The organism is Empedobacter sp. 225-1, assembly GCF_030328185.1.
GTDB lineage: Bacteria > Bacteroidota > Bacteroidia > Flavobacteriales > Weeksellaceae > Empedobacter > Empedobacter stercoris.
The window spans coordinates 1-57,671 of the sequence record NZ_JACALO010000013.1 but is presented as its reverse complement, the minus strand read 5'-3'; the positions used below and the strand labels follow the sequence as shown (position 1 = coordinate 57,671).

Below are 57,671 nucleotides of genomic sequence, written 5' to 3'. Positions count from 1 at the left end.
AACTCTCAGATCGATTCCCTTGATTATTTCGATTCCCTTGATTATTTCGATTCCCTTGGTTATTTTCTCTGTTATATCTTTCGTTTTTACTATCTCGGTTCACACTTGGTCTACTACTTATTACAGCAGTATTATCTCTATTGATTCGTGAACTTTCGACACGACTTGAACTTATATTCGAATTTTTCCAAGAATCACTTTTACTATTTCCTCGATCAATTCTATCTGTTCTATTTCCTTCGACACGACTAACTCTATTTGTACTTTTAGCCATTTCAGAACGGCTATTCCCTTGGCTTCTTGATACTTCTCTTGAAGAATTACCTCTCTCACCTCCTCTATGACCTCTATCTTGAGCATTTACACCCACAGCTAACATGGCTGTAAAAGCTACTCCCAAAAGTGTAAATCTAATTTTTCTCATCATCTAACCTTTTAAATATTAAGACATCTATCCTATTACTATTTTCATGCCATAATTATAGTTTGCTGTTCGCTTTCAATTTATTATCTTCAAAAAAAAATATAATAGATTAATTATCAATACATTAATTTTACAATTTTGTTTGACAATTTTGTTAATATTTTTTTTTAATCATTCAAGGTTTGCATTGATTTTTGAAATCATTACTTTTGTTTTTAAGAAATTAGAAACAATGATTGACGTTAAAAATGCTTACATCGCCTTTATCAGTTTACAAAAAGTAGGACATAAAGTTCGGGAAGAAGCAAATATTTTTGCTGATAAGACACTTGAGTATGACGAATCTAAGGAAGAACAATTGGTTCCTTTCTTATTAAGTCCGTTCAAAAAAACACTCGAAATTAATCATTTTACTCATTATACAGAAAAATTAGAATTTAATGTTTTGTATAATCAATGCAAGCAAATGTTTGACGAAGAGACCGATTTTATAGATTTTTCGCAGGAAGTTTTAAGTCATTTATATGAAAAATCATTGCATCCACAAATCAAGAGTGGAGAAGTTTTCATTACACTTTTCGAAAATATGATGTTTGATGGAATAGTATGTCGAGGAATTGGAATTTATAAGTTAGAAAACAAGAAAAAATTCTTACGTTTTGACGAATCAAAGGGATTAGATTATAATATATGGAAAGGTTATAAACTTGAAGGAATAGATAAAGCTTGTCTTATTCTTGATGCTTATCGTGACGAAGGATTTCGTGTATATTCTATTGATGATAAAAATGTAGAATCTGAATATTGGAAGAAAAATTTCTTAGAAATTGATTTAATAAAAGACAATAATTACCATACAAAAAAATATATGGAGCTGATTACTGACTTTTCAAATGATTTCTTATTAGACAAAACCGATAAAAAACAGCAGGCAGAATTTATTTCAAACTCTATCAATGTATTGAATTCAAATGAAATTGTAACCAACGAAATTTTTGAAGATCAGGTGTTAAAACCATTTGAAATTATTGATGAATTTAAAGAATACAAAAAAGATTACAGTGAAAATAATCGTGTAGAGTTTGTAGAATCCTTTGAAGTTTCTGTTCCTACTTTGATGAAAGAATCAAAGAAAATCAAAAGTGATATTAAATTAGATACAAAAATTAACATCAAATTAGATTTAACTAATCCAGATGCGGCGGAAGAATATTTGGAACGTGGATTTGATGAGGAAAAGAAAATGTATTATTACAAAGTGTATTTTAATTCAGAACAATAAGATTAATTTAATATAATATAAACACTGTCCAAAATTGTGGACAGTGTCAATATTTTATAAAAAAAAGCGGTTTTGTAAGTTATTGTCAACTATTATGTATCTATTTGCACAAAATTTTAGATGGTATTTCTAAAAATTTTATCCAAAGATTTTCCCTTTGCTAATTCATCAATCACTTTATCCAAATATCTAATTTTTTTATATAGCGGATCTTCAATTTCTTCTACTCTGTATCCACAGATTAACCCTTAATTTTATCTACATTTGGATTTAATTTAGCTTCAGCAAAAAAAGTTTCAAAATCTATTTTTGATTCTATTTTTCGATCCAAATCATTTTTAGTGTAACCTGTTAACCAAAAAATAACTTCTTCTAATTCTTGAATTGTTCTTCCTTTGGATTCTATTTTTTTGATATAATGCGGATATACACTCGCAAAAGACATTTTAAAGACCTTTGTATTCATTCGAAATAAATTATTGGATAAATAAATTTACAAATAAATAGATTCTTCTAATATACCCGATTTTACTTCAATAGCCGATTGATTGGGTTTAAAAATTCGAGCTGTTAAATCTCCTTTCAATTCGATTGTTCCGTTTTCTACTCTCAACCAACTTCCTTCTCTTAATCCGATTACAGTTTGTCTATTAAATTTATGAAATTCGTTGATTCGCGTTTCTCTCGTTTCACCTTTATGCGTAGAGTTTAGATCTGGATCCAAATAATGAGGATTAATATTAAATGGTAAAAACTGCAAGGCATCAAAACTTGGTGGATACACAATAGGCATATCATTTGTCGTTCCAATTGTTAAACCTGTCAAATTACTTCCTGCGCTACTACCCATATATGGAACACCTTCAGAAATTGTATTTCGTATAGCTTCAATTAAACCTAATTCGTACAAAGTTTTAAGTAATAAAAACGTATTTCCTCCTCCAACAAAAATAGCTTTTGCATTACAAATGGCTTCTTTCGGATTTTCATAAGTATGTAAACCTGTCACTTTTATACCAAAAGGTTGCAAAGCAGTAACCACATTGTTCGTGTATTCATCGTACGAAATGCCAGAAGGTCGCGCAAATGGAACAAAAAGTAATTCATCTGTTTGTAAAAAATCTAAAATCTCTTCTCGAATATATTCTAAATATCCACTACCATAAATTGTACTTGTGCTAATCACAAGCAATCGATAATTTGGATGTATCATAAAATCTAATTTTTATCAAAGTTAATTCTAAAAACAAAAAACCGAAGCATTTTTACTTCGGTTTTTATATCGTTTTAATTTTTATACGAGATCCATTTAATCATTTCTTTTACGGTTGGTTTTTTACCATAAATTAAAATTCCAATTCTGTAAATTTTTCCAGCCATATAAACCATAAAAATAGTGCTGATTAACAATAAAAATAAGGATAACGCTAATTGCCAAATCGGAACATCGAATGGAATTCGAGTAATCATAGAAATTGGAGAAGTTAGCGGAATCATCGATAACCAAAAAGCGACAGGACCATCTGGATTTTCGAAAGTCGTCATGCTTCCATAAAGTCCAATCATCATTGGCACTAAAGGAAAATATGTAAATTGTTGTGTATCTGTATCATTATCTACAGCCGAGCCAATTGCTGCAAAAACTGAACTGTAAAACAAATAACCTAAAATAAAATAAGCAATAAATACAAAAATAATTAACGGATAATTAAATGTCAATAAAACTTCGCTAATCTCTGTTATTTTCTGCATCATATCTGGGTTCGACTCTGCTAATTGAGCTTGGTTCATCATTTGTTGCGACATATCCATTTTAGACGCTGCGATGGCTGGAAAAATCATCAACAAAGCCATAGTCATTCCAATCCAAATCGCAAATTGAGTAACGGCAACCATGGTTGTTCCCACAATTTTACCCATCATCAATTCGAAAGGTTTGACAGAAGATATAATGATTTCAACCACACGGTTATTTTTTTCTTCCACAACAGAGCGCATTACTTTTACACCATATATCATCACAAACATAAAAATGATGTACGTTAAAAACATGGCTAAAGCAATTTTTAATTCCATTCCTTTGTCTTCTTTTCCATCCGAAACATTGAAAATATTCAAGTTAACCCGAGCTTTAGAAGCTTCTAAAGCAGTTTCGTTGATACCTGACTTTGTTTGTTTCTCTTTCTCGATTTTATCACTAATTGTTCGTGATATTTTTTCGCGATATGTGATTCCCAAATTACCATTGGTAATTAACTCGGTATTTTTTTCAATATTTTCATAGTTACCATCTGTATTTTTTGGAATGTGAAGAATGGCATTCAAATATTCACTTCCTTTCAATGTATCTTTTATTGATTTCAATTCTTGAGGCGTATAAATACTAAACATCATTTGTTTAGAAGATTTAAACGATGTAATAAACTCAGAACTTTCATCCACAATTGCGATATTTTTGACTTCTGAATTATTGGCAGAACTTAAAAAGAAAATTACTGCTCCTGCTCCAACAATTAATAAAGGAGAAAGAAAAGTCATAATAACAAACGCTTTATTTTTTACCTGTGAAAAAAATTCGCGTTGCGCAACCAAAAATATATTTTTCATTTATAATTAAGCTTAAAGATTAGAAATAGAACTTTGTTTAACAGCTTCTAAAAATACGTCATTCATCGAAGGAATAATTTCTTTGAATTGATGAACTTGACCAATTTGCATTAACTTTTGTAAAATTTCGTTTGTTGGTGTTTCTTTATTGTATAAAAGATTAAACTCTGTTCGTTGATTAAAATTTCTCATGTCAGAAATTTCAAATTCATTTGCTAAATTTTGTAGAGCATCCGATGCTACTTCATCCAATTGAATAGAAAATTTACCCGTTTTAAACTGATTTCTTACTTCCTCAATCGTTCCATCTAACACTTTATTAGATTGATTGATTAATGCAACATGATCACACATTTCTTCAACAGATTCCATTCTATGGGTCGAAAAAATAATTGTCGTCCCTTTATCTCTTAATTCCAAAATTTCATTTGCAATGATTTGCGCATTTACAGGATCAAAACCACTAAAAGGTTCATCAAAAATTAACAACGAAGGATTATGAATAACCGTAATAACAAACTGAACTTTTTGTCCCATTCCTTTCGAAAGTTCACTCAATTTTTTATTCCACCAAGACATCATATCAAGTTTTTCGAACCAATATTCGGTACGTTTTCTTGCTTCAGCAGAAGAAAGACCTTTTAATTTCGCAAAATAAAGGGCTTGTTCTCCTACTTTCATATTCTTGTATAACCCACGTTCCTCTGGCATATAACCAACTTGACCAATTGATTTTTTTGTCAAAGGCTCTCCGTTTAGTAAAATTGTTCCGCTATCAGGAGCTGTAATTTGGTTGACAATACGAATAAACGTTGTTTTTCCAGCACCATTTGGTCCCAATAGTCCATAAATAGACCCCTGTGGAATGTTGATACTAAAATTGTTGAGTGCAACTTTATTTTTATATTTCCTTGTTAAGCCTTCGGCTTGCAATAAAAAATCCATTATCTATATCATTTGATTTGTAAAATTAGTAAGAAGAAAGTAGATTTCGTTACAGATTTTAATGAGATTCGTTCGGATCCCATACAATTTCTTTAAAATTGACCACTTTATCATTTACTATCTCTATACCTTCATTTTCCAACAATTGTTGCATTAAACTCGAAGGATTAAAATGATGCTTTCCTGTTAATTGACCATTTCTATTAACCACTCGATGAGCTGGAACATCATCTCGATGGTGTGAATGATTCATTGCATAACCAACAACACGTGCTGAAAATTTTTCACCTATACTTTTCGCTATCAATCCATAAGTAGAAACTCGTCCTTCTGGGATTTGGCAAACGATTTGGTAAATTTTCTCATAAGTATCAGAAATAATTTTTGTCACAATCTAAACATTTATTGTAAATTTAGATAAACTAATAGAATATGAGCCAAAAAGTTCCAATTAAATCTCTTTTAAGCCGTCCACGTTTTAAGGTGTATACCCATTTATCAAAACAAGAATTTATCGAATTAATTAAAAAACATTTGCAACAAAACACTTCAGAGTTTGGTGGTTATGCGAATGAGGAAGTAACAATGGTTCGTGTTAGAAAAGATAAAGATAAATATTGGCATCCCCAATTACAAATTCGAATTGAAGAAGATGATGATCATCCAAATTATTTGGTTGTAAGAGGAATTATTGGTCCTAAACCCAGCATTTGGACATTTTTTGCTTTCCTTTATGGATTAAGTGGTGCTGTTTTTATAACATTAGGCTCGTATGCAATTTCAGAATACATAGTAAAAGGTGAAAGTATATGGATTTGGTCTGTTCCGTTTTCTGTTATATTGGCTTTAGGAACTTATTTAGCAAGTTTATATGGACATCAATTGGCTAAATTTCAATTAGGAAGATTGTATCATTTTGTAAATACGTTATTAAATGATGCAGAATTTTATGAAAACAATGAAAATATAAAATAAAAAAAGCGACCAATCCGGTCGCTTTACAAGAAATATGTTGAGATAATATATTAATTAGATTACTTTCACATTAACGGCGTTGATACCTTTTTTTCCTTGTTCTAAGTCAAATGATACTTTATCATTTTGAGCTACTTTGTCTGCCAAACCAGAAACGTGTACGAAGTACTCTTTTCCTGATTCGTCATCTTTAATAAATCCGTATCCTTTTTCTTCATTAAAGAATTTTACAGTTCCTTTATTCATAGTATTTTATTTACGCCGATAAAGATATAAGAATTATTTTCAAAACCAATACTATATTCATTTTTTTTTAGTTTTTTTTTAGTTCCATTTTTTTAGACTACCAATTCAACCTAATTTTGCCTAATATTTAATTATTTTGGCAGGAATCTATATTCATATCCCCTTTTGTAAACAGAAATGTAGTTATTGTGACTTTCATTTTTCTACAAATCTTCACAACAAATCTAATCTGGTAAAAGCGATTAACAAAGAGCTTTTACTTAGAAAAAATGAAATATCACAACCACTTGAAACTATTTATTTTGGTGGAGGAACTCCTTCTATCCTTTCTGAAATAGAATTAGAAAGCATTTTCGAAACGATTTTTAAAAATTATTCAACCCAAAATTTAAAAGAAGTTACACTCGAAGCAAATCCAGATGATTTGAACCAAGAAAAACTTAAATTCTTAAAATCAACTCCTATCAATCGTCTTTCGATTGGTGTACAATCGTTTTTTGAAGAAGATCTACAATTAATGAACCGTGCACACAATGCACAAGAGGCAGAACGATCGATAAAACTTGTTCAGGATTTTGGTTTTGATAACATCACAATTGATTTGATATATGGTTCTTCGACAACTACTAATGATATGTGGATGAAGAATCTTCAGCAAGCAATAAATTTAAATGTTCCGCATATTTCTTCTTATGCTTTAACTGTTGAAGAGAAAACAATTTTGGATCATCAAATCAAAAAAGGAATCACAAAACCTGTTGATGAAGATCGTCAAAATGAACAATTTCAGCTCTTAGTTGATACCTTAACATCGAATAATTTTATACAATACGAGATTTCTAATTTTGGAAAAGAAAATTATTTTTCTTTGCATAATTCCAATTACTGGAAAGGAATTCATTACATGGGAATTGGTCCATCTGCTCATTCTTACAATGGAAAATCACGTGCTTGGAATATAGCCAACAATACAAAATATATACAAGCAATTAATCAAAATAATTTACCTCAAGAAATTGAAGTGTTAAATGAAGCTGAACGATTTAATGAAATGATAATGATCGGATTAAGAACTATATACGGAATAGATGTTGATCGAATAAATTCTGAATTTTCTCAACCTATACTTGACTTATTTTATCAAGAAATCAATCAGTTAATTAAAGAAAATCTTATCATCAAACAAGAAAATAAAATCATTTTGAAACCTGAATCAAAATTTTTTGCTGATGGAATTGCATCAAGATTATTTTACATCGATTAAATTGTTAAATTTGCGTTATGAATGATAACAGACCAATAGGTGTTTTCGACTCTGGTGTTGGTGGTTTGATGTTTGCAAAAGAAATAAAACGTTTGCTACCAAACGAAAGTTTAATTTATTTTGGTGACACTCAAAATTTACCTTACGGAGAAAAATCTAAAGAAGCGATTACACAATTTTCGGTAGACATTACTAATTTTTTAAAGGACAATGATTGTAAAGCAATTTTAGTTGCATGTAATTCTGCAACTGCGAATGCTTTGAAAGAGATTAAAAATGCTGCAGGAAAAGATATTCCTGTTATTGATGTTATTTCTCCCGTTGCTGAAAAAGTATCGTTCGAACTAAGAGAAAAAATTGGCGTTATTGCAACAAAAACAACAGTTAATTCAGGTGCATACAAAAAAGCAATTCGGCGTCGCAATAAACACATCAACGTAGTTGAAATGGCAACTCCACTCTTGGTACCTGTTATCGAAGAAGGTTTCGCAAATTCTATTATTTCTAAAGCTGTTTTAGAAACTTATTTGTTAAACAAAAAATTAGAAGGAATTGATTCTATTATTTTAGGGTGTACTCATTATACTCATCTTGAAAAAGAAATCAATCAAGTATTCGAAGGGAAAGTTGATATTGTAAATTCGCCTTTAATAGTAATTAATCAAGTCATTTATCAATTAGCGAAAGAAGGAAAATTAGCAGAAAAAAATGCTGCTGCAACCTATACTTTTTATATTTCTGTAAACACAGATAACATTATAAAAGTTGCTAAAAAATTCTTTGGAAAAGATATTCAATTAATTGAAAAAAAATTAATGAACTAAATAGAACCGACTATCATTTGTCGGTTTTTTTATAGATAATAACATACAAACAAAAACAAATTATTACATGGAAAGAACATCAGAATTAATTGCATTAGAAGAAAAATACGGAGCTCATAACTATCATCCGCTTCCAGTAGTTTTGGAAAAAGGAGAAGGAGTTTACGTTTGGGACGTAGATGGAAAAAAATATTTCGATTTCCTATCTGCTTATTCAGCTGTCAATCAAGGACATTGTCATCCTCGAATTATTAATAGATTAAAAGAACAAGCAGAAAAATTAACGTTAACTTCTCGTGCTTTTTACAATGCTGAACTTGGAAAATATGAAAAATTTCTAACAGAATTGTTCGGTTTCGAGAAAGTACTTCCTATGAACACGGGAGCTGAAGCTGTTGAAACTGCTCTAAAAATTGCTCGTAAATGGGGGTATGAGAAGAAAGGAATTGCAACTGGTGAAGCAATTATTGTTGTATGTAAAGACAATTTCCATGGACGTACAACAACTATTATTTCTTTTTCGAATGATGAAGATGCGCGTAAAAACTTCAATCCTTATACAAGTGGTTTTGAAGCCGTTGAATACAATGATGTAAATGCTTTGAAACAATTATTTGAAGAAAAAGCTGACAAAATTTGTGGGTTCTTAGTAGAGCCTATTCAAGGTGAAGCTGGTGTTAATGTTCCTTCTGAAGGATATTTAAAAGCTTGTGAAGAATTATGTAAACAACATAATGTTTTATTTATTGCAGATGAAATCCAAACAGGAATTGCTCGTACAGGAAAAATGTTAGCGATTGATCATGAAAATATTAATGCTGATGTCTTAATTTTAGGTAAAGCTGTATCGGGTGGAGTTTATCCTGTTTCTGCTGTTTTAGCAAATGATGAAGTGATGAATGTGATTAAACCAGGACAACATGGTTCTACTTACGGTGGAAATCCTTTGGCTGCAGCGGTTGCAATGGAAGCTTTACAAGTTGTTTTAGACGAAAAATTAGCTGATAACGCAGAAAAATTAGGTCAAATTTTTAGAACAGAAATCACTAAAATGGCTGAAGAATTTCCTTTATTCAAATCGGTTCGTGGTAAAGGTTTATTAAATGCTATTTTGATCAATGATACGCCAGAATCTGAAACAGCATGGAATTTCTGTGTTGCAATGAAAGATAACGGTTTATTGGCTAAACCTACACACGGAAACATCATTCGTTTCGCTCCTCCTCTTGTGATGAACGAAGAACAATTGCACGAATGTTTAGCGATTATTCGTAAAACCGCAGAAGAGTTTAACAAATAATATAGCATAAAAAGACTCCTTCTTTTACATTACTAAAAAGTTAGACGCTTTTGAGTCAGTTAATAGAAGGAGTCTTTATTTCTAAATGAATTCTATTGTCGTTTCAATTTCGTGACCTTTATCTAAGATTTTGTGTATTGGACAAGAATTTGCAACTTTTAATAATCTTGATTGCTGTTTTTCATCAAAATCACCTTCGATAATTACGTGACGATGAAATGTTATTGGTTCGATTGTAATCAAATCATAATTCACATCAACCTCCACTTTTTTGTATGGAAATTCTTTGTGATTCATATACATTTGCAATGTAATCGATGTACAAGAAGCCAAAGCAGCGCCTAACAATTCACTTGGTTTTGCAGCAGTATCCAAACCTCCTTTATCAATTGGTTCATCAACTGTAAATTCGTGCTTACCTGATTTTATTTTTGAAATATAATTTTTATCCGTCGAAGTCGACGTCACATTCACTTCACTCATTTTATTTATTTATTTTTCATTTCCTTTAATTCTTGAATTCTTTTGTGCTTGTGGCATTGGCACATAATCGTCATCTCCTGGTACTTTTGGAAATCGGTGATTCACCCAATCTTCTTTTGCTTTTTCGATCGTTTCTCTTGAAGAACTCACAAAATTCCAAAAAATAAAATGTTCTTCTGGTAATTCTTCACCTCCAAAAATATAAACCGTTGAACCTGCTTCAATTTCAAATTCACATAATTTAGCATCTTTGGCAACCAATAATTGTTTCGTCCCATAGATTTCACCTGCATCTTTTATAGAACCTTCTAAAACATACAACGCAGATTCTCCAAAAAGATCTTTTCCTAACGAGACATTGAAGGTGTTTTTCGCTTTAATTTCGATTAAATACATTGGCGAATAAACAGGTACCGCAGATTTGTGCTCACCAAATTTCCCCGCAATCAATCTGTAATCTGCATTGTCATCTGACCAAGTTGGTAGTTTTTCTGCATCAACATGTGTAAAACTCGGTTCCATATTTTCTAATTCTTTTGGGAGTGCTACCCAAATTTGTAAACCGTGAAGCGTTTTATCTGTTGTACGTAAATATTCGGGTGTGCGCTCCGAGTGCACCACACCTTTTCCTGCTGTCATCCAATTTACTGCTCCAGGTTTTATCTCCAATTCGGTTCCTAAACTATCGCGATGCATAATTGCACCTTCGAACAAATACGTCAAAGTTGATAAACCAATATGTGGGTGCGGTCCAACATCAAGATTTTGATAATCTTTCAGCTTTGTTGGTCCCATATGGTCGATAAATACAAATGGTCCGACATGTCTTTTTTGACGAAATGGTAATAACCTACCTACCAAAAAATTTCCTATATCAGCCGCTTTTTCTTCTAAAATTAATCCAACGTTAGACATAATAAGTTTAGTTTTTTAATTGATGTAAAATTAGTTTTAATCCTGCTTTTAAAACTTGATTTAAGTTAATAAATAAAAAAAGGTTAGCCAATAGCTAACCTCTTTTATAACTTTATATTAACGATTTTAGTAATCGTAACTGTTTTGAGTTTCTCCTCCAAAGTTCCACGCAATACCAAAACGTAATGTATTTTCTAAGGCGTTGTTCGTTTCTGACATTGGAATTAAGTAAGAAGCATTAAATGCAAAAGCATTGTATTTAAGCCCTAAACCTAATGTTAAATGCTGACGATCCCCTTTCATTGGGCTTTCGTGGAAATAACCTGCACGAATAAATAAAGCATCGTTGTAAGAATACTCTGCACCAACTGAATACGTAATTTCTTTTAATTCTTCGCTTCCTCCTCCCGGTGCATCACCAAAAGAACTAAAGATACCGTCCATCACACCTTTATTTGGGATGTAACTATTTGTTATATTCCCTTCTTCATCATATTCATATTGAGGTGTTGGTACTAATAATTTAGAAAACTCTGTTGTGATACCTACTTTATTGTAATCATCAAATTTGAAATCATACCCAACTCCTAAACGTAATGTTGTTGGCAAATAAGATGCGTTCTCTTCTGAATTTGAATAATCTAATTTAGGACCAATATTAGAAATTTGGAAACCTCCACGTAATTTACCTTCAAAATTATTTGTATCCATTGTTTCTGATTGGTAATAACCAGCTAAATCAACCGCGAAAGTATTAGCAGCTTGAACACCTGCTTCATTTACTCCGTTAAATAAGTCTGAACGAATAAAACGACCTGTAACTGCCATCGAATAGTTATCTGTTAAACGTAAACCATACGATAAGTCGATTGAGAATTCATTTGGTTTAGCCATACCCGTAGATACAACATCTGTTCCGACAAGTTCATTTAGTTCGATTTCACCCATATTGAAATAGTAGATACTTGCACCTAATGTACTACGTTCATCTTGTCCTAAAAAAGTATAGTAAGAGGCGTTTAACAAGAAAACATCGTTTGTTAATGAATTCATATATGGCGTATAGGTGAACGCTACTCCAGAGTAATCTGGTGCAAAAGCAAATTTAGCAGCATTCCAATACTGAGAATAGTTATCCGCCGATGTCGCAACACCTTGATCTCCTAAACCACCTGCACGTGCATCAGGCGAAATTTTTAAGAATGGTGCTCCCGTTAAAACTGGATTTGATTTTGTATAATCTTTATCTGTATTATTACTTCCTGTATCTTGAGCATAGGTAAAAGCCGATGCTAAAATCAATAAGCTTGCGGTAATTTTTTTCATTCGTGTTATATTGATTATATTTTTATTTTTCTATTATTTTAAAATAACTAATTTTTCAACTGCTGCTGCTGAACCTTTACATACGGTATCGTCAACACCTTTTACATTGACTTTGTAAATATAAACACCTTTTCCTATTTTGTCTCCAAAATCATCTAAACCATCCCATTCTATCGCATATTTTCCTGTACGATATCCTTCTCGGAAAGGTTCTGCAGAAACGGTTTGACGTAGTGTTTTGACTAATTTACCCGAAATGGTAAAAATCTGAACCATTACATCTAACTCAGAATCACAGTTGTGTTCGAAATGGAAAAAGGTATTCTTTGTAAATGGATTAGGCCAATTTAGTAATTTATCAATATGCAATTGTCCCGTTCCATTTTCCATTACTACAAAGTCTAACGTTGCAGTATTCGAATTATTGTTGATGTCCCAAAATTTAAGATTTACGGTATGTTGACCAAGTTCTAAATTTTTTAATTGATACATAACTTGACCTTTCTGATAATCTTCGAAATCTTTATTGATACATGGATTTGCATCACCACCGTCATAATATTCGTTTAACACATATGCGTCTTGAACTTTACCATCTATTGTTGCTACAATATCATGCCCAATACTCGATCCTGTTGCATTAATTCCTGTATTATCTGTCAAACAACCAACCAAATAAGGCGAACGATCTGTAATTCCACCATTGGCAAAATTTAAATTGTTCATATACAATTTTCCTTGTGGACGCTCATCGTCATCAAGACCTTCCTCATTAATACCTTCTATAGAAACTGTTTCTAATGTAGAGGCGTCTTTTCCATCTTTTTCGTCCCACGCATAAAATTTTAATTTTCGATCTCCTAGCTCGTAATTGATATCTTTCGGCACATAAAACTGAATCGTAAATTCTCCATTTACTACTTTTCCCGTTCCTTTATAAATTGTTTTATTTTCTGTTTTGAACGTTTTTCCATTATGAGTAGATTCACTTAACAAGGTTTTTATTTCCTCTTTCTCAAAAAGGCTTACCGCTATTTTTCCTGAAAAAGTATTGTCAATAGAAGTTGAAGTAAGTTGATTGACCTTTCCTTTAATCGTTACAAAATCTAAGGCTTGTAATTTTCCTCCTCCTAAAATATCTACACCTTTTTTATTTTCGATACTTAAAATTTCAATCTCTTGTTGCGGACGATGAATAGCTAACATAGGATCTCCCAAAATACTAACACTTTTGTGATTACGATGAGAAGGAGAATAACTAATTTTAGCTTGATTTAGCGCTTTTCCTATCGTTTGATTTTCTAAACCATCCTTTTTGAAAAATTCTTGAATCAAATACTGATTCATTGTATCTCCATATCCTGTTCCAATAGGACGGTTTGTTGTAATCATTGACAATGCCCCTCCATTTATATTTTTCAACATCATTTCACCTGCTGAATTATATTGTGGTAAATCCCAAATCGTAAAATCACAAGTAACAGTACATACAATAGGTAATCGCGAATAAGCAGCACTAAAATTAGACAAACCTGTTAATTCTTCTGCGGTAATAATACGTTCTTGTGCCCAACTTCGTGGACCTCCATGTCCATAATACATCAAGAAATTAGAGCCTAATTCAATTCCATTTAATATCGCCTGATTAACCGTTGGGTAGCGAACACCTGCCGATGTACCTTCGGGTTGATGAGCACCTGTGTATATTTTGTTTACCGTATAAATTTGATTTTCTTTTTTAGTAAACTCACCATCAATAGAAACGTCAAAATTTGGAGTATTAACATTATCATCGTTATCTGTAACTGCAACAACTTTTGTACGCCAATCTCCATATGAAGTTCCTTTTCCTTGAACTTTATCATAATAAGAAATGATTTTATCCACTAAAACTTTCGCTTCTGGAGAATTTGATGCAGGAATTCGACCAACAGCTATATTAAACCAATTTGCATCGTAATTATAAACTCCCTCTACATTATTTGATAACATCTTTACATTGTTATCTAACATCGCAAAATAATCATCTGTTGCAATAGCTTCGTTTATATTTGTTGAAGGTTCGTCTGTAAACGTTGGAATGTAATTCGTAAAATCTTTTATTCTATTCTTAGGATCATACGTTGTTGCACCAAATAATACTGCGTATTCTAAGTTTGGACTTTGATTATCTTTCAAAAACTTTAAAAAATCTCGAATCGCAATTGGATCTTGACTTCCAGATGAAAAATCATTGTAAACTTGGTCTGTTGTTACAACAGCAGTATTTATTTTATCATGTTCTTTTCTGAAATTTGCCAAACGTTGTGCTTGATCCAAATATTTTGGGTGCGTAATCACAACATAATTTATATCAACTAAACTACGTATATCTTGATTCGCAACACGACCTACAAATTTTGCATCATTATAAGCATTTTCATCTCGAAAAGCTACAAACTCATTTTGTGGCGAATTCTCAAATTTATAAGAACCGCTTTCTGGCTGAAGATTTGAAATTTGATGAATATTAGAAACATTCCAAACATTAACATTTGAAGAGTTTTGTAATGTAAATGCATTCATTGGATTAGAATAGTCAGATAAAAATCTAAACGTAAACTGTTCATTATTATATACTAAATTATCCTTGAAACGAAGTTGTAAATAATCTAAAAAACCTAAACCAGAGGGATTACTTCCTACAGACGAAACTGAAATATCAATTGTATTTGAGTTTAAAGTAATAGATTTATCATCTTCAGTTCTGTTAAACTCCGAATTTCCTAAACTCCCAGTAAATATTTGACCATTAGCATTTATAGAATAATTATTATTAGAATTTTTCCCTACAACAGCGTAACGTAAATATGCTTCACCTCCATTTACAATAGAATTTGCTTTGAATGTTTTTTTAAAACCATCTTTTAATCCAATATTTTCTCCAACCCAAATTTGTCCAAGACCATTTAGATTAATTGAATCTTTTTCGTGAAATTGTAAATGATCAAATGTCGAAAATGTTTTAACAGGTGAACCAGTTAGTGAACTATTTTGCACACGTTTCCCATCACTTCCATTAAAACTTATAAAATAATAGGCTGATTCATCATATAAATTATAACGAAGTTTTACATTACTTAAAGTTGTGGTATTATCTCTATACCATTGATGCGGACCTTTTGCATAAAATAAAACGTAATCATTGTTATCAAAACTTCCGTCATCTCCACCAACAAATTTGATCGGAATTTCATTTAAAGCTCCTTTTCTATCTAAAGTCAAATTTTCCATCAATCGACCTTCACCATTTCCATAAATCTTTAAAGATTTCGGATTGAAATTGGTCGGAATTCCATTCTTCGTAAAGAAATTTCTATCTAGTTTAAAAACACCATCTTTCGAAACTTTTATTTTATACCAATCTCCAGTTTTCAAAACACTTGAAGTTGAATTATCAATAAATCTTGTACCTGATTTTCGTTGAGAAGAAATTGGTTTTTGTACGATAGAAAACGATTCAATTTTCAGAAATTTATTATTCTGTTTTACAAAAGGAACAACTTTTACAATTAGTTTTTGTTGTCCATTTTTATCATTTACATTATATGAAGAAAAATTAATTTTATCTGAAATAGAAGATGTATCCAAATCAATCAATTCGTTTTGTACTTCTCTATATTGTACATTCGTCAATTCAACTTCTTGATTAAGTGAATTTAATTCAACCACAAATTCTGGAAGAAAGTATCCCCCAACAAAATAATTATCTTTATTCGAAAAATAAGGAACATTCACTTTATTTCCATTCGTCAAAGAAATTGTTTGATTGTTCTCCCAATTTATTTTATAATTTTGACTAAACAATTGAGGAAATTGTAGCAAAGTTGCGACTAAAATAAAATATTTCTTCATGTCTGTTAAACGCTAATTTGGCAAATATATTTTCAATCGTAAAATAAAAAAATAATTCTTACGTTAGATACAAGAAATAAAGCATTTTTTCGTTGTAAGATTAATGTCAAATGCTTTTATTTGCATTAAATTTAATATTTGAAAACCAGAAATATTCTATGAAAATGAATAAAGGACGTATTTTTTCTCTTGCGCTTGCAGCCATTACAATGAGTGTATTTGTAGGCTGTGCAAGTAGTTCAGGTAAGAAAAAAGGAGGTGGAACAAAAAATTTCACAAGTCGTACAGGTTGGAAACCAAACGATAGTAAAGGTTGGTTTTTTTCGGGTAAAAAGAAAGAAAACATTAAAGCATGGCCTGGAATGGTTTTCATCGAAGGTGGGTCTTTTACAATGGGAATCACGAAAGATGATGTGTTACACGACTGGAATAATTCTCCTGTTCGTATGCAAGTAAAATCTTTCTTCATTGGTGAAACTGAGGTTACAAACTACGAATACAAAGAATACTTAACTTGGCTAAAAGTTGTTTTCCCACCAGAAGACACGCAGTACAAGGATATCTATAATGGAGCCTTACCAGACGAAACGGTATTCAATAATCAATTATCAAGAGATGATTTCTCGACAGAAAATTACTTGTTTTCACCAGAGTTTAGCTACTACCCTGTAGTTGGTATTTCTTGGTTGCAAGCAGTAAACTATTGTGATTGGTTAACAGATCGTGCTAACGAAAAAGCCTTGATGAACAAAGGAATCTTATCAAAAGATTACTATAATAACGAAGAATACAATTACGGAAACAAAACATTCAATGCAGAACAATATAAGTTAGGCGACACGAATGTAAATGAAGCTATTGATTCGACTAAAATTATGAGAGCGAATCAAATTAAAACTCAAAACTCTCGTATCCTAAAAGCAAATCGTGCAACAGGTTCTTTAGAAGTTCAACCTTTCCGTTTACCTACTGAGGCTGAATGGGAATATGCAGCTTTAGCTTTACCTGGAAACCGTGAATACAACGAATACAAAGGAAAAGAAGTTGCTCAAAATAATTTAAGAGTAACAAAAGGAGCGCAAAGAGGTCAATATTTAGATAACTTCAAACAAGGTCGTGGAGATTATTCAGGTATTGGAGGATTTGGAAACGATGGTTCTGCTATTACAAGTGATGTTCGTAAATATCCATCAAATGATTTTGGTCTATATGGTATGTTAGGTAACGTTGCAGAATGGGTTTCTGATGTTTATCGTCCAATTATTGACGAAGAAGCAAATGACTTCAACTATTACCGTGGTAATGTTTTCAAAACGAATATCGATAACGGAGTTGGCGGATTTGAAAAATATGACGAAACAAACGTAGAATACGATACATTAGACAATGGTAAATTAGTTTACAAAGGTTTACCTGGCGCATATAAAAAACAAACACAATACGATTTGACAAATTATCGTGATGGTGATCCTAACTCTTCTCTTAACCCAAGAGTTGAAGACGGTAGATCTGCTGATCAGGCGACAGAAGATATGTATAATGCTCCTCAACGTAAATTTACAGTAGACGAAAAAGGTCGCGTTATATTAGAAAAAGATACAACAAATCGTACTTCTGATATTTCTGATGAAACACGTGTTGTAAAAGGAGGTTCTTGGAAAGACCCTATCTATTGGATAGATGCTGGACAAAGACGTTATTTACACCAAGCAAGTGCAACAAACTGGATTGGTTTCCGTGTAGCTCAAGAATATACAGGTAGCTTCGAATCTAAGCGTAAACGTAGAGGATAAATATCCTTTTATATAAATAAGAAAACTCGGTTAATAACCGAGTTTTCTTATTTATATAATTAGCTTTTATTGAGTTAAAGACCAATATGTAAAACCATTATGTTCTACTACTTTTTCGAAACCAAGTTTCTTCAAAAGATTAATTGATTTAAAATTATCTGAGAAAGATTTTGCTGTTACCTCTTTCACTATTTCTTGAGAAAATGCCCATCTAATCAATTCTGTGCACGCTTCCTCTGCATAACCTTTCCTTCTCTCCTCTCTTATTATTCCATAACCAATATCCACATTTTCATCCGCTGCATTAAAACCTTTAAAACCTACATCACCAATTATTTCTTTTGTATCCTTTTTAATAATCATCCACGATTCAAACCCCGTAACATAATTATGGATTAACAATTTTTGAATAATCTTAGGTATTGTATCCATCATATCTTGATCGGGCCAATCTTTTCCTTTTAGAAACCCCTTCTCTTCTAAAATACGATAATCATTGTACAACATATCTTCGCAAATATCAATTGTAAATGGCACGAGAAGCAAACGTTCTGTTTCTAAATTATCTATAGTAATCTCTTTTATTTTCATTCTTTAATTAAAATGCAAGCAGTAATTTTTCAATATAACAATTAAACCAGATAAATAAACTACACCAAGATTTATCTCATCAAATATTTTGCAATTATCGTAAAATACTTCTTTTAAATCACAAAAACGATTCAATATATTTTATATTTGTACAGAACAATAACAATTATTTCTTTGTCAATTTTGCAAAAGAAATTTATCTTCTATTTTATTTAGATTACATGAATACAGCAGAAATATTCGAACAATTTCTAAAATCGAAAAACGTTACGACAGATACACGTAACATCTCAAAAGATTGTATCTTTTTTGCTTTAAAAGGGGCAAATTTCAACGGAAATACATTTGCACAAGAAGCTATAAATCAAGGTGCAATGTTGGCAATTGTAGATGAAAAAGAATATGAAAATAACAATCAAAATATTTTTTTAGTTCACAATGCTTTAGAAACTCTACAAGACTTAGCAAGAATGTACCGAAAACACCTTCAAATTCCATTTATTGGTTTGACAGGTTCTAATGGAAAAACAACAACAAAAGAATTAATTTCGGCTGTTTTGAAAGAGAAGTTTAAAACGCATTATACATTCGGAAATTTGAATAACCACATTGGTGTTCCTTTAACGATATTATCTATTCCAGAAGATACAGAAATCGCTGTGATTGAAATGGGTGCAAATCATCAAAAGGAAATCGAATTGTTAGCCTCTATTTCTCAACCAGATTTCGGTTATATCACCAACTTTGGAAAAGCTCATTTAGAAGGTTTCGGTGGAATTGAAGGCGTGATTAAAGGAAAATCTGAATTGTATGATTTTCTTAGAGCAAATAAAAAAACTGCATTTGTCAATTATAACGATCCTATTCAAGTAGAAAAAACTGCCGATATTAACCGAATCACTTTTTCTGATCAGAATAATACAGATGTACAAATCGAATTAATCGAAAACAAAACGGAATACCTTGCTGTTAAATACAAAAATTTAGATATTCATTCTCATTTGACTGGAAATTATAATTTTAGTAACATTTCATGTGCGATTGCTATTGGTCAATATTTTGGAATAGATGCTGAATCAATCAAAAATGGAATCGAAAATTACTTTCCTTCAAATAATCGTTCGCAAATTATCAATAAAGAAAATTATAAAATTGTGATGGATGCTTATAATGCAAATCCAAGTAGTATGGAAGCTTCACTCAATAATTTTGTCAAATTTGAAGGTTCTAAGACAATTATAATTGGTGATATGTTCGAGCTTGGTGATGAAGCTAAGACAGAACATCAACGTGTTTTAGACTTGGCTGAACGTTTAAACTTTGATCAAATCTTTATTTTAGGACATCATTTTTCTGAAACAATTACAACAAATCCGAACGTTAAAAAATTTGAAGATCGCAAAGCTTTCGAAAAATATTTGATTGATAATCCTATTAAAACTAAAAATATTTTAATAAAAGGTTCTCATGGCATGAGACTTGACTTACTTGAGAATATCTAATTGCAAAATGCTACTACCTATGTATAAATCAATCATCATTTCCTTCATTTTATCGTTGTCTTATGTTCATTCACAAAGCATTATTGATTGGAATAAAAATGAAAGATTGAAATACGAAAACTTTAAAAAGAAGCCTTTTCAAACAAAAATACCACAAGGTTTTCTTGATTCGAAATTAGGATGGCAAATTGCTGAAACGGATGGAGAAATTCCGAAAGTAAAAGTTTTTAATCGTTTTGATGAAATTAATTCTTGGATTTCGATAAAACATGTAGGAATTTTAAATGAAATGCAATTACAATTTGATCTTTCTGAGCTATACGCCCGAAAAATAAGAAAAGACTTTGAAGAACTTCAAGCTAAAAAAGTAATGGATAAAAATTCTTATCGTTCAAAATTTTTATTAAACTCTAACAATTTAAAAAAAAGATTAAAATCTATGGCTAGTGTTTCTATTAATCAACCAGATTTATATAATTTATTAAACAAGCAAATTCAGGATTCTTTATTCATCTATAAGTCTTATTCGAATTAGCTTAATAGCTTGATGTTAACCTTTTAATAAAATATAATTAAGAGAGTAAAGCTATTTTTTTGTAACTTAGCTCTCTTTTTAAATCATTCAATATGAAAAAAATAGTTTTACAATTTAGTCTGTTTTTAGTTGGAACAAATCTTTTTGCTCAAGCTCCTGCTAATTACTATGACAATGCAACAGGTAGTGGTTATACCTTAAAAACACAACTATATAATATTATTAAAAATCATAGTACAAAAAGCTATGATGCTCTAAAAGGGTTATATAGACAAAATGATTCTGATAATGGTTTTCAAGATAAATATTATGAAAAAGATAATTCAATTTTAGACATTTATTCAGAAAACCCAACAGGTACTGATCCTTATAATTATACACCTGGTCAGAAAGAATGTGGAAATTACAAATATGAAGGAGATTGTTATAATAGAGAACATTTAATTCCACAGAGTGTTTTTAGTAAGGCATCACCTATGGTATCTGACCCTTTACATATATGGCCAACAGATGGTGTAGTAAATGGAATGAGAAGTAATTATCCTCACGGAGTTGTAGGAACTATAGATAAAACTTCTCAAAATGGCTCGAAATTAGGGAATAATCTAAATTCTGGTTATTCATACGGATATTCTGGTACAGTTTTCGAACCGATAGATGAATTTAAGGGAGATATCGCTCGTGCTTATTTTTATTTCGCAACACGATACGAAGGAAATGGCATTCAGAATTGGAAATATGCGATGTTCAATGGATCAAAAGATAAAGTTTTCACAGATACTTTCTTAAAAATATTAATAACTTGGCATTTAAATGATCCAGTTTCTGATCGTGAAAAAGACATTAATAATATTGTGTACAGGTACCAAAAAAATAGAAATCCTTATGTAGACCATCCAGAATTTGTAGAAAAAGTTTGGGGATATAACTTAGGAACAGGAGATTTTGAATACCAAAAACGTGATGATATCTCGGTTTATAATAAAACAACTCGTTCTGTAATTATTAAACTTGAAAATAATGCAAAATCAATTCAAAAAATTTCGGTTTTTAATTTTAATGGGCAATTGATTAATGAAGTTCAAAATTCTGCTAATCAAAAAGAAGTTGAAGTAAATTTTAAAAATCCAGGAGTTTATATAATTAAAGTAGTTGGGTCACAAATGGAAATTAACAAACGAGTTGTAATCAAATAACAAAACAGTCAAACGTTCAACATACAAATCCTTCGCAGAAAAAGTGAAGGATTTTTTAATAATTGAAAAATATGAAATAATCTTTTATTTTTATCATACCAAAATCAGTAGTTCTACAATACTTGTATATTGTTTTATAACAAATAAAATAGATTTGAATGGATTAGAATTATATTTTTGATAAACTAATTATTATTTAGTTCAATCATCAACTAAATCGTTCATAATAACATTATAAATGAAAGAATTCAATATCCATAAAACGTAATTTATACATTCTCTATTATTTAAACTCAACACTATTATAATCAACACATTAAATATCTATTAATTAATTTTTAAATGATAAAAAATTAATTATAATCTATTTTGTCCACCTTTTGTCCCCCTCAATTTTATTCAACGTAATTCAATAATTGATAAATTCGTAACAGAAAACGAAATAAACAAATTATACTTTATTAATAGCAGTTATTTATTTTGAAAATTCCAATAAAATAATCAAAACTATAAACATAACTTAAATTTATATAAATGAGAAAATTTATACTTTTTTTGATTATATTGGGATGGTCTCAATCAAAAGCGCAAGTTGGAATTGGTACAAGCACACCAAACTCAGCAACAATACTCGACATTTCTTCTACAGACAAAGGAATTCTTATTCCCAGACTTACAGAAACCGAAAGAAATACGTCGTTAGCTGATAACGATGTCAATACTGTTCCACCAGCTGGAGTTGTAAATCCTAATTTAACGGTAGGAACTTTAATTTTTAATACATCTGAAAATCGTTTTGAATTTTGGGATGGGACACTTTGGAGACAACTGTTTGTAACAACAAGCTCAGCAGCAGGAAATGATGGTGTAGTAAGAATAGATGGTGGGCTAAATGGAACTAAACCTAGTCTTGCTTTTGGGGAAAATAATGGTTTTTCTAATACAGGTACAAAAAAACTTGCTTTTGGGGAAAATAATGGTTTTTCTAATACAGGTACAAAAAAAATTGCTTTTGGGGAAAATAATGGTTTTTCTAATACAGGTACAAAAAAAATTGTGTATACAACTCCTTTAACATTTGCTCCCTCTCCTACAACTAGTTGGCCTGAAACAATCACAAATCCTACAGATGCTGATATATATCTAGCAGCGTCAAATAAATTTAGAGAAAACCCAATAAAAGGGCAAGTACATTTATGGCGATTAATAATTAATTTAACTGCTGGAGCTAATTCTGCTGGAGCAGTAAACGCCATTATGAAAAACCCTAGCTCAGGATTTATTATTAATTCTATTCAATTAATCCCAGCCGGTTCTGCTTCAGGAAGTATACTAACTTTTTATTTTTATACAATTGCTGATGATCAAAGTTTAGATCCTGGAAGAGGGTATGAATTTTATCTAGATGCCAATAAAGCTGTTACTGCTACAATTGAGTCTATAACAAGGGTTTCATTATTTAAGGATTAAATTTTTCTTCATAGTTTTTTTCAATAAAAGGGTTTTTAGTTATAGAACCACCTAACCTATTTAAACTGGCTAGCTTTTCTAGAAATAGAAAAGCTGGTTTTTTATTTTACATAATAAAAATTAGAACCTATTCTAAGAACGATTATAATTAAACTTATGATTCTACGCATAGGTATTGCTTTCACATAAGGTTTAAATTGGTACAACTTATTACATCACAATAAAAAAATCTACAATGAATAATTTACTCAATGAGCCTGGACTTCAGCTAACAATATTACTTCTCTTTATTCCATTATTTTTTGCATTAATTCTTGTGTTAGTAAAAATAAATGCTTTAATTAAGAATGTATTGCGAAAAAAAGAGCTTAAACGAATCTATGGAGAGTTAAAAAACTTGAATCCTGAAGATGTTTCTGCACTTGAAAAACGGAAAAAAGAATTAGAATTTCAACTCTTAGGAAATGAACTTTCGTTAAATACATCCGTTGAAGATCCAAGAGGACTGGTGGATCAAATGAATGAAATACATGATATTCGATTTTTACAAAGCAAACGACAAGAAGGCAAAAGCATCTTAATTCCTACAAACGAAAAAAAGATTATCCTTTGGTTCTTAGGTTGTAGTATAGTTTGGCTTATTTTAGGCACAACAATTGGCGAATATTTAGGTATAAAATTTGTTGCGCCCGATGCTGATCATGTAAGTTGGCTAAGCTTTGGGAGATTAAGACCTGTACACACCAATATCGTGTTTTGGGGTTGGGCTTCTATTGCGATGGTTGGTTTTTCATATTATGTAATTCCTCGTGTTGGAAATACGAAAATATATAGCATAAACCTTGCTTATCTCTCATTAATATTACTTAATTCTTCTGTCTTAATAGGAAGTATTTGTTTAATGGCAGGTATTAATAATAGCGGTGGAGAATATAGAGAATATGTTTGGCCAGTAATGCTTCTATTTGCTATCGGAATTCTTTTGAGTATTTTCAATCATTTTCAAACCATTTCGTCTAGAAAAACAGAAGAAATTTACGTATCCAATTGGTATATTGTTTCTGCAATGATGTTTGTTGTTGTCATACTACTTGTAGCCTACCTCCCTTTCTGGCAAGACGGTTTGGGTGAGACAATTACGCAAGGGTATTATATGCATCAAGGTGTAGGAATGTGGTTTATGTTTTTTAACCTTGGATTGATGTACTATTTCCTTCCACAAGAATTAAACAGTCCTGTCTATTCATACAGCTTAAGTATACTTGCTTTTTGGACACAAATTTTATTTTATACGTTGATTGGGACTCATCATTTTATATTTAGTGCCATTCCATGGTGGATGCAAACCATTGCTATTGTTGCAAGTGTAGGTATGATAATTCCCGTAGCAGCAGGAAGTATTAATTTTATGATGACTATTAGAGGATCTTGGCATCGTTTAAAACTGAGCTATGTATTACCTTTTTATGTGGTATCCATCATTTTCTATTTTACAGGATCAATGCAAGGGACGGTTGAAGCCTTTCGAATAACTAATCTTGTTTGGCATTTCACTGATTTTACGGTTGCGCATTCTCACTTAACCATGTATGGAATTATCACATTTATGTTATGGTCGTTTACCTACACACTTGTTCCAAGGATTACTTCTCACGAACCTCCAAGTATTACGGTGGGTATTCATTTTTGGCTTGCTTTAATAGGTTTGCTTGTCTATACTATTTCATTAATGATTGGTTCAACAGAAAAAGGATTATTATGGATGGATAAAAAACCATTTCTTGATGGAGTGATTTCAATGATGCCTTATTGGTTATGGCGAGCGATTGGTGGTACTATGATGTGGATTTCTCATTTTGTGTTTGCATATAATTTTTATAGAATGATTAAACCTAAAAAAGAAATAAAAATTCCAGAATCACCAACTGAACTTTTAGATATTATTCACGCAAATAAAACTACAGTATAATGGACTTCTTTAATAATCATAAAAAACTATTTCCATCGGCATTGGCATTTTTTGTTTTTCTTACCTTAATTATTTGTATTCTTCCTGCCTTCAAAAACGAAAAAATAAATCGACCATTGCCACAGAGTCAACCTCCTACAGCAGAAGAAACACATGGAAAACAAGTTTATATCAGAGAAGGTTGTGTTGCTTGCCATACACAGCAAATTAGAAATGTCGACATGGATCAAGTTTTTGGAGATCGACCAAGTATTGCTGCGGATTACGCTCGAAATAAACGTATCAACTTTTTTCAGAATACGGCTACTTTAATGGGAACTGAACGAACTGGTCCTGATTTAACTAATATTGGAAAAAAACAACCGAGTTTGGAATGGCAATATTCGCATTTATACAATCCTCGTGCTGTTGTTCCCGAATCTGTAATGCCTTCTTATAAATGGCTTTTTACAACGAAAGATTTTCTTGACGAAGGAGAAATGGAAGTCAATGTTCCTGATGAATTTAGAATTGGTGTCAAAGGAAAAATTGTTCCTACAAAAGATGCGAAAGATTTGGTCGCTTATCTCTTAAGTCTTCAACAAGTAAAACTTGCAGAAGATGTAGAACCTGTAAAATTTTTATATAAAAAAGAGAAAAAATCGAATGGTAATTCTACCGATACTAATCTACCAGATGGGGAAGCGTTATTCGGTACCAATTGTGCAAGTTGTCATCAAGCAAATGGCGAGGGATTACCTGGCGCGTTTCCTCCTCTTAAAGGAAGTCCTATTGTTATGGGGGATAATTTAGAATTGTATATCACCATTATTATGAAAGGATATGACCCAAGACCAGAGTATGCTTCTATGCCTGCTGTAGGTGACAATGCAAGCTTTACTCCAGAAGATGTTACAGCGATTATAAATTACGAAAAAGCAAGTTGGGGTAACAGTGGTAAAAAAGTAACAGTAGAAGAAGTGAAAGAAATAATGGATAAAATCAAATAAAATGAGACAAATTAAATATAAAATAGGACTATTATTATTACTTGGATATGGATATGCAAAGGCTTGTGATGCTTGTAAACTTCAACAACCAAAAATCACACAAGATTTCACACACGGAACTGGTCCCGAATCTAATTGGGATTGGTTCATCGTTATCCTAATAACGATTATAACATTATATACATTGTTCTATTCATTCAAATTTCTTATAAAACCAGGAGAAAAAGATAAAAAACACATCAAAAATATTGTTTTAAAATTTTAAGAAAAAAGAAATCATGACAAAAGAAAAAAAAATAATCGTTTACCTATACATCGACGAAGAAGAAAAACCAATTGCTGAATTGGTTCCTCCTGTAACTTTTAAACTTGATACAACAAAATTAACAGATGGTGAACATCTGCTTAGAATAGTTAGTAAATTCGAGAAAAAAGAAGGACTAAAACTTATCAGGTTTACTGTTTCGAATGGACCAATTCTTCATATAGAAGGACTTTCTGATCAAGAGAAAGTGAATGGAATACTTCCTCTAATGATCAACGCCTATGATACAGGAAAAAATCAAAGTTTTATAATTAAAGGGAGCGAAAATCCAAGGACTATTCCTATTTGGGTTTGGGTATTTATTATTGTATTTGTTGCTTGGGCAGCTTTTTATATCATACAAAATTTTAGTCTTTAGCAATCAAAATCACTTTACCATCTCTTATTTTGAGCTGTCCTTTTTTCTCTAAATGTTTGATTGTTCTTATAACAGTTTCAACACGTAATCCGGTTAAATCCCCTAATTGTTGACGAGATAAATCAATCAAATATTCTGTATCTGTATTTTGGTTGTGACTTCGTAAATAATCCAATAGTTTGATTAATCGTCGTTCGGGACTTTGAGAAGAAATCTCTGGTGCCATCACCGATTTATAATACAAACGACGAGCAAGACTCTTGTTCACAGCCAAAGAAACTTCTGGATGAGATTGCAATAATTCGTAAAAAGAATCTTTAGCAATCTGAATTATTTTCCCTTTTGTGACCGCAATTGCATTTGCAGGATAAGGCTCATCTACAAATAAAGGTGGCTCACCAAAACTCTGATTTTTAGTGAAAATATTCTGAATAAACTCTTTCCCTTCGTCCGAAAAATTATTCATTTTCACCTTTCCCTCCAACACTTGATAATAATAGGAAGGAAAATGACCTATCTCAAAAATAATTTCACTTTTTCTTAAATCTCTAATTTCTCCACCAAATTGGATTAATAAATCTTGATTAATCATAGCTTTAAATAAATTATCAATATACCTAAAAGTACTTATTTACAAACTATTTTTTACTTTATTTTTTAATTCAGGTAATACATTTTCTACAAACCATGGGTTTTTGTTCATCCAAATAAAATTGCGTGGTGATGGATGAGGCAATGGAAAATAACGTGGTAAATATTCCTTAAAATTCAATACATTTTCTGTAATATTTTTGTGCATATTCCCTTTCAAATAATACTTTTGAGCATATTGACCGATCAATAAAATCAACTGAACTTCTTTCATTTCATCCAATAAACGCGCATGCCACAAGGGCGCACATTCTTTTCTTGGTGGAAGATCTCCTGATTTCCCTTTTCCTGGATAACAAAATCCTATCGGAACTAATGCAAACAATTCAGGGTTATAGAATTGATCTTTTGTTACATTTAACCATTTACGCAACTGATCTCCACTTGGGTCATTCCAAGGCACACCTGTTTGATGCACTTTCAATCCTGGAGCTTGCCCAATAATTACAATTTTAGAGTTAGGAGCTGCCTGAACTACTGGATTTGCACCAAGAGCTAAAAAAGGTTCGCACACTTTACAAGCTCTAATCTCTTTTAATAATTCATCAAACATATTTTTATAATTTATATCATTTAAAGATAATCATAAACCATTACAACTAAAAATTATGAAAGCTTAAAAATGTATCAAAATATATAAATTAAACGGCTAAAACAAAAGAAATTATAAAGGATAATTGAACCTTATTTATCTAAACAATTCTAAAATCTCCTCCAATGTTACTTTTCCAAAATAAGCCGTGATATCAACAGAATTTAAAATTTTCGTAATTTCAGTTTCATTATGTTTTACACCAATTAATTTATTCTCCAAATCTTCTATCGGTTCCGAAGCAAAGAAATCTCCGAAAATTTTGGCTTGTTCTATTGTTCCGCCTCGTTCTACATCCAAATGAACTTCGATAAATCCAGCAGGAATTTTCTTTGCATTTTTGAAATTATATTTTGGTGAAAATCCAAAATTCCAATCCCAGGTTTGGTATTTTTCTTCGATTAATTTTGCAACACCATTCAAATCTTTTGGTGTTAAATTGTAAATTGATGAACCTTCGTTTGTTGTTAACATTTCATCAATCAACAAGGCTTTCAACTCGTCAGTGGTCATTTCATTCGGAAAATATTCAATCAAATTAATCACTCGTGCTCGATTAGATTTAACTGCTTTATCCACATATTTTAAAGGATTGATTTTTAACGCATCGCCTAAAACAGACATATCCGAATTAAAAAGAATTGTTCCGTGTTGTATCATTTTTCCATTTCGAGCCAACTTTGCATTTCCGCTAAACTTTTTACCATCAACCAATAAATCGTTTCGACCTTCTAATTTTGCTGGAACATTTAATTCATTTAGTAACTTAACAACAGGTGCTGTAAACGTCGAAAAATCCATAAAATCATTTTGACCCAACAAGGTATGGAACGAAAAGTTAAGATTTCCTAAATCATGATAAACAGCCCCACCACCCGACATACGACGCACCACTTTTATGCTATTTTCTGTCACATAATCCAAGTTGATTTCGGCTAACGTATTCTGAAATTTCCCCACAATAATAGATGGTGCATTGATATATAATAAAAAAATATCTTCTGTAGGATAATTGTACAACAAGTATTCTTCTAAAGCTATATTGAAATATGCATCATGAGAAGGAGAATCTATAATAATCATTTGAAAAAATTTTGGTAAAGTTAGGCAGAAAATCCGTGAAAGAAAAGAGACAACTTTTCTGAAAAAGTTGTCTCACCGCATTTTAAAAATATAAACTATTAAAAGAGAATTAAATGTTTGTCATCATTTAAATTCCTGTAAACTTAACTCCTAAACTCATCCAAGTCGATGGCAACGGAATAGCTACTGCTTCGTTATACGTGGTATTGAAAATATTTTGAGCATCAAAATAAATTCCTAAATTATTCTTGAACGAATGACTTATTCTTGCATCAGTAATCCAATATGATTTATAGGATTGACGTGTATTATAACGATTCGCGATACTTATAGTAGTACTTCCAATAGAGTAATCTATCGTATTGATTAACTGATGTTTTAAACTTTCTATTTTATATTTAGAATTGTATTGTTCATCTACATTTTCGAACGTAGGATCAAGATAAGAATAACTTAATGAGAATTTCAGACTTTGATTTGTTGATAGGTTCGCTAAATATGACACCTTCGTATTAAAACCATGTGTTTTCAAATCGCCAAAGTTTTGTGCTTGCCATGGCTCATTCGTTGTTAAACGTACCCAATCGATAAAATCTGTAATCGAACGATAGAAATAATAGGAATTAAAACTCCAATTTCTCTTATTGTATTTGAAACCAATTTCTGTTTGAAATGCCTTTTCTGATTCTACATTTGGATTTCCAATATTTCCAGGACGTTGATCCAAATATAAATCTGTAAACGAAGGAATTCGCTGACTTGAACCTGCATTTACTACAAATTTTAAGTTAGAATTCATGGCATAGCTTGCATCAATACCAGGGAAAGCTTGCCATCCATATTGTGAATTGTAATTAACATAAGTACCAACATTTACATTTAGTTTTGGTGTAAGATCTGTTTTGTATTCAGCATAAAAACCAACATTATCACGAGTATGATTTTTGATACTTGTCGAAGAAATTTGTTCATTTCTGTACTCTACTCCTACGCCAATTTGTCCTTTATTCAATTGATAGGTTGAATTTACTTCTCCAGAAATTGAATTTGAATAGTGTTTAGAACGAGCTGTATTCAAGTCATTCTTAAAATAACGATAATCATCAAAGTTGTAACGATAACTCACTTTTGGGGCTAAAGTTATTCGATCAGAAAGTTTATGTTTTGACTGAAGATTAACCAAAGTGGTTTCAACTAATTCTTTCGAATTTTTATCACCTGGTGATGCGTAAAAACCATTCGCTCCAAAGCCATTTTTCACATAACCATACGATGCAACCAAACTATTTTCTTCATCAAATTGGAAGTTACCTTGGTAATACAATTTATTATTCTCATACGCTGTATTGTAACGGTAACCATTCCCCCAATCATGGCTTACATACAATTGATGTTGATGCGTTTCTTTAGCTAAATTAGCTCCAAGTTGAACACCGCGACTTGTAAATGTATCGCCAGTATCTTCGCTATCTTTTTTAAAATTCGTTCCGAAATAAGTATTCGCATAAAGACCTGTTTTCTTTGGTTGTCTCGTTACAATATTGATAACACCAGTCAAACTATTGTTTCCATAAACTCTTGCTGCTGGACCTCTTACTACCTCTATTCGATCAATCGCTTCAATAGGAATAGGAAGATTTAACGCATTATGCGCAGTTTGATGGTCCATGATTTTTACACCATTCAACAAAATAAGTGTTTGTTCAAAACTTCCCCCATCCATCGAAATATCAGCTTGCGTACCAAACGGACCACGTTGTCGTAAATCAATTCCAGATGCATATTGCAAAACTTCTTGAATTGTTTTTGCTGGTAACTTATTAATCTCTGTTTTATTTAAAACATATATATTTCTATTTTCTTTAGAAAGTGGTGTGTTTAGACGATTATCTAAAATAGATACTTCTCCAATTGCGATTGTATCATTTGTAATTTGGGCAAAAACACTATTGCCTAATACAGCTAATACGAGCGTAAACTTTTTCATTCTTCTTAATCTTTGTTCTTTTAGTTTAACTGCTGCGAATGTAGTATCTTTCCGAACTATCAAGATATACCAGTTTTTAGTTAATGAATAGTCCGGCTGAAATACCCTACAATAGTTTTATTGAAATCAATCGATTTTCAGAAACTCCGATTTATTTACAATTGGCAAATCAATTGGCAAAAGCAATACAATTAGGTTATTTACCAAGTGGAACAAAACTCCTTGGAACAAGACAATTGAGTTTGATTCTTAATTTACATCGCAACACAATAGTCAATAGTTTTCAGGAACTTGAAGCGCAAGGTTGGATAGAGATTGTTCCTAATAAAGGAAGTTATGTCTTGAGTCAATTTGCTCAAAAATTTCAGAAAACTACGATTCCTACACAATTTTCAATCAATTCCTACCCAAAGAAAACTGGTTTTAATTTTGAACAATCTATTTTATTGGATAATCCTTACGAAAGCTTTAACGAACGATTGTTTTTAACTGATGGAACCATCGATCATCGATTGGCAGAATTAAAAATTCCAGCAAAATTATATTCGGCAATTTTAAAACGAAAAACTTCTATTTCGAAGATAAATCAATCAAAAAACGACTATTTTCTAAAAAATTTAGCTAATTATCTCAATTTAACAAGAGGTTTACATATTTCGAAAGAAAATATAGTCGTCACAAGAAGTGCAGAGATTTCACTTTTCTTGATTGCTCAAATTCTCTTAAAACAAAATGATTATGTTGCTGTTTCAAATCTTAGTTACTACAAAAGTAATATAATGTTTCAGACACAACATTCAAAAATAGTTCAAGTTAAAACAGATGAATTTGGTTTAGACACAAGAGATTTACGAACATTGTGCGAACAACGAACTATTCGTTTTGTGTATGTAACACCTCATCATCATTACCCTACAACAGTAACATTAAGTTCACAAAGACGAATTGAATTGATTCAACTTTCACAGGAATTTGGTTTTGCAATTGTAGAAGACGATTATGATTTTGATTTTCATTACAACAATCACCCTATTCTTCCATTAGCAAGTTCGGATCAGAATGGAATGGTACTTTACACGGGTAAATTTGGAAATTACCTTGCGCCAGGCTATCGAATTGGATTTATTGTTGCTCCAAAAGATTTTATAGAAGAGGCGCGAAAGCATTTATCTATTTTAGACCAACAAGTTGACCCTTTTATAGAACAAACTTTAGGTGAAATGATTAATGAAGGTGAAATCAATCGAATACTAAAAAAACTACGAAAAACATATCAAGAGCGTCGCGATTATTTTTGCAAAAAATTGAAAGTTGAATTAGAACAATATCTTCATTTTAATGTACCAACAGGTGGATTAGCGATTTGGATTAATTTTAATCAATCAATTAATTTGATGGAATTAAAACGAAATTGTGCTAAAAAAGGGTTATTTATTCCGCAAACAATTTTATATCAAACAAAAAAACAAACAGCAATAAGAATAGGATTTGCTCATCTAAATTTTGAAGAAATAGATGAAGTTGTTACTATTTTGAAAGAAGAAATCACAAAAAAAGCTGAATAAAATTTCAGCTTTTCTATTATTTTTTCTCTCTCAACTTAAACGTCCACGTAAATTGAAATTCAGAAACTACATCTCCTTCCTCGTCTACGCCTTTACTTGTTACGTTTAGAGAAATCCCTTTCTTTGTTTCGATCGCTTCTTTTATAGCCGAATCTATTTTTTCTCCATCTTCACATGTAAACACAATTTTACCAATCGCTTTTTTCAAATACTTTGATTGCATTCCCAAAACCAACATCGAAATGTCTTCACCTGATTTTGCAATTTTAGCATTCGCCATCAAACCAGAAGAAAATTCTGCTGCCATACCTTGCACTGCCCAAAACATACTTTTGAAAGGATTTTGATTGAGAAAACCATATTTCACTTTAGTTGAAACTTTATTTTCTTCCCACGATTCTAAACGAACTCCAGCAATCCACGCAATTGGAATTTGCGTTGTCAAAACAGTTTTAAAAAGTTCTTTGTTCATAATTTTATCAAAAAGGTTAATGGACTAAAAGTAAATGTTTTATTTGAATTCTTCAAAAGCAATGTTAATTTATTAGTGTACTTGTTGTTAAAAATTATTGAGCAATACGAAAATTGAAAGAGCGCAACTTATTAAGCATAATATACGTTGGTTACTTTTCAAACCATAAATCTTTGGGGAATAAAAGTATCTCAATTCACCTATCGTATTAAGAAAAAAGAGCAAAAGGATCATAATCTTTTATAAAAAATGGGTTAGAATCATAATGAATCTAACCCAGGTTTTATTTATGTACTTTGACACTTTTAGAAACAGTGTCTTCAAGTTCTATTTTTACCCAATGATTATGCAAAAGATTATCAATTAATTCTTGCGATTTATAATCGATTGTGTCTTTCACTTGCTCTTTTGCATTCGTGTGTTCTTCTTTTCGATGTAAAGCTTTGTAGAAACGACGAACTTCGTTCAAGTTTTTCAAAATTAATTTCGGTGCTTCTGCTTTTTCTCCATTTTCTTCTTTACAAATCATTGTAAAATAAGAAGAGTTACAATGTTTAATTTCACCTGATTGAATGTTTTGACTTTCTACGCGAATACCAACGACAATAGAAGTACGTCCAACATAATTTACTGAAGCTTTTAGCGTCAATAATTCACCCACTTCTACGGGTGTTAAAAAATCTACTCTATCCACGGATGCCGTTACACAATACTTACCTGAATATTTGGAAGCACATGCAAATGCAATTTGATCGAGAAGAGAAAGAATGAATCCACCATGAATTTTTCCACTAAAATTGGAATGCGATGGAAGCATTAATTGCGAAAAAGTTACCAATGAACTTTTTACAGTTTTGTAAATCATTTTATCTGTTGTTGTGTGTGTGTTCAATTTTTTTGTATTAAATTAAGTTGATGAAATTCATCTGCAATATCTCTATTATTCGATAAACGAGGCACTTTATTTTGTCCTCCCAGTTTCCCTATTGATTTCATGTAATGTTGAAAACCATCTTTTTCAACTACCGAAATAATTAAAGAACGAAGTATATTTCCAGTAATCAAATCGTCATAATACGGATTTTGCAAACGCATTTGAATATCTAATTCACGATTAAATTCGGACATATTTTGAGGTTTATGGTCAAATTCTATTAACCATTCGTGATAAGGTAAACCGTCTATAGGATTCACCTGTGGAGCAACTGTAAATTCATTTACACTCGCTGGACACTTTTCTATTGTTTTTTGTAAAGCTTGCTCAACTTCATGACCAATCACATGCTCACCAAAAGCCGAAGTATAATGTTTAATACGTCCAGAAACAACAATTTTGTATGGTTTAGTAGACGTAAAACGAACCGTATCACCTATATTATACCCCCACAAACCTGCATTAGTATTGAGAATAAGCACATAATCTTTTCCGATTTCTACATCTTTTATTGAAATACGAGTTGGTTTTTCATCAAAAAATTCTTCGACTGGAATAAATTCATAAAATATCCCATTATTTAATAACAGTAATAAATCGTCACTTTTTTGTGTATCTTGATAAGCTATAAACCCTTCTGATGCTGGATATGTTTGAATACAGTCAATTTTTCGTCCAATTAACTGATTCACTTTTTCACGATAAGGTTCATAATTCACTCCTCCTGTTACCATTAGTTGTAAATCCTTGAAAATTGATTGAACATTTTCTTTCCCAGAAACTTTAATTAATCTTTCAAAATACATAATCAACCAAGGTGGAATTCCTGAGATTAGTGTCATATTCGCTTTCACTGTTTCGTCAACTACTTTATCTACTTTTGTTTCCCAATCTTCAATGACATTGGTTTCATAAGATGGTAAACGATTTTTTTGTAAATAATTTGGAACAAAGTGCGCACTAATTCCAGAAAGTCGTCCAACTTTCAACCCATTTTTATCTTCTAAAATAGGACTTCCTTGTAAGAAAATCATTTTTCCATTGACAAAACTCGAGTTATTTGTTTCGTGAATATAATGCAACAATGCATTTCTGGCAGAATTTATATGTGTTGGAACAGATTCTTTTGTAAGTGGGATATACTTTGCACCAGAAGTTGTACCAGAAGTTTTTGCAAGATAAAGTGGTTTACCAGGCCATAGCACATCAACTTTTCCCGCAATCACCTCATCAAAATAATGTTTTAAACCTTCGTAATCGTTGACTGGAACATGGTTTTTAAAATCTTCGTACGTATTGATTTGATCAAAATGATGATCTTTTCCAAACGTTGTATTTTTTGCAGCCACAATTAACTCTTTTAGAATTCTGTCTTGAGTTTCAAAAGGATGTTTAATCCATTTTTGTTCTTTATTGACAATGTATTTTGCAAAAATTTTCGCTAAAAAAGCTTTCATGTTGTTCCTTTAAAACATTATTATTGGTCGAATTTAAGTGAATATTCTTAATAATTTAACAACTTTTGTAATGATTTTTCTAACGAAATAAGTAATTACATTAAAGCTAAATTGTTAGCAATCATTTTATAATCTTTCTAATTTAACAAGTGTCTAAATTATCGTTATTCCATATAAAATTATCTTAAATTTCCGAAGGATACAAGATTTTTTCTAATCGAACGTTTTATTGTAGATTTGTTTTTATTCGCTATCATGAAAAAGATTATACTGAGTATTTTCGCCGCTAGTTTTTTAATCGGCTGTTCAACACAAAAAAATAGTTTCAAAAACCGACAATATCATAAGATGACGTCGTGGTTTAATGGGGTATTTAATGCTGAAGACGAATTAGATAAAAAAAATACTGAACTACAGACAAATTATATTGAGAATTACGCTAAGATTTTACCTGTTGGAATAGAATATTTCTCTGTTTCGGATTCGACAAATTTAACTGAATTTAATACACCTAATTTTGGAATTGGAGGTGGAAATCGTAATAATCAGGATAAAGTAGAGAAACCTATAGGATTTGCTGCTGTTGAAGCTAAAGCTGCTAAAGCAATTGAAAAACACTCGATGTTAATTAAAGGACAAGAAAAAAATCCTTTGATGGCTCGTGCGTATCTATTAATTGGAAAATCTCTGTTCTATCAACAAAAATATTTTGAAGCTTTAGATGCCTTAAACTATGTTGTAAAGAATTTTAAAAGTTCTAAATATGCACAAGAGGCAAATGTGTATAAAACAGTTGCCGAAATAAAAGGTGGAAATTATTTTGATGGAGCTGAAACTTTACAAAATTTATACGAAAATGATCCGTATAAAAGTAAAGAGCTAAAAACTATGATTGCGCGAACGTATGCTCAGTTTTTAATTGATCAAAAAAAGTACGAAGAAGCATTAGATCCATTACAAAAAGCAGAATACTACTCATCGAATAAAGAAGAACGAGTGCGTTTATTTTATACAATGGGACAAGTTTTTTCTAAACTTGGAAAACAACAAGAAGCAGGAGAAGCGTTTACAAAAGTGTATAAAATGGCTCCTGGTTTTGACTTAGAAATTAAATCGCAATTAGCGATTGCTGCTAATTTTGATCCTGCAATTAATAACTACGGAAATTACAAACAGAATTTGCTTGATATTGCCAAAAAAGGAATATATACATCAAAGAAAAACGAATTGTATTATGGTATTTCGGAAATGGCTTTTCGTGCAGATAAAATGGATGATGCGGTAGAATACGCCAAACTGAGTTTGAAAGATCCCATGTCTGATCCTTATATTCGTGGGCGCGCTTACGAAAATTATGGTGACATAAAATTCAAGCAAAACGACTATGTGTATGCTTCGGCTTACTACGATTCGGCTCAAACAACTTATAATTTAAAGGAAGATCAAGCAAGAATTCAGCAACGAAATGATGTGTTGAAAAAATTAATGGAAAAACATTATTTGGTTCAGAAAAACGATTCTATTCTAAAAATTGCAAAACTTCCGAAAGAAGAACAAACCAAATTTTTTACAGATTATATTGATAAATTAAAGAAAAAAGAAGAAAAACAAGCGGAAGAAGAACGAAAAGAAATGGAAACTTTTCAATTAGAAACCAAAACATCAAGTTTTACTTCAAGTTTTAATAATGCCGATAAAGGAAAATTTTATTTTTATAATCAAGGTTTAAAATCATCTGGTCAACAGGAGTTTCAACGTATTTGGGGTGGAATTTCGTTGAAAGATAATTGGCGTAATTCTAATGCTATTAGTACCGTAATAGAAGATAAACAGGCCGAATTAACGGGACAGGTTTCTGCTGGAAATCCAAGACGTTTTGAAATTGAGTATTATTTGGAGCAAATTCCTTCTACTACTAAACAATTAAATGATTTAAAAGTTGAACGTGATACAACACAATTAGCTTTAGGAATTGGTTATTTTGATACATTCAATAACAGCGAATTAGCAGGAAAAGAGTTAAAAAAATTGATTGCAACTCCTCCAAAATCAGATGATGTTAAGTTAAAAGCTACGTATCAATTGTATCGTATTTACAAGAATCGCGATCAAAAATTAGAGAATCAATACAAAGAAGAAATCTTAACAAATTATCCAAATACAATTTACGCTGGCTATATTTTGAATCCAGAAGTTGAATACATCACTCCAGAAACAAAAGAAGCTGTAGAAGCATATAAAATAGCGTATGATTTGTACAAAGAAGAAAAGTATGAAGAAGTAAAGCAAAAAGTTCAAGATGCAATTGTAAAATTTCCGACTGAAATTATTATTGCCAAATTTGTACTTTTAAACGCTTATGCATTGAAACAAACCGCATCTCAAGAAGAGTTTGAGCAAGCTTTGGAAGTTGTTGTTACTGCTTATGATGGAACAGATGAAGCAAAACAAGCGAAAAGATTATTGGAAAAATTACGAAGCCCAAAGCAAAAAGATGAGAATACACCTTTAATAAATGAAAACGAGAATACACAAAAAGTACTCGATAAAGAACCTGTAAGAAGAAAAAAATAATCCAATTCATCATAGATAAAATTTTCAGACTTAAAATTTTATTTAAAAAATATTAATTAATTATTTTTAAGTTAACAACAATTCTATCAAAAATTTATGAATACAAAAGATAATCCCAAACTGATAAAAGCTTGGATTTCTTACGATTGGGCAAATTCTGTTCATTCTTTGGTTATTGCTTCTGCTATTTTCCCCGTTTATTATACTGCAATGACCTATGATACGGACAACAATCCGATCAAGTTCTTAGGTCTATTACCAGAATCAGCGTTCAATTTTTCGTTGGCAATTGCTTTCTTTTTTGTCATCGTTTTATCACCAGTTTTGTCATCAATTGCTGATTTAATTGGGAATAAAATCAAATTTCTTCGTTTTTTTTGCTACTTAGGTTCTTTTTCATGTATTGGAATGTTTTTCTTTACATCGAGCGATTTGGTTTGGTTGGCTTTATTGCTCAATATCACCGCAAGTATTGGTTTTTGGGGAAGTTTAGTGTTTTACAATGCCTATTTACCAGAAATTGTTTCGGAAGAGAAAATGGATAAAGTTTCGGCACAAGGTTATATGTTTGGTTACATTGGATCAGTTATTTTATTGACAATTTGTTTGGCAATGATACAATTTGCGCCAGAAGAAAATCAAGGTATGTTTACACGAATAAGTTTCTTATTAACAGGTGTTTGGTGGTTAGGTTTCGGACAAATTGCATTAAGTAAATTACCCAATCACAAATTTGAAAGAGAAATTCCAAAAGACATCATCAAGTCAAGTTTTAGAAATTTGAAACTTACTTTTCACGACCTCAATCAATACAAAAACATTCGTGTATTTTTAGCTGGCTTTTTCTTTTATAGCTTAGCGATGCAAACCATCTTCTTAATGGCCGCCATGTTTGGAAGCTCAGAAATTGGAATGCAATCTACGGAATTAATTATGACTATATTATTAATTCAAATCGAAGCTGTATTAGGCGCATGGTTTTTCTCTTATTTATCAGGAAAAATCGGCAATAAAAAGACATTACTTATCGGTATATTCATCTGGATTATAACCTGTATTATAGGTTATTTAATCAATAAAAATGATCCAAATGTCAAAACACAATTCTATATTATGGCTGCAATGGTTGGTTTGGTAATGGGCGGTTTACAAGCTTTATCACGTTCAACATATGCAAAATTATTACCTGAAACAGAAGATACAACAACCTATTTTAGTTTTTATGATGTATTCGAAAAATTTGCTTTGTTCTTAGGTTTAGTTATTTATGGTTTATTGATAGAATATTCGGGCGGAATGAAAGCTTCTGCGCTTGCAATGGGTGTTTCATTTGCGATCAGTTTTGTTATTTTATTGTTCTATAAGATGGAAAAGAAATAAGAATTTGTCTTAAAAAAATAAATCAACAAACTTTTAATATATAGAGAATTTCACTACATTTCAAGAAAAATAATAACAGCCAAATAAAAAATATAAATGAATGGATTTCAATGAATTCAAAAATAAATTAGCTCAATCTACCAAACAAGCCTTTTTAGAAATTTATAACGAAAATCCTTCACAAGATCTATATGCCTTTGCTTTGTGCAATAATGAGTCGAAAATAGCCATTCACCCTTCTGCAAATTCTACTGAATATTTGGAACAGGTTGCGGATGAGGACGATTTTCATTTCTACAAATTCGAGCCTTCTGAATGGAAATTTGATTATCTGGGAGCAAAAGAATCTTTTAATGAAATCAATCAAATCTGTAAAGAAATTGCTGATGAGCATGACGATGATGAAGATTGGTTTTACCAGTTCCAAAATCAATTAAATGAAAAATGTATTGAAGTTTTACACGAATTAAAAGAAGAACAGTTCTTTTCTAAATTAACTGGAAAAGATATTTTCTTAAATTTTTCTGTGATAGACGATGATTTGAATAAAGATATTCAACGAAAAATTATCACTCAATTAAATGATAATCAATACAAAGATGATTATTTTGAATGGATGACAACTTGGGATAAAAACAAAAAAAGAGCTTTATAAAAAGCTCTTTTTTTTGATATAAATTGAATTTCTTAAATTTCTTTTCTTAATCTCGCAACTGGTATGTTTAATTGTTCGCGATATTTTGCAATTGTACGACGAGCAATTGGATAACCTTTTTCTTTTAGAATTTCTGTTAACTTTTCATCTGTTAAAGGCTTACGCTTGTCTTCATCCGCAATTACATCTTGTAAAATACGTTTTATTTCGCGAGTAGATACTTCTTCTCCGTCATCATTAGTTAACGATTCTGAGAACAAATCTTTTATCAAAAATGTTCCGTAAGGTGTTGTTACATATTTAGAATTTGCCACACGAGAAACTGTCGAGATATCCATTCCAATTCGATCCGAAATATCTTTTAAAATCATTGGCTTGATTTTCGTTTCGTCACCCGTTAGGAAATATTCTTTTTGAAATTTCATTATCGCTTCCATCGTATACAAAAGCGTATTACGACGTTGCTGAACCGCATCAATAAACCATTTTGCAGAGTCTAACTTTTGTTTAACAAACATCACAGCCTCTTTCTGTTGTGTCGATTTATTTTCAGTTTTCTTATAGGTATCCAACATTTCAGCAAATGCACTTGATATCTTCAACTCAGGAACATTTCGACCATTTAACGTCAGTTCTAAATCTCCATCATTGATATTGATTGTAAAATCTGGTGTAATTTGTTCAATAATTTTGCTACTGCTTGAAAAAGATTTTCCTGGTTTTGGATTCAAGCGTTCTATTTCTGTAATTGCATCGCGTAATTCGTTATCATCAACGTCATATTTTGCCATTAATTTCGAATAATGCTTTTTAGTAAACGCATCAAATGATTCATTAATTAATTTTTCTGCCAATTCAACCGCTTGTGTTTGCGTTTTATTTTCTAACTGAATTAATAAGCATTCTTGCAAATCGCGTGCTCCTACTCCTATTGGATCCATTCGTTGAATATAATTCAACAACAAATTTTCTACTTCTTCTGGCGAAGTATAAATATTAAGTGAAAATGCCAAATCATCTACCAAAGATTTAATATCACGACGCATATAACCGTCGTCGTCAATATTTCCTAAGATAAATTCACCGATTTGAAATTGTTCTGAAGTCAATCGATAAGTGTACAGTTGTGAGGTTAAAAAATCGATAAAACTTTCTCCTTGAGCATAAGGAACAGATTTATCTTCATCGTCGTCACTATAATTGTTTGTATATGTTTTATAATTTGGGACATCATCATCGCTCAAATAATCATCAATATTGATATCACTTGTATCGATAACCTGTTCATCGCCATATTCATCATTCTGATTATCCCATTCTTCCTGCTCTCCTCCATAATCATCATCGTATTCAGAAGATTGATCATCCAAAGCAGGGTTTTCTTCCAACTCTTCCTTTACGCGTTGTTCAAAAGCAACCGTAGGAAGTTGAACCAACTTCATTAATTGAATTTGTTGAGGCGATAGTTTTTGTTGTAATTTTAAATTTAATTCCTGCTTTAACATATTTTGGGTTTTGGCTTATATAAAAAACGGATTTAGCTTAAAGTTACAATATTTAAGCATAAATCCGTGTAAATTATTTCTTATTAAAATTCCGCATTGTTCGGCGTTCTCGGGAAAGGAATAACATCACGAATGTTACCCATTCCAGTTACAAATAATACCAAACGCTCTAAACCTAATCCGAAACCAGAATGTGGTACAGAACCGAAACGTCTTGTGTCGCGGTACCACCATAATTCTTCTTTATCAATTCCGAATTTTTCCATTTTTTCATCTAAAACTTCTAAACGCTCTTCACGCTCAGAACCTCCGATAATTTCTCCAATACCAGGGAATAAAACGTCCATTGCACGAACTGTTTTTCCATCATCATTCATACGCATATAGAATGCTTTGATTTCCGCTGGATAATCAAATAAAATTACAGGTGTTTTAAAATGTTTTTCAACTAAATAACGTTCGTGTTCAGATTGTAGGTCTGCTCCCCAACCTTCGATTGGATATTTAAATTTACCTTTTTTATTTGGTTTAGAATCTTTTAAGATATCAATTGCTTCTGTATAGCTTAAACGAATGAATTTGTTGTTTAATACATATTCTAAACGTTCGATCAAACCTAATTCAGAACGCTCAGCTTCTGGTTTTTGTTTTTGTTCTTTATCAAATCGTTCAGCTAAGAATTTCAAATCATCTTGACATGTTTCCATTGCGTAAGTGATGACAGATTTCATGAAATCTTCTGCCAAATCCATATTTTGATCTAAACGGAAAAACGCAACTTCAGGCTCTATCATCCAGAATTCAGCTAAGTGACGAGATGTGTTCGAGTTTTCTGCACGGAAAGTAGGTCCAAATGTATAAATTTTACCTAATCCCATTGCTGCAGTTTCTCCTTCTAATTGTCCAGAAACCGTTAAGTTCGTCGCTTTACCAAAGAAATCTTGTGTATAATCTACTTTCCCTTCTTCATTTTTAGGTAGGTTATCCATATCTAAGTTAGTGATATGAAACATTTCTCCTGCTCCTTCAGCATCAGAACCTGTGATAATAGGCGTATTGATGTAACAAAATCCATTTTCGTTGAAATATTTGTGAATACCAAACATTAAGGCATTACGAACACGCATTGTTGCAGCAAAAACATTTGTTCTGAAACGTAAATGCGCTTGCTCTCGCAAAATCTCTAAACTGTGCTGTTTTGGTTGTAAAATAGTTCCTTTTAAATCTTCTGACGGCGCAGTTCCTAAAACTTTGATTTCTTTCGCAATGATTTCAATCTCTTGACCTGCTCCTTCACTTTCTACGACTTCTCCTTTTACTTGTAAAGACGCAGCTGTAGAAATTTGTTTTATAATCGACTCGTCAAAATTTTCGAAATCTATTACTACTTGAATATTATTAATTGTAGAACCGTCATTCAACGCGATGAAACGATTACTTCTGAACGATCTTACCCATCCATTTACAACTACTTCCTGTAGCAACAAATCCTTGCCTTTTTCTAATAAGGCTTTAATTCCGTACGATTGCATATTTTTTTAATTTATCCTTACAAATTTAGTTATTATTTAAAGTTATAAAAATTATAGGCATAATTTTTGCGAATATTTTTTAACCAACCTAAAAATCCTTTACAATTTCAATAAAAATGTAAAGGATTTTTGATTTTAGTTTATTTTTTGAAGTGATTTTAGCTTTTAAAATGAGCGATTATGAAGCGAATTTAGAATGATAAAATTGCACCCTACAAGAAATTCAAATTAACCGTTAATTTTAAATAGAAATTATCTTGAAATTTTTCTTCTGAATATGCACCTAAACGATAGAAAGCGCCTAAACCAAATGTTTTGAAAATTAAATTATTTACTTCAACTCCTGTTTCGTGGTAATAATGATTCAATGTTTTAAACTCTAAATTTTGATGATCTGCTCTATCTTCCATATCCCCTAAAACACCACGGTAAACAAATTGAGGGAAAATAATTCTGTTTCCAACCTTCACACCAGCAAAAATATGTTTCAACTGAAAAGATACAAATTTATCCGAATAAAATTCTCCTGGTCGCATTGTTTCGAAATTTGTTAAACCTCCAACACCAAAGTTAGCAACATCATTTCGTTTTGCATTACCTTGTCCTTCGAACAAGTTCATCAACGGCATTTTACCTTCAACCCAACCTGCGTTGATGTTTAAATTGGTTTTACCTACACGCGTATCAAAAACATCAAAGTAAGAAACATTAAAACGCAATGGATTATAGTCCGAATTGAACACATCCCAATATTTGGTTAGTGTTGCATAGAAAACAGATTTACCACTATTAACAGTCACTTTTCCGTAGGGCGTTCTGATAAATTTGTCTTTTGGTGCAAAACGAATTGCTAATTGCGTGTTATACAAATCGTACCAACCATTCGTATTTAAGAATGAATAATTAAATTCTGCTTGTTGTTTTTCGTAATTTGTCGAAATATTGAAGGTTACATTCTTAAATATATCTTGTTCATAACCAAAAGAATATCGTTTAAAAGAAAAATATTCGCGGTTATAAATATTACTAAATGCACCACTGATTAAACGTGTATAATTTGATTGTAATAAAATTGGAGTTTTTCCAGAAGCAGAAACATCTTGTGAATATTTTGCGAAAATTCGACCTGAATAAGGTTTATTCACAAAATAATCTCCTCCATAACCAAACTTGAATGTTTCGTCTTTAAAACCGTAAGCAGAATACGCATTCAATGAATATTTGTCGCTCCAGTTTTCGTTTGTATTAAAAGCAGCCCCAAGTCGAAAACCTTCGTAATCATTAAACGCTAAAATTTTTGTCAAATCAAGATCAACTTTTCCTAACGATAATTTTCCTCCTGAATTGATAATACGCATTAACTTCATTTGACGTTCTAATTTATATTTATCGCCAATACTATCAATTGTTGTGTAGGTATTTCGCTCTTTATTCGACAACGAATTATCTCGATAATCTTCCATCACATTATCCCATTTCTTTTCGTTCATATTTTGAAACGAAATTTCGTCTTCGTAACCTAAAAATTCATTACGCTTAAAATGAGCTGGATTTTGAATATCCTTGAAAGTTGTTTCGAGATTAATCCATATTTTTTCTTTTTTATCTATAAAATCGTCTGATGCTAATTTTTCAGTAACCTTGAAATTTCCAGCCTCCATGCGATATTTTTGCTGATTCGGCACCCAAGTTCCATTGTTCAGTTTCCAATCAGCTTCTAACTCCGCAACATAATTGGCACTTGTATTTTCTCCTTCGAATTTGATTAAAGCATTAGTTTTGTCATCAATCCAAAGCGTTCCTTTGATCTGACGTTTTTCTGATTTGATAGATGGAAAAAAGCTAACAACTGCTGTTTTTCTTCCTTCAATAAAAATATCTTCTTTAAAACCATAACGGTAATGAGAAAGACCTTCTCTACTTATAGGATTAACAATTCCATTGAAGAAAAAATTGATTTTATCTTGATCAAAATTAAATGCAATCGGTTGCATTGCCAAATATTCATATAACGGAGAACGCATACCAGAAATTCGAGAAGATTGAACGATATTTTTCAAACCTAATCGTTTCGAAACTTTATGATCCATCGCACGTTCACCTAAAAATAAGTGGCTATTATCTAACAGTTTTTTCCATTGATTATTGACAGAATCCTTTTGATTCTGTGGTTGAATAATATAAGGAATCGAATCATTATTTACTGTACTCCAGAATTTGGTGTATGATTTCAAAAAGATATTACCTCCTTTTTTGATCGTGTTTTTGGATTGATTGCGAATGGCTTTGATGATGATATTTCGTCCTACAGAATCGTTAGTGGTAAAGGTTACCTCATCTAAACTAATGAAAGATGGTTTCATCATAATTTCGACTATTTTTTTTCCGTTAGTCTGAATACTTTCTGTAAAATATCCGTTTTTTATCACATCAATAAAATGAATTGAATCGTTGATGTTCAATTCTCCCAAATCATCTGTTTGACCAAGAAATTGTTTTGTATCGCTATAAATGTTGGCACCTGTTAAACGAAATTCATCTTGAGCATCGAAAACTCTTACTTTTATTTGAGCAAATGCAGCAATTGAAATACAGAAATTTAGCAAGAATAAATAGTTCTTCATTTTTTGAAATTGATTATGCAAATAAATAAAAAAAGCAGCGAAACGCTGCCTTAAAATATCTTTTTTTCTTGAAAGATTAAACTTTCATGATTTCAGCTTCTTTTTTCGTTAAAGCTTCTTCTAATTTCTTAGAAAACTTATCCGTTAATCCTTGTACACGTGTTTCGTAATCTTTCACCATGTCTTCAGATGCATCTTTTGTACTTTTCAGCGCTTTGTTTGCGTCTTGACGAGCATTACGAATAGAAACTTTTGCATTTTCCATTTCAGCTTTCGCCATTTTCACCAACTCTTTACGACGCTCTTCTGTTACTGGTGGAATACTAATAATAATAGAATCTCCATTGTTAGAAGGTGCAAAACCTAAATTAGCATTAATAATTGCTTTTTCGATTTCACCAATTAAATTTCTTTCGTACGGTTGAATGCTCAATGTCATTGCATCTGGTGTATTTACGTTTGCAATTTGAGTTAACGGAGATAAACTACCGTAATAATCAACACGAACTGAACTTAACATAGCAGGATTTGCTTTACCTGCTCTTAATTTGTCAAATGCAACATTTAAGTGATCAACTGTTCCTTGCATTTGTTCCTTTGCCGTTTCTAAAATTAGATCTAATTCTTCCATTTCGGGATTTATTTATTTGTTACAAGAGTACCTACGTTTTCTCCTAATATTAATTTTTTCAAGTTACCATCTGTATTCATATCAAATACAATAATAGGTAAATTATTCTCTTCACTCAAAGTAAAAGCTGTCATATCCATTACTTTTAAGTTTTTATCGTACACTTCTTGATAAGAAATTGTTTCAAATTTTTCTGCAGTTGGATCTTTTTCTGGATCAGCTGTATAAATTCCATCCACACGTGTTCCTTTCAAAATAACATCTGCTTGTGTTTCAATTGCTCTTAATACAGCAGCTGTATCTGTTGTAAAGTACGGATTTCCTGTTCCAGCTCCAAAAATTACTACACGACCTTTTTCTAAATGACGCGTCGCTCTTCTTTTGATAAATGGTTCTGCAATTTGTTCCATACGAATAGCTGTTTGTAAACGCGTATTAACTCCAGCATCTTCCAAAGCTCCTTGTAATGCCATACTATTTATCACGGTAGCCAACATTCCCATGTAATCTCCTTGTACGCGATCCATACCAGAAGCTACACCCTGAACACCTCTAAAAATATTACCTCCTCCAATTACGATTGCCACTTCGCAACCAAGTTCTGCTACTTCTCTAATTTGTTGAGCATATTGTTTCAGCATATTTGGATCGATACCATATTGTAAATCTCCCATTAATGCTTCTCCACTTAATTTAAGTAATATTCTTTTGTATTTCATTTTGTCAAAGGTTTTCTTTTGCAAATATAATTTTTCTATTCTGATTTTTCCTAACGTTCGAAAATGTCTAATGCATTTTTTGTTGTAATTGTTGCTATTTCAGCTGGTGTTTTGTGATAAATATCTACTAATTTATCACAAATATATGTTAGATAACTACTTTCATTTCGTTTCCCACGAAACGGAACTGGCGCTAAATAAGGTGAATCTGTTTCGAGAACGATATGATTAATGTCAAAATCACCTAAAAATTGATCTATTTTACCATTTTTAAATGTTACGACTCCTCCAATTCCTAATTTTAAATTGAAATCAATTGCACGTTGCGCATCTTCTTTTGTTCCTGAAAAGCAATGAAAAATTCCGAATAATTTTTCGTCTTTCACTTCCTCTAATACTTCAAAAACTTCGTTGAATGCATCACGACAATGAATCACAATTGGTAAATTCTTTTCTTTTGCCCATTCAATCTGCGTTTTAAATGCATCTTGTTGTGTTTTTAGAAATTCTTTTTCCCAATACAAGTCGATTCCAATTTCACCAATCGCTTTAAATGAACGTTTGTCAATCCATTCGCGAACATGAGTTAATTCCTCTTCTATTGTGTATGGATGAACCGAACACGGATGCAATCCCATCATCGCAAACATCGAATCTTGATGTTGAGCTTCTAATGCCAACATTTTGTCTGTATAACTTTTGTCGATTGCAGGCAAATAAAGTCGCTCTACTCCATTTTCTTTTGCTCGCGCAATTACTTCATCTCTATCATTTTCAAATTGTTCTGAATAAAGATGTGTATGTGTATCAATTAACATTGTTTTAATTTTGATCTTAAACATTCTTTTTCAAGCGAAAAATCAAGCTGATTGTCTTTTTCTAATTCATTCATCAAAGCAATTGTTTTAACTAAAAATTTTTGATGATTTTCTGATTCTTCATTAAAAGGATGATGATTCATCGCTGAAATGACTTTGTTTATTTTTTGATTAATAGTATGTGTTGATTGCTCTAAATAAGTTGCTGAAAACTTTTCCCAAATGTAATCAACTGCCTGTTTAGAAGGATGAATAAGATCTTCTTTAAAAAAACGATAATCTCTCAAATCATCCAAAACCAATTCGTAAGAAGGAAAATAGTCAACTTGATTATATTGAAGATTCAGTTGATACAAAGCATCTATTAATCTTGCTTTACTCACATTATTTTCGATTATTCCATCTTTTGTATGACGAACTGGACTAACTGTTGTAATCAATCTGATGTTTGGATTAATTTTCTTCAAATCTGAAACAATTAATTCTAACGATTTTAGATTTTCTTTAGTAGTCAACAATTTTTTTTCAAATTGTTTTGCCTCAACTTTATGACAGTTTGCAACAATTTGATTGGTGTTTTTCCATTCGTAAATCCATGAAGTTCCCAAGGTTATCATTACAACATCACAAGAGTAAATAAACTGATAAACTTGCTCCAGAGTTGAATTTAATCTCTCTAAAACTTCAACTTTTGTAAGTGCATTAAACGACGAATGTACATCAAAACAGAAAAATTCTTCTCCATTCTGATGTACATCTGCAGTTGTAAAGTATTTTTTATGAATGCTTCTTTCGATTAATTTTTGAATAGAAATTGTATTAAAAATTACGCCAAACGGATTAACACATGCATTAAATTTTAAATCGACTAAATATTTTCCAATTTTGTCTGAAAAGCAAGAACCAATCGTCAAAATTTGATGTTGATGATGCAGCTTAAAATCAGAAGGTTGAATTTGGAAAGTCGTTCTAAATTGCATTTTTCTTATCCTTCACGATCAATTAAAACTTCACTCAATTCTCTTAAATACGTTTTTCGTTCTTCTGGAACATCAATTTGATCCAAATAACTATGCGCTTTATTAGTATATTCTCTAATTAAGGTCGATAATTTACGGTTTACATTCAGCTTTCTGAATAATTTTTCTACCGCATATACCTTATCTATATTATCGGTATTTGAACTATACCAATATAATAACTCTTCCTTTTCTTCCTCATTTGCAGCCTCTAAAGCTGAAATATAAAGAATTGTTTTCTTATTCTCGAAAATATCACCGGCATGTTTTTTACCTAAATGCTCAAGGCTACCAAACACATCCAAATAGTCATCTTTCAACTGATATGCAATACCTAAATTCAAACCATATTGGTATAATTTATCTGCATCTTCTTCAGAAGCATTTCCAATCATCGCGCCTAATTTTAGGGCACAACCAAGTAAAACACTTGTTTTAAGAGAGATCATTTTGATATAATCTTCATACGAAACATTTAATTTCGTTTCGTAATTAACATCCAATTGTTGTCCTTCACAAACCTCTAAAGCTGTATGTGAAAAAAGTTTCGTAGAACGCTTAAACAATTCAGGTTCCATATCTTCTAAATATTGATAAGCTTTTACCAACATGGCGTCACCAGAAAGAATTGCTGTATTCAATCCAAATTTTTCATGAACAGTCGCTTTGTTTCTTCTCAAAGAAGCATTATCCATAATATCGTCGTGCATCAACGAAAAATTATGAAAAAACTCGATTGCTAAAGAAGGTTTCAATGCTTTTTGAACATCACCATCAAACAAATCAGTTCCCAATAAAGTCAAAATTGGACGAATTCTTTTACCTCCAATATTCAAAATATAATCCATTGGTTCGTATAATTCTTCTGGATTTTTAGAAAATGGATTGTTATCGATTGTTTCGGAAATTAATTCGTGAAATTTATCAAATGAGTACATAGTTTGATTTTTGTAAAATTAAGTTTTGGCAAATATAACTAAGAATGATTGATTTTGGCTTGTTTTCTTTTATTTTTGATAAGGCAAAAAAAATCATTCCCAACGATTAAATACAAAGCGATTTGTCCCACAATTGCTAAGATAAAATAAGGATGCATTCTTTCTAGTACCATTTTTAGGCTTTGCAAAGAAGGAATTGTCCAAAAATAAGTCGAAACGATGATTAGAAGTAATGCATTTAATCTAAAAATCCATATTTTATTCAATTTATACATTCCCAAATGAAGGAATAATGAACCCAAATAAGTATAAGCCAATACTTCGAAAAAAGCAGTTGGTACAAATTGTTCTCGAAATAAATTAAAAACATCTTTGTGATTGACAAATAAATAAACTTCAGGAACGAGGTAACTCCAATGATTTGCAACAAAGAAAAGCAAAAGATTAAACATCAAAATAAGTGTAAATTGATCTTTAAACTGATCAATAAACATCCAATAATAAGCGACTTTTGAGAATGATTTTTTTTGGTTCATTTAACGAAACAATTCACTTACTATTTGATACGATTTTCTTTTTGCTTTTTGATCAAAAACATTTGTAGAAACCATTATTTCATCTACTTTAGATTCGAAAATAAATTCATCAAAAGCTTGCGATAAAGTACCTTTGCTCCCAATAAAAGATAATGCGGTCATACCTTTTAGCATGTATTTCTGTTCTGGTGAAGCGAGCTCTAATTGTGTTTTTTCTGGTGGCACAATTGGTTGACGTTTATCGGTAATAATATTGAGAAAAGCTTGGTACATTGACATGGATAAATAATGTGCTTGCTCGTCTGTATTTGATGCAATTACATTAACACAAGCAACTGTATAAGGTTCTTTCAAAAATTCTGAAGGTTGAAATTGAGAACGATAAATTTCGACCGCGTTATAAAACTGTTGAGGCGCAAAATGCCCAGCAAAAGCGTAAGGTAAACCTAATTTAGCCGCCAAAAAAGCCGAATCTGTACTAGAGCCCAAAATGTAAAGTGGCACATTTGCACCTTCTCCAGGAATTGCACGAACTTTACTATCTTTATTATCGGTGCTAAAATAGTTTTGTAAGTCTTTGATTTCAGCTTCAAAATTATAATTCATAAAATTATTGCCACGACGTAAAATAGACGCTGTTAACTGATCCGTACCTGGAGCACGACCAAGACCTAAATCTATCCGATTTGGATAAAGGGCATCTAATGTTCCAAATTGCTCTGCAATCGATAAAGTAGAATGATTTGGGAGCATAATTCCACCCGAACCCACTTTTATTTTTGATGTTCCATTTGCTACATAGCCGATTAAAAGTGAAGTTGAAGCACTTGCGACATTTTGCATATTGTGATGTTCCGAAAGCCAATAACGACTATAACCTATTTCATCTACAAATTTCGCATTTTCTAATGTATTTTCAAATGTCTGATTTAATGACTCTCCTTCTCTAACATAAGCCAAATCTAACACTGAGTAATTTATTTTCTTTAATCTTTCCATTATAAAAATTCTAAGACCAAATTACGAAGAAAATAATACAAAAAAAATTCCTCTAAGAGTCGTCTTTAGAGGAATTCATTTTGTAATTAATATAATAGGTTTAAGTTGTTAAAGTTATCATGTAGTTTGCTTTATAGGTTAGCATTAGTAATCGTCTAATAACTTGTGTCAAAATTATGCACATCTAAAATAAAAATCATTTTTTTGTGGGGGACATCAAAGGGGACAAACAATAAAAGACTGTTTAACAAACATTTAAGTAATATAAAAATTTAGAATAAAAAAACATTTTAGAGATAATCATTAGAAAAAACAACAACATTAATAATTTTTAGATGAAATCATCACGCTCAATTATATTAAAATTATAAATTAGTTATAGATCTATCTTTTTAAGATGATATATTTTTCGAGAATAATCAAAGTTAATAATTTATAGACTGCTAATTAACAATATGTTAATATAAATAAATTTTACTATTATCTTTGATAAAAAATATGTATGCATAGAATCTTTATTTTATTTACGTTTATACTATGTAACACTTTATTTACAACTTCATTTACTTCCAGTCGAGAAGCAAAAGATTTAGTGCTATTAGATTATGTAATTAATCAAAATAAAGATGTGAAAGATTCTATTCAATTAAAAAGAAATTTTGATATTCTACGTAGTAAATCAAATGATTACGTTTCAAAAAATCTGAATATTATTTATCAAACTTTATTAGCCAATATTTATGCTGAAAAATTAGATAAATTAAATCCAAAAAGTGAACAACTTTTTAATTCTGCAAGAAAAACTGCAAAAGATTTAGGCTTAATAGATATGCAAATTTGGATAAATACTCAATTTGGTTACTATTACTATAGTTATAATCAATATTTAAAGGCTTATCCTTATTTTATGGAATCGTCTAAGTTATTAGATTTTGCAGACAATAATAATGTTTTCCAGAAAAGTGATGTTTACAAAAAAAATGCTTTTTTCTTTATGAATGTAAAAGAATTGGATAAAAGTGAAAAATATCTATTTTTGGCACTGCAATATGCAAATAAAAAAGACAATGAATACGGCTCAATTCTGAATGCCATTGGACATATTTTCCTTGAAAAAAAAGATACCGCAAAGGCTAATCATTATTTTAATCAAACCAAAGAACACGCCGTAAAGAATAATGATAAAATTAGGTATGCAAAAGCGTTAGGAGATATTGCTGGTATTCAAATTCAAAATAAAGAATATGAGCTTGCAATTCAAAATTTAATAACGGATATCGAAATTTCTAGAGAAAGTAAAAATCATAGAAATTTAATGTACGCTAATATTCAACTTGGAAAATTATATTTGCAGTTAGACAGAATTGATGAGGCAAAAGAAATATTAAACGAAGCAAAAAAATACACTTCTGGAAAAGCTTATCTTAATAGTTTTGAGAAAGATATCTTCACACTTTTACTGGATATTGCTATAAAAAAAGGAAATACAGCAGAAGAACTCGATTTTCGACGCAAATTAAGTGAGTTAGAAACTGAAATAAAGCTTACGGATGGTGAAAATGTAATCAATGACATAAATTGGAATATCCAAAAAAATAATTTTGATTATAAATATGAAACTGAAAAAATAAAACGTGAAAAAACCATTCTGCTAAAAAATGCACTTATAATTATTTCTATCTTACTAACTATCATTGTTTTATTCGTTTTTATATCATTTAAAAGAAAAATGAAAATTCAAAATTCTATAAATGACAACAAAGTATTAAAATTACATAATGAAAAATTAAAGTCTGAAAGCCGCTTAAATAAGGCTAATAAAACCTTAGATTCTTACAAGATATATTTAGCTGATAAAAATACACAGATAGAAATATTGAATAAAGAAATTGATAATTTATCAAAATCATCCAATAAAAAAACAGAAGAACATGAATTACAATTGAATAATTTGTTGAAATCTCATTTGATGACGGATGAAAATTGGAATAACTTTAAAAAAGTTTTTGCATCTGAAAAGGCTGATTTTGTATCGTATTTAGAAAATAATTTTTCAGATTTAACTGAATCAAATTTACGGATTATTTACCTTACAAAATTAGGTTTAACGAATATAGAAATAGCTCATTTGTTAGGTATAACGCCAGATTCTGTTAAAAAAGCAAAACAACGACTTCGAAAAAAATATGATAATTATGAATTAATTTTTAAAGGCATTCAGAATTAAAACATTATTCTATTCGTAATTTATTCAAATTAGAACGGTAATTCTCAAGCAATAAACTTTCTGTAACATAGCCTTCAAACTTACCTTTTTTAGTTAATAAAATATATTCTGTTTTTTTACTTTCCATCATCTTCATCACAGTTGCTGCGTTTGTAAAGATTGATGTAGAAGAAGCGCTTGTAATGCATTCAAGATAACTTTTTCCCTCTAAATTATCCTTAAAAATAAATGATCGAATATTGTCTAAAACGATAATTCCATGAATAGATTGATCTTCATTTAAAACAGGAATAAAATCTTGGGTAGTAGTCGAAAAAATAGTTTTGATATCTTCTATTGAATCATAAACTGTCAATGTTTTAATATTCTTGATGTAAATAGAAAATAAATCTATTTTATTAAAAAGATTACGATCTTTATCCGAGGTAAAAACAATTCCTTTATCCGCTATTGCGTATATATCCATCGAATATTTGTCATAACGTTTAGAAATTGCAAAACTGATAGAAGAGACAATCATCAGTGGAATCATTAATCCATAACCTCCTGTAATTTCTGCAATCAAGAAAATAGCTGTTAAAGGTGCATGAAATAATCCACTCAAAACTGCTGCCATTCCAACAACAGTAAAATTTCCTACAGGAACATCTTTGAAACCGATGAGATTAAATACTTTTGCGACAACATAGCCCAAATATGAGCCAACAAACAAAGATGGTGCGAAATTTCCTCCGTTTCCACCACTTCCTAATGTCAATCCTGTTGCAATAGATTTTATTAAAATAGTTACAAAAACAAAGGCTAAAACAACCCATTGATTAGTCCTAAAATCTTCTAACAAAGAATTATTCAGAATAAAACCTGCTTCATCATTTGCTAAATATTTAATACTTTCATAACCTTCTCCAAATAAAGTGGGAAAAAAGAAAATCAAAATTGCTAAACTCCCTGCTCCAACCATTGCTCGCCAATAAACATTATCCGAATAATTGCCAATAAGATGTTCCACTTTACGAAATAATCTGGCATGATAAACAGAAATAAAGCCTGCCAATACACCCAAAATAACATAAAAAATCACATTATGATAATCAAAACCTAAAGCATACCGAAATGATAATAACATATTACTTTTCAATGTTAAATTTGCAATCAAAGCTCCTGTTGCAGAGGATAACAACAATGGAATAAAAGCAGTAACACTCATATCTGCTAATACAATTTCTATAGCAAATAATACACCTGCGATTGGCGCATTAAAAGCCGCTGCAATACCTGCCGCAACTCCACATGCCAATAACAAAGTACGTTCTTTATATTTAAACCTATAGTATTGTGCATAATTTGATCCAAAGGCTGCACCTGTGATGGTAATTGGCGACTCTAAACCTGCTGAACCACCCATACCAACAGTTAAAGAGCTGGTAACAATTTGTGCATACATTTGTTTTTTAGGCATTATTCCTGATTTTTTAGCTACAGCAATCATAATTTGAGAAGTTCCTTTTTCTATTGAACCATTCAAAAATTTTTGCACAACAATAACCGTAAGCAAAATCCCAATAATCGGAAGTATACTATTAATATAAGGAAGCTTAACTAAATTATTAATGTAAACTGTAAATTGAAAAACGATGTGTGCAAATGTTTTTAAAACGATCACAGCAAATGCAGATGAAATCGCAACTAAAATACATGACAAGTACAAAAATTGTCTTTCTGTCAGTACAAGTTTTAAGAGATTCAATAAATTTTGAAAAAAATTAATTGATTTTTTGAGATATTGAAAAAACTTTTGTTTAGAGGAAAGCTGCATAGTCCAAAAATAGTATTCCTTTTCTTTATTGCCTAATTATATTTGCTCGAATTAAGCAAAAAACAAACCAATTCTCTAATTCGTAAATATTTTGAATAAATATTTATTCATGTTCGATAATTTTACATTCATTATTTTAGTTCAATGCGCCAAATTTTTTTTAAAATAATATTATTACTAGCTCTTTTCTTTAATAATTCATCAATGAATTCAATGAATTTCTTTATAATAATCAAACTACTTCAAATGAATAAATTACTGATTATAAATTATTTAAACTTTAATAAATCGGAAAACAATAAAACATTAATATAAAGCCACTTTACCATACAGTAATAATTCTAATTTTATGATTGAAATAATTAACACAAATTTTAAAATGAAAAAGATTTACTCAAAACTTAAAAGTATTGCATTTTTATCTGCACTATTAGTAGGTTCAAACTTTGTAAATGCACAAGTTTATGTAATTGGTGATGGACAAACTGCATATAGTGTGTCTACAGACGGAAAAGTTGTAACTTTAAATACTGTTGATAATAATTATTATTGGACTCCAGATAAAGGTATTCAATTACTAGGAGAAATTGCTCCTGACACTGCAAATGGAGGTTCTGTATTAGTTACCGAAGATGGTAAGAAAATCGCTGCAATGACAATGAATCCTACTGATGGAAAAAACCAAATGTCTATATATGATATTGAAAAAGATACTTGGAAATACTTAGGAGGCATCGGAGGACGTAGTCAAGATATAAGTTCTGTTTGGGGAATGAGTGCAGATGGAAAATACATTTCTGGTTTAGCTGAAACTCCTGATGGTAGTTTTCATGGAGTAGTCTGGAATGAAACTACTGGTTTTACTGATTTAAAAACAGATGGAGAGTATTACTCTCGTGCAAACGGAATTAGTGATGATGGAAAAATTGCAGTTGGCTGGCATGATACTAACTGGGATCGTTGGGGTGTATATTGGGAAAATGGTGAAAGACACCAAGTTTTAGATCAAGAAGGCTATGAAGTACTAGAACTAGGAGGTATCTCTGGAGATGGTAAATGGATGATAGGTGCAACAGGTGATGATATCGCAATGCGTTATAGTAAAGAAACTGGTGTGCAAAAAATTGAACATCCGGATCAAGGTATCTATTTTAATGGAATGTCAAGTGCTATCAGTAGAGATGGTAGCGTTGTTGTAGGATTTTATAGACCATGGCCAGGACCAGCAGCAATGGGTGAAGGTTTTATTTGGACAGAAAAAACTGGACGTGTTGAACTTAACGAATATGTAAGTTCATTAGGATATGATGATTTAGGAATTACTTTCGCTTTACCATTAGGAATGTCTAAAGACGGAACTAAAATTGTTGGTTTAGGAAGAACCGACATGGGAACTGTATCTTTCCTTATTTCATTACCTAAATTAGGAACTTCTGAAGTAAATACTACAAAATTTGAAGTATATCCAAACCCTACTACAGATGTAATTAATATTGAAACAAAAGGACAAGTTTCTTCATCTATTTTATACAATATGGCTGGACAGAAAGTTCTTAACTCAGATCAAAAACAAATTAATGTTTCTTCTTTGCCAAAAGGTACTTATATCTTAAAATCTACTATTGATGGAAAAGATGTAACAAAGAAAATAATCAAAAAATAATTCTTGTAACGTCCTGAAAAAATGATACAGGATTAGACCAATAAAATTTTATTTTAAACAGTACATATATTCGTATTTGTA

The 57,671-nt window shown here is 31.0% G+C and carries 49 protein-coding genes and 1 pseudogene (1 of these 50 running past the window's edge); 20 read left to right on the top strand and 30 right to left on the bottom strand.

Features of this window, described 5'->3' with window-relative positions; all coding sequences use genetic code 11:
• Positions 1 to 424 carry the 5' portion of a DUF6515 family protein gene (locus HX088_RS05645; protein ID WP_286483645.1) on the bottom strand. Its footprint begins 473 nt before the window's first position, so 424 of the gene's 897 nt are visible here — the first part of the coding sequence; it begins with the start codon at positions 422 to 424; the stop codon falls past the left edge of the window.
• A 232-nt stretch (positions 425 to 656) separates the two neighbouring features.
• Here HX088_RS05645 and HX088_RS05640 point away from each other — a divergent pair, with 232 nt between their 5' ends.
• Positions 657 to 1,706, top strand: coding sequence for a nucleoid-associated protein (locus HX088_RS05640; protein WP_171622796.1), 1,050 nt, complete (start codon positions 657 to 659; stop codon positions 1,704 to 1,706).
• 116 nt (positions 1,707 to 1,822) lie between these two features.
• Here the strand turns inward: HX088_RS05640 and HX088_RS05635 are convergent.
• The 5 genes and pseudogenes from HX088_RS05635 to HX088_RS05615 all read right to left on the bottom strand — a co-directional run bounded on the left by HX088_RS05635 (position 1,823) and on the right by HX088_RS05615 (position 5,649).
• Positions 1,823 to 2,172 (bottom strand): annotated as a pseudogene (locus HX088_RS05635) (DUF2200 domain-containing protein).
• A 27-nt stretch (positions 2,173 to 2,199) separates the two neighbouring features.
• Entirely contained in the window at positions 2,200 to 2,919 is a 720-nt protein-coding gene (gene pepE / locus HX088_RS05630) for a dipeptidase PepE (RefSeq protein WP_260543278.1), read from the bottom strand.
• A 74-nt stretch (positions 2,920 to 2,993) separates the two neighbouring features.
• Positions 2,994 to 4,313: an ABC transporter permease gene (locus tag HX088_RS05625; RefSeq protein WP_286483644.1), complete on the bottom strand. Its 1,320-nt coding sequence runs from the start codon at positions 4,311 to 4,313 to the stop codon at positions 2,994 to 2,996.
• Positions 4,314 to 4,325: 12 nt separating this feature from the next.
• A complete protein-coding gene (locus HX088_RS05620) occupies positions 4,326 to 5,258 on the bottom strand; it encodes an ABC transporter ATP-binding protein (protein WP_171623633.1) in 933 nt (310 codons plus the stop codon).
• A 58-nt stretch (positions 5,259 to 5,316) separates the two neighbouring features.
• Entirely contained in the window at positions 5,317 to 5,649 is a 333-nt protein-coding gene (locus HX088_RS05615; protein WP_188320085.1) for an MGMT family protein, read from the bottom strand.
• A 41-nt stretch (positions 5,650 to 5,690) separates the two neighbouring features.
• On the opposite strand from HX088_RS05615, the gene HX088_RS05610 reads away from it, so the two are divergent.
• Positions 5,691 to 6,233: a hypothetical protein gene (locus HX088_RS05610; RefSeq protein WP_225539755.1), complete on the top strand. Its 543-nt coding sequence runs from the start codon at positions 5,691 to 5,693 to the stop codon at positions 6,231 to 6,233.
• Between the two features lie 54 nt (positions 6,234 to 6,287).
• Here HX088_RS05610 and HX088_RS05605 read toward each other — a convergent pair whose 3' ends face one another.
• Complete coding sequence (locus HX088_RS05605; protein ID WP_171623630.1) at positions 6,288 to 6,479, bottom strand: cold-shock protein; 192 nt, start codon at positions 6,477 to 6,479, stop codon at positions 6,288 to 6,290.
• Between the two features lie 136 nt (positions 6,480 to 6,615).
• Here HX088_RS05605 and hemW point away from each other — a divergent pair, with 136 nt between their 5' ends.
• The 3 genes from hemW (at position 6,616) to rocD (ending at position 9,867) form a co-directional block, all read left to right on the top strand.
• Complete coding sequence (hemW, locus tag HX088_RS05600) at positions 6,616 to 7,743, top strand: radical SAM family heme chaperone HemW (protein WP_284583748.1); 1,128 nt, start codon at positions 6,616 to 6,618, stop codon at positions 7,741 to 7,743.
• 17 nt (positions 7,744 to 7,760) lie between these two features.
• Positions 7,761 to 8,567 (top strand): glutamate racemase, encoded by an 807-nt coding sequence (gene murI / locus HX088_RS05595; RefSeq protein WP_225541866.1) that lies wholly within the window; start codon positions 7,761 to 7,763, stop codon positions 8,565 to 8,567.
• Between the two features lie 67 nt (positions 8,568 to 8,634).
• Entirely contained in the window at positions 8,635 to 9,867 is a 1,233-nt protein-coding gene (gene rocD / locus HX088_RS05590; protein WP_188320089.1) for an ornithine--oxo-acid transaminase, read from the top strand.
• A gap of 81 nt (positions 9,868 to 9,948) precedes the next feature.
• On the opposite strand, the gene HX088_RS05585 is transcribed toward rocD, so the two are convergent.
• The 4 genes from HX088_RS05585 to porU all read right to left on the bottom strand — a co-directional run bounded on the left by HX088_RS05585 (position 9,949) and on the right by porU (position 16,485).
• On the bottom strand, positions 9,949 to 10,350 hold the full coding sequence (locus HX088_RS05585) for an OsmC family protein (RefSeq protein WP_284583750.1): 402 nt from the start codon (positions 10,348 to 10,350) through the stop codon (positions 9,949 to 9,951).
• 9 nt (positions 10,351 to 10,359) lie between these two features.
• Positions 10,360 to 11,265: a pirin family protein gene (locus tag HX088_RS05580; RefSeq protein WP_188320091.1), complete on the bottom strand. Its 906-nt coding sequence runs from the start codon at positions 11,263 to 11,265 to the stop codon at positions 10,360 to 10,362.
• A 126-nt stretch (positions 11,266 to 11,391) separates the two neighbouring features.
• Positions 11,392 to 12,591, bottom strand: a complete 1,200-nt coding sequence (gene porV / locus HX088_RS05575; RefSeq protein WP_286483643.1) for a type IX secretion system outer membrane channel protein PorV — start codon at positions 12,589 to 12,591, stop codon at positions 11,392 to 11,394.
• A gap of 33 nt (positions 12,592 to 12,624) precedes the next feature.
• Entirely contained in the window at positions 12,625 to 16,485 is a 3,861-nt protein-coding gene (gene porU, locus HX088_RS05570) for a type IX secretion system sortase PorU (protein WP_286483642.1), read from the bottom strand.
• A 158-nt stretch (positions 16,486 to 16,643) separates the two neighbouring features.
• On the opposite strand from porU, the gene gldJ reads away from it, so the two are divergent.
• Complete coding sequence (gene gldJ, locus HX088_RS05565) at positions 16,644 to 18,278, top strand: gliding motility lipoprotein GldJ (protein ID WP_449757794.1); 1,635 nt, start codon at positions 16,644 to 16,646, stop codon at positions 18,276 to 18,278.
• Between the two features lie 66 nt (positions 18,279 to 18,344).
• Here the strand turns inward: gldJ and HX088_RS05560 are convergent, their stop codons facing one another.
• Entirely contained in the window at positions 18,345 to 18,869 is a 525-nt protein-coding gene (locus HX088_RS05560) for a GNAT family N-acetyltransferase (protein WP_171623622.1), read from the bottom strand.
• Between the two features lie 221 nt (positions 18,870 to 19,090).
• Here HX088_RS05560 and HX088_RS05555 point away from each other — a divergent pair, with 221 nt between their 5' ends.
• From HX088_RS05555 to HX088_RS05520, 8 genes are all read left to right on the top strand, one after another.
• Positions 19,091 to 20,371 (top strand): UDP-N-acetylmuramoyl-tripeptide--D-alanyl-D-alanine ligase, encoded by a 1,281-nt coding sequence (locus tag HX088_RS05555; protein WP_286483641.1) that lies wholly within the window; start codon positions 19,091 to 19,093, stop codon positions 20,369 to 20,371.
• Between the two features lie 19 nt (positions 20,372 to 20,390).
• Positions 20,391 to 20,906: a hypothetical protein gene (locus tag HX088_RS05550; protein WP_284583754.1), complete on the top strand. Its 516-nt coding sequence runs from the start codon at positions 20,391 to 20,393 to the stop codon at positions 20,904 to 20,906.
• A 92-nt stretch (positions 20,907 to 20,998) separates the two neighbouring features.
• A complete protein-coding gene (locus HX088_RS05545; RefSeq protein ID WP_286483640.1) occupies positions 20,999 to 22,102 on the top strand; it encodes an endonuclease in 1,104 nt (367 codons plus the stop codon).
• Positions 22,103 to 22,636: 534 nt separating this feature from the next.
• Positions 22,637 to 23,572 carry a phage tail-like protein gene (locus HX088_RS05540; protein WP_286483639.1) on the top strand — a complete coding sequence of 312 codons (936 nt, stop codon included), beginning with the start codon at positions 22,637 to 22,639 and terminating at the stop codon, positions 23,570 to 23,572.
• 235 nt (positions 23,573 to 23,807) lie between these two features.
• Entirely contained in the window at positions 23,808 to 25,541 is a 1,734-nt protein-coding gene (locus HX088_RS05535) for a cbb3-type cytochrome c oxidase subunit I (RefSeq protein WP_284583756.1), read from the top strand.
• Positions 25,541 to 26,530, top strand: coding sequence for a cytochrome c (locus HX088_RS05530; RefSeq protein ID WP_171622810.1), 990 nt, complete (start codon positions 25,541 to 25,543; stop codon positions 26,528 to 26,530). The genes HX088_RS05535 and HX088_RS05530 overlap by 1 nt, the downstream gene beginning before the upstream one ends.
• 1 nt (position 26,531) lies before the next feature.
• Entirely contained in the window at positions 26,532 to 26,795 is a 264-nt protein-coding gene (locus tag HX088_RS05525) for a hypothetical protein (protein WP_260543301.1), read from the top strand.
• Between the two features lie 13 nt (positions 26,796 to 26,808).
• Positions 26,809 to 27,213: a cytochrome C gene (locus tag HX088_RS05520; RefSeq protein ID WP_225539745.1), complete on the top strand. Its 405-nt coding sequence runs from the start codon at positions 26,809 to 26,811 to the stop codon at positions 27,211 to 27,213.
• Here the strand turns inward: HX088_RS05520 and HX088_RS05515 are convergent.
• From HX088_RS05515 to HX088_RS05500, 4 genes are all read right to left on the bottom strand, one after another.
• On the bottom strand, positions 27,203 to 27,805 hold the full coding sequence (locus tag HX088_RS05515; protein ID WP_171622807.1) for a Crp/Fnr family transcriptional regulator: 603 nt from the start codon (positions 27,803 to 27,805) through the stop codon (positions 27,203 to 27,205). The two genes, HX088_RS05520 and HX088_RS05515, sit on opposite strands and share 11 nt — an antisense overlap.
• A gap of 39 nt (positions 27,806 to 27,844) precedes the next feature.
• Positions 27,845 to 28,417 (bottom strand): uracil-DNA glycosylase family protein, encoded by a 573-nt coding sequence (locus HX088_RS05510; protein ID WP_171621771.1) that lies wholly within the window; start codon positions 28,415 to 28,417, stop codon positions 27,845 to 27,847.
• A 135-nt stretch (positions 28,418 to 28,552) separates the two neighbouring features.
• Complete coding sequence (gene lplA, locus HX088_RS05505) at positions 28,553 to 29,539, bottom strand: lipoate--protein ligase (protein ID WP_286483638.1); 987 nt, start codon at positions 29,537 to 29,539, stop codon at positions 28,553 to 28,555.
• 127 nt (positions 29,540 to 29,666) lie between these two features.
• Positions 29,667 to 31,526, bottom strand: a complete 1,860-nt coding sequence (locus tag HX088_RS05500; protein WP_286483637.1) for a TonB-dependent receptor plug domain-containing protein — start codon at positions 31,524 to 31,526, stop codon at positions 29,667 to 29,669.
• Between the two features lie 83 nt (positions 31,527 to 31,609).
• Between HX088_RS05500 and HX088_RS05495 the strand changes: the two genes are divergently transcribed.
• The gene (locus tag HX088_RS05495) at positions 31,610 to 33,091 is read left to right on the top strand and encodes an aminotransferase-like domain-containing protein (RefSeq protein ID WP_284583757.1); all 1,482 of its coding nucleotides are present in this window, start codon (positions 31,610 to 31,612) and stop codon (positions 33,089 to 33,091) included.
• A 16-nt stretch (positions 33,092 to 33,107) separates the two neighbouring features.
• Here HX088_RS05495 and HX088_RS05490 read toward each other — a convergent pair whose 3' ends face one another.
• The 3 genes from HX088_RS05490 to HX088_RS05480 form a co-directional block, all read right to left on the bottom strand.
• Positions 33,108 to 33,563 (bottom strand): DUF4442 domain-containing protein, encoded by a 456-nt coding sequence (locus HX088_RS05490; RefSeq protein WP_260543313.1) that lies wholly within the window; start codon positions 33,561 to 33,563, stop codon positions 33,108 to 33,110.
• 283 nt (positions 33,564 to 33,846) lie between these two features.
• Complete coding sequence (locus HX088_RS05485; RefSeq protein ID WP_171621787.1) at positions 33,847 to 34,428, bottom strand: acyl-CoA thioesterase; 582 nt, start codon at positions 34,426 to 34,428, stop codon at positions 33,847 to 33,849.
• A gap of 23 nt (positions 34,429 to 34,451) precedes the next feature.
• Positions 34,452 to 35,954, bottom strand: a complete 1,503-nt coding sequence (locus HX088_RS05480; protein WP_260543315.1) for a GH3 family acyl-acid amido synthetase — start codon at positions 35,952 to 35,954, stop codon at positions 34,452 to 34,454.
• Positions 35,955 to 36,209: 255 nt separating this feature from the next.
• On the opposite strand from HX088_RS05480, the gene porW reads away from it, so the two are divergent.
• The 3 genes from porW (at position 36,210) to HX088_RS05465 (ending at position 40,563) form a co-directional block, all read left to right on the top strand.
• Positions 36,210 to 38,528: a type IX secretion system periplasmic lipoprotein PorW/SprE gene (gene porW / locus HX088_RS05475; protein WP_502875132.1), complete on the top strand. Its 2,319-nt coding sequence runs from the start codon at positions 36,210 to 36,212 to the stop codon at positions 38,526 to 38,528.
• A 96-nt stretch (positions 38,529 to 38,624) separates the two neighbouring features.
• The gene (locus HX088_RS05470) at positions 38,625 to 39,908 is read left to right on the top strand and encodes an MFS transporter (protein ID WP_171621765.1); all 1,284 of its coding nucleotides are present in this window, start codon (positions 38,625 to 38,627) and stop codon (positions 39,906 to 39,908) included.
• 100 nt (positions 39,909 to 40,008) lie between these two features.
• A complete protein-coding gene (locus HX088_RS05465; protein WP_260543322.1) occupies positions 40,009 to 40,563 on the top strand; it encodes a DUF4303 domain-containing protein in 555 nt (184 codons plus the stop codon).
• A gap of 32 nt (positions 40,564 to 40,595) precedes the next feature.
• Here the strand turns inward: HX088_RS05465 and rpoN are convergent, their stop codons facing one another.
• The 10 genes from rpoN to HX088_RS05415 form a co-directional block, all read right to left on the bottom strand.
• Positions 40,596 to 42,068 carry an RNA polymerase factor sigma-54 gene (gene rpoN / locus HX088_RS05460; RefSeq protein WP_286483635.1) on the bottom strand — a complete coding sequence of 491 codons (1,473 nt, stop codon included), beginning with the start codon at positions 42,066 to 42,068 and terminating at the stop codon, positions 40,596 to 40,598.
• A gap of 83 nt (positions 42,069 to 42,151) precedes the next feature.
• Positions 42,152 to 43,600, bottom strand: coding sequence for an asparagine--tRNA ligase (gene asnS / locus HX088_RS05455; protein WP_260543325.1), 1,449 nt, complete (start codon positions 43,598 to 43,600; stop codon positions 42,152 to 42,154).
• Positions 43,601 to 43,812: 212 nt separating this feature from the next.
• Positions 43,813 to 46,224, bottom strand: coding sequence for a DUF5686 family protein (locus tag HX088_RS05450; protein ID WP_286483634.1), 2,412 nt, complete (start codon positions 46,222 to 46,224; stop codon positions 43,813 to 43,815).
• Between the two features lie 76 nt (positions 46,225 to 46,300).
• Positions 46,301 to 46,855: a ribosome recycling factor gene (gene frr / locus HX088_RS05445; protein WP_286483633.1), complete on the bottom strand. Its 555-nt coding sequence runs from the start codon at positions 46,853 to 46,855 to the stop codon at positions 46,301 to 46,303.
• Between the two features lie 8 nt (positions 46,856 to 46,863).
• Positions 46,864 to 47,574: a UMP kinase gene (pyrH, locus tag HX088_RS05440; protein WP_171621759.1), complete on the bottom strand. Its 711-nt coding sequence runs from the start codon at positions 47,572 to 47,574 to the stop codon at positions 46,864 to 46,866.
• A gap of 50 nt (positions 47,575 to 47,624) precedes the next feature.
• Complete coding sequence (locus HX088_RS05435) at positions 47,625 to 48,392, bottom strand: TatD family hydrolase (RefSeq protein ID WP_284583763.1); 768 nt, start codon at positions 48,390 to 48,392, stop codon at positions 47,625 to 47,627.
• A complete protein-coding gene (locus HX088_RS05430; protein WP_286483632.1) occupies positions 48,386 to 49,372 on the bottom strand; it encodes a GSCFA domain-containing protein in 987 nt (328 codons plus the stop codon). The genes HX088_RS05435 and HX088_RS05430 overlap by 7 nt, the downstream gene beginning before the upstream one ends.
• Before the next feature lie 5 nt (positions 49,373 to 49,377).
• Positions 49,378 to 50,349 carry a polyprenyl synthetase family protein gene (locus tag HX088_RS05425; RefSeq protein WP_284583765.1) on the bottom strand — a complete coding sequence of 324 codons (972 nt, stop codon included), beginning with the start codon at positions 50,347 to 50,349 and terminating at the stop codon, positions 49,378 to 49,380.
• A gap of 38 nt (positions 50,350 to 50,387) precedes the next feature.
• Positions 50,388 to 50,885 (bottom strand): hypothetical protein, encoded by a 498-nt coding sequence (locus HX088_RS05420; protein WP_286483631.1) that lies wholly within the window; start codon positions 50,883 to 50,885, stop codon positions 50,388 to 50,390.
• Complete coding sequence (locus tag HX088_RS05415) at positions 50,886 to 51,884, bottom strand: LLM class flavin-dependent oxidoreductase (protein WP_286483630.1); 999 nt, start codon at positions 51,882 to 51,884, stop codon at positions 50,886 to 50,888.
• A 502-nt stretch (positions 51,885 to 52,386) separates the two neighbouring features.
• Here HX088_RS05415 and HX088_RS05410 point away from each other — a divergent pair.
• On the top strand, positions 52,387 to 54,111 hold the full coding sequence (locus HX088_RS05410) for a tetratricopeptide repeat protein (protein WP_286483629.1): 1,725 nt from the start codon (positions 52,387 to 52,389) through the stop codon (positions 54,109 to 54,111).
• A gap of 4 nt (positions 54,112 to 54,115) precedes the next feature.
• Here HX088_RS05410 and HX088_RS05405 read toward each other — a convergent pair whose 3' ends face one another.
• Positions 54,116 to 55,927, bottom strand: a complete 1,812-nt coding sequence (locus HX088_RS05405) for a chloride channel protein (RefSeq protein ID WP_286483628.1) — start codon at positions 55,925 to 55,927, stop codon at positions 54,116 to 54,118.
• Between the two features lie 379 nt (positions 55,928 to 56,306).
• On the opposite strand from HX088_RS05405, the gene HX088_RS05400 reads away from it, so the two are divergent.
• Entirely contained in the window at positions 56,307 to 57,590 is a 1,284-nt protein-coding gene (locus HX088_RS05400; RefSeq protein ID WP_260543341.1) for a T9SS type A sorting domain-containing protein, read from the top strand.
• Positions 57,591 to 57,671: the final 81 nt, after the last annotated feature.

Coding starts and splice junctions, on each gene's coding strand:
- porW (WP_502875132.1), top strand. CDS start 36,210: ATGAAAAAGATTATACTGAGTATTTTCGCCGCTAGTTTTTTAATCGGC.
- HX088_RS05495 (WP_284583757.1), top strand. CDS start 31,610: ATGAATAGTCCGGCTGAAATACCCTACAATAGTTTTATTGAAATCAAT.
- HX088_RS05410 (WP_286483629.1), top strand. CDS start 52,387: ATGCATAGAATCTTTATTTTATTTACGTTTATACTATGTAACACTTTA.
- HX088_RS05580 (WP_188320091.1), bottom strand. CDS start 11,265: ATGTCTAACGTTGGATTAATTTTAGAAGAAAAAGCGGCTGATATAGGA.
- rpoN (WP_286483635.1), bottom strand. CDS start 42,068: ATGTTAAAGCAGGAATTAAATTTAAAATTACAACAAAAACTATCGCCT.
- HX088_RS05490 (WP_260543313.1), bottom strand. CDS start 33,563: ATGAACAAAGAACTTTTTAAAACTGTTTTGACAACGCAAATTCCAATT.
- HX088_RS05425 (WP_284583765.1), bottom strand. CDS start 50,349: ATGTACTCATTTGATAAATTTCACGAATTAATTTCCGAAACAATCGAT.
- HX088_RS05515 (WP_171622807.1), bottom strand. CDS start 27,805: ATGATTAATCAAGATTTATTAATCCAATTTGGTGGAGAAATTAGAGAT.
- HX088_RS05480 (WP_260543315.1), bottom strand. CDS start 35,954: ATGAAAGCTTTTTTAGCGAAAATTTTTGCAAAATACATTGTCAATAAA.
- HX088_RS05525 (WP_260543301.1), top strand. CDS start 26,532: ATGAGACAAATTAAATATAAAATAGGACTATTATTATTACTTGGATAT.
- murI (WP_225541866.1), top strand. CDS start 7,761: ATGAATGATAACAGACCAATAGGTGTTTTCGACTCTGGTGTTGGTGGT.
- porU (WP_286483642.1), bottom strand. CDS start 16,485: ATGAAGAAATATTTTATTTTAGTCGCAACTTTGCTACAATTTCCTCAA.
- HX088_RS05520 (WP_225539745.1), top strand. CDS start 26,809: ATGACAAAAGAAAAAAAAATAATCGTTTACCTATACATCGACGAAGAA.
- HX088_RS05510 (WP_171621771.1), bottom strand. CDS start 28,417: ATGTTTGATGAATTATTAAAAGAGATTAGAGCTTGTAAAGTGTGCGAA.
- HX088_RS05530 (WP_171622810.1), top strand. CDS start 25,541: ATGGACTTCTTTAATAATCATAAAAAACTATTTCCATCGGCATTGGCA.
- HX088_RS05640 (WP_171622796.1), top strand. CDS start 657: ATGATTGACGTTAAAAATGCTTACATCGCCTTTATCAGTTTACAAAAA.
- HX088_RS05450 (WP_286483634.1), bottom strand. CDS start 46,224: ATGAAGAACTATTTATTCTTGCTAAATTTCTGTATTTCAATTGCTGCA.
- HX088_RS05560 (WP_171623622.1), bottom strand. CDS start 18,869: ATGAAAATAAAAGAGATTACTATAGATAATTTAGAAACAGAACGTTTG.
- porV (WP_286483643.1), bottom strand. CDS start 12,591: ATGAAAAAAATTACCGCAAGCTTATTGATTTTAGCATCGGCTTTTACC.
- HX088_RS05415 (WP_286483630.1), bottom strand. CDS start 51,884: ATGGAAAGATTAAAGAAAATAAATTACTCAGTGTTAGATTTGGCTTAT.
- HX088_RS05485 (WP_171621787.1), bottom strand. CDS start 34,428: ATGATTTACAAAACTGTAAAAAGTTCATTGGTAACTTTTTCGCAATTA.
- HX088_RS05625 (WP_286483644.1), bottom strand. CDS start 4,313: ATGAAAAATATATTTTTGGTTGCGCAACGCGAATTTTTTTCACAGGTA.
- HX088_RS05420 (WP_286483631.1), bottom strand. CDS start 50,885: ATGAACCAAAAAAAATCATTCTCAAAAGTCGCTTATTATTGGATGTTT.
- HX088_RS05465 (WP_260543322.1), top strand. CDS start 40,009: ATGGATTTCAATGAATTCAAAAATAAATTAGCTCAATCTACCAAACAA.
- HX088_RS05430 (WP_286483632.1), bottom strand. CDS start 49,372: ATGCAATTTAGAACGACTTTCCAAATTCAACCTTCTGATTTTAAGCTG.
- pyrH (WP_171621759.1), bottom strand. CDS start 47,574: ATGAAATACAAAAGAATATTACTTAAATTAAGTGGAGAAGCATTAATG.
- HX088_RS05550 (WP_284583754.1), top strand. CDS start 20,391: ATGTATAAATCAATCATCATTTCCTTCATTTTATCGTTGTCTTATGTT.
- pepE (WP_260543278.1), bottom strand. CDS start 2,919: ATGATACATCCAAATTATCGATTGCTTGTGATTAGCACAAGTACAATT.
- asnS (WP_260543325.1), bottom strand. CDS start 43,600: ATGCAATCGTACGGAATTAAAGCCTTATTAGAAAAAGGCAAGGATTTG.
- gldJ (WP_449757794.1), top strand. CDS start 16,644: ATGAAAATGAATAAAGGACGTATTTTTTCTCTTGCGCTTGCAGCCATT.
- HX088_RS05470 (WP_171621765.1), top strand. CDS start 38,625: ATGAATACAAAAGATAATCCCAAACTGATAAAAGCTTGGATTTCTTAC.
- frr (WP_286483633.1), bottom strand. CDS start 46,855: ATGGAAGAATTAGATCTAATTTTAGAAACGGCAAAGGAACAAATGCAA.
- HX088_RS05620 (WP_171623633.1), bottom strand. CDS start 5,258: ATGGATTTTTTATTGCAAGCCGAAGGCTTAACAAGGAAATATAAAAAT.
- HX088_RS05540 (WP_286483639.1), top strand. CDS start 22,637: ATGAGAAAATTTATACTTTTTTTGATTATATTGGGATGGTCTCAATCA.
- rocD (WP_188320089.1), top strand. CDS start 8,635: ATGGAAAGAACATCAGAATTAATTGCATTAGAAGAAAAATACGGAGCT.
- HX088_RS05535 (WP_284583756.1), top strand. CDS start 23,808: ATGAATAATTTACTCAATGAGCCTGGACTTCAGCTAACAATATTACTT.
- HX088_RS05585 (WP_284583750.1), bottom strand. CDS start 10,350: ATGAGTGAAGTGAATGTGACGTCGACTTCGACGGATAAAAATTATATT.
- HX088_RS05555 (WP_286483641.1), top strand. CDS start 19,091: ATGAATACAGCAGAAATATTCGAACAATTTCTAAAATCGAAAAACGTT.
- HX088_RS05545 (WP_286483640.1), top strand. CDS start 20,999: ATGAAAAAAATAGTTTTACAATTTAGTCTGTTTTTAGTTGGAACAAAT.
- HX088_RS05500 (WP_286483637.1), bottom strand. CDS start 31,526: ATGAAAAAGTTTACGCTCGTATTAGCTGTATTAGGCAATAGTGTTTTT.
- lplA (WP_286483638.1), bottom strand. CDS start 29,539: ATGATTATTATAGATTCTCCTTCTCATGATGCATATTTCAATATAGCT.
- HX088_RS05435 (WP_284583763.1), bottom strand. CDS start 48,392: ATGTTAATTGATACACATACACATCTTTATTCAGAACAATTTGAAAAT.
- HX088_RS05605 (WP_171623630.1), bottom strand. CDS start 6,479: ATGAATAAAGGAACTGTAAAATTCTTTAATGAAGAAAAAGGATACGGA.
- HX088_RS05610 (WP_225539755.1), top strand. CDS start 5,691: ATGAGCCAAAAAGTTCCAATTAAATCTCTTTTAAGCCGTCCACGTTTT.
- HX088_RS05400 (WP_260543341.1), top strand. CDS start 56,307: ATGAAAAAGATTTACTCAAAACTTAAAAGTATTGCATTTTTATCTGCA.
- HX088_RS05405 (WP_286483628.1), bottom strand. CDS start 55,927: ATGCAGCTTTCCTCTAAACAAAAGTTTTTTCAATATCTCAAAAAATCA.